The 57,671-nt window shown below is 64.8% G+C and carries 48 protein-coding genes and 5 pseudogenes (1 of these 53 running past the window's edge); 25 read left to right on the top strand and 28 right to left on the bottom strand.

Annotated features, from left to right (window positions below; translation table 11 throughout):
- The 11 genes and pseudogenes from C3Y15_RS19730 to C3Y15_RS19680 form a co-directional block, all read left to right on the top strand.
- Positions 1-91: the final stretch of an HlyD family efflux transporter periplasmic adaptor subunit gene (locus C3Y15_RS19730; RefSeq protein ID WP_011880250.1), read on the top strand. It extends 908 nt beyond the left edge of the window; 91 of the gene's 999 nt are visible here — the last part of the coding sequence; its start codon lies beyond the left edge, outside the window; it ends in the stop codon at positions 89-91.
- A 3-nt stretch (positions 92-94) separates the two neighbouring features.
- On the top strand, positions 95-2,923 hold the full coding sequence (gene rbbA / locus C3Y15_RS19725; RefSeq protein ID WP_011880251.1) for a ribosome-associated ATPase/putative transporter RbbA: 2,829 nt from the start codon (positions 95-97) through the stop codon (positions 2,921-2,923).
- Between the two features lie 2 nt (positions 2,924-2,925).
- Positions 2,926-4,053, top strand: a complete 1,128-nt coding sequence (locus tag C3Y15_RS19720; protein ID WP_011880252.1) for an ABC transporter permease — start codon at positions 2,926-2,928, stop codon at positions 4,051-4,053.
- A gap of 124 nt (positions 4,054-4,177) precedes the next feature.
- On the top strand, positions 4,178-5,587 hold the full coding sequence (locus tag C3Y15_RS19715; RefSeq protein WP_243860254.1) for a TolC family protein: 1,410 nt from the start codon (positions 4,178-4,180) through the stop codon (positions 5,585-5,587).
- Between the two features lie 124 nt (positions 5,588-5,711).
- Positions 5,712-7,937, top strand: a pseudogene (locus tag C3Y15_RS19710) (DUF3141 domain-containing protein); the annotation flags it as partial.
- A 50-nt stretch (positions 7,938-7,987) separates the two neighbouring features.
- Positions 7,988-8,182: a hypothetical protein gene (locus C3Y15_RS19705; RefSeq protein ID WP_012464895.1), complete on the top strand. Its 195-nt coding sequence runs from the start codon at positions 7,988-7,990 to the stop codon at positions 8,180-8,182.
- Positions 8,183-8,190: 8 nt separating this feature from the next.
- Entirely contained in the window at positions 8,191-9,132 is a 942-nt protein-coding gene (locus C3Y15_RS19700) for a phosphate acetyltransferase (RefSeq protein WP_011880255.1), read from the top strand.
- An 11-nt stretch (positions 9,133-9,143) separates the two neighbouring features.
- Positions 9,144-10,322 (top strand): acetate/propionate family kinase, encoded by a 1,179-nt coding sequence (locus C3Y15_RS19695; RefSeq protein ID WP_012218121.1) that lies wholly within the window; start codon positions 9,144-9,146, stop codon positions 10,320-10,322.
- Positions 10,323-11,102, top strand: a complete 780-nt coding sequence (gene fabI, locus C3Y15_RS19690; RefSeq protein ID WP_011880257.1) for an enoyl-ACP reductase FabI — start codon at positions 10,323-10,325, stop codon at positions 11,100-11,102. It begins immediately after the preceding gene.
- Between the two features lie 86 nt (positions 11,103-11,188).
- Positions 11,189-11,815 (top strand): annotated as a pseudogene (locus C3Y15_RS19685) (IS5-like element ISBvi6 family transposase); the annotation flags it as partial.
- A 40-nt stretch (positions 11,816-11,855) separates the two neighbouring features.
- Complete coding sequence (locus tag C3Y15_RS19680; protein WP_124260160.1) at positions 11,856-12,587, top strand: IS6 family transposase; 732 nt, start codon at positions 11,856-11,858, stop codon at positions 12,585-12,587.
- 200 nt (positions 12,588-12,787) lie between these two features.
- On the opposite strand, the gene C3Y15_RS19675 is transcribed toward C3Y15_RS19680, so the two are convergent.
- From C3Y15_RS19675 to glnT, 11 genes and pseudogenes are all read right to left on the bottom strand, one after another.
- The gene (locus C3Y15_RS19675; RefSeq protein WP_012218045.1) at positions 12,788-13,075 is read right to left on the bottom strand and encodes a helix-turn-helix domain-containing protein; all 288 of its coding nucleotides are present in this window, start codon (positions 13,073-13,075) and stop codon (positions 12,788-12,790) included.
- The gene (locus C3Y15_RS19670; protein WP_012464916.1) at positions 13,068-13,382 is read right to left on the bottom strand and encodes a hypothetical protein; all 315 of its coding nucleotides are present in this window, start codon (positions 13,380-13,382) and stop codon (positions 13,068-13,070) included. The genes C3Y15_RS19675 and C3Y15_RS19670 overlap by 8 nt, the downstream gene beginning before the upstream one ends.
- A gap of 740 nt (positions 13,383-14,122) precedes the next feature.
- Complete coding sequence (locus C3Y15_RS19665) at positions 14,123-16,054, bottom strand: RNA-binding domain-containing protein (protein WP_221417826.1); 1,932 nt, start codon at positions 16,052-16,054, stop codon at positions 14,123-14,125.
- Positions 16,055-16,589: 535 nt separating this feature from the next.
- Positions 16,590-16,829, bottom strand: coding sequence for an H-NS histone family protein (locus C3Y15_RS19660; RefSeq protein WP_279588463.1), 240 nt, complete (start codon positions 16,827-16,829; stop codon positions 16,590-16,592).
- Positions 16,830-16,887: 58 nt separating this feature from the next.
- Positions 16,888-17,646: pseudogene (locus C3Y15_RS19655) on the bottom strand (site-specific integrase); the annotation flags it as partial.
- A gap of 82 nt (positions 17,647-17,728) precedes the next feature.
- A complete protein-coding gene (locus C3Y15_RS19650; RefSeq protein WP_124260161.1) occupies positions 17,729-19,399 on the bottom strand; it encodes a site-specific integrase in 1,671 nt (556 codons plus the stop codon).
- Between the two features lie 940 nt (positions 19,400-20,339).
- The gene (locus C3Y15_RS19645; protein WP_243860256.1) at positions 20,340-21,695 is read right to left on the bottom strand and encodes an ammonium transporter; all 1,356 of its coding nucleotides are present in this window, start codon (positions 21,693-21,695) and stop codon (positions 20,340-20,342) included.
- Positions 21,696-21,926: 231 nt separating this feature from the next.
- Complete coding sequence (locus C3Y15_RS19640) at positions 21,927-23,288, bottom strand: FMN-binding glutamate synthase family protein (protein ID WP_124260162.1); 1,362 nt, start codon at positions 23,286-23,288, stop codon at positions 21,927-21,929.
- 25 nt (positions 23,289-23,313) lie between these two features.
- Positions 23,314-24,003 carry a protein glxC gene (locus tag C3Y15_RS19635; protein ID WP_124260163.1) on the bottom strand — a complete coding sequence of 230 codons (690 nt, stop codon included), beginning with the start codon at positions 24,001-24,003 and terminating at the stop codon, positions 23,314-23,316.
- Positions 23,991-24,899, bottom strand: coding sequence for a class II glutamine amidotransferase (locus C3Y15_RS19630; RefSeq protein WP_124260164.1), 909 nt, complete (start codon positions 24,897-24,899; stop codon positions 23,991-23,993). Before C3Y15_RS19630 ends, C3Y15_RS19635 begins: the two co-directional genes overlap by 13 nt.
- 12 nt (positions 24,900-24,911) lie before the next feature.
- Positions 24,912-26,300 (bottom strand): type III glutamate--ammonia ligase, encoded by a 1,389-nt coding sequence (glnT, locus tag C3Y15_RS19625; protein ID WP_185499750.1) that lies wholly within the window; start codon positions 26,298-26,300, stop codon positions 24,912-24,914.
- Between the two features lie 249 nt (positions 26,301-26,549).
- Between glnT and C3Y15_RS19620 the strand changes: the two genes are divergently transcribed.
- Entirely contained in the window at positions 26,550-27,152 is a 603-nt protein-coding gene (locus tag C3Y15_RS19620; RefSeq protein ID WP_124260165.1) for an XRE family transcriptional regulator, read from the top strand.
- Positions 27,153-27,364: 212 nt separating this feature from the next.
- Here the strand turns inward: C3Y15_RS19620 and hutG are convergent, their stop codons facing one another.
- Both hutG and C3Y15_RS19610 read right to left on the bottom strand, forming a co-directional pair.
- The gene (gene hutG / locus C3Y15_RS19615; RefSeq protein ID WP_124260166.1) at positions 27,365-28,174 is read right to left on the bottom strand and encodes an N-formylglutamate deformylase; all 810 of its coding nucleotides are present in this window, start codon (positions 28,172-28,174) and stop codon (positions 27,365-27,367) included.
- A gap of 16 nt (positions 28,175-28,190) precedes the next feature.
- The gene (locus tag C3Y15_RS19610) at positions 28,191-29,336 is read right to left on the bottom strand and encodes a LysR family transcriptional regulator (RefSeq protein ID WP_243860253.1); all 1,146 of its coding nucleotides are present in this window, start codon (positions 29,334-29,336) and stop codon (positions 28,191-28,193) included.
- On the opposite strand from C3Y15_RS19610, the gene C3Y15_RS19605 reads away from it, so the two are divergent.
- Genes C3Y15_RS19605 through C3Y15_RS19585 form a run of 5 tightly spaced genes read left to right on the top strand, consistent with a single transcriptional unit; the run spans position 29,335 to position 34,624 of the window.
- Positions 29,335-30,519: an FAD-binding oxidoreductase gene (locus C3Y15_RS19605; protein WP_124260167.1), complete on the top strand. Its 1,185-nt coding sequence runs from the start codon at positions 29,335-29,337 to the stop codon at positions 30,517-30,519. The genes C3Y15_RS19610 and C3Y15_RS19605 overlap by 2 nt on opposite strands.
- A 27-nt stretch (positions 30,520-30,546) precedes the next feature.
- Entirely contained in the window at positions 30,547-31,326 is a 780-nt protein-coding gene (locus C3Y15_RS19600) for an electron transfer flavoprotein subunit beta/FixA family protein (RefSeq protein WP_124260168.1), read from the top strand.
- Positions 31,323-32,267: an FAD-binding protein gene (locus C3Y15_RS19595; RefSeq protein ID WP_124260169.1), complete on the top strand. Its 945-nt coding sequence runs from the start codon at positions 31,323-31,325 to the stop codon at positions 32,265-32,267. The genes C3Y15_RS19600 and C3Y15_RS19595 overlap by 4 nt, the downstream gene beginning before the upstream one ends.
- Positions 32,264-32,929, top strand: coding sequence for a HutD family protein (locus C3Y15_RS19590; protein WP_124260170.1), 666 nt, complete (start codon positions 32,264-32,266; stop codon positions 32,927-32,929). The genes C3Y15_RS19595 and C3Y15_RS19590 overlap by 4 nt, the downstream gene beginning before the upstream one ends.
- Before the next feature lie 21 nt (positions 32,930-32,950).
- Positions 32,951-34,624, top strand: coding sequence for an electron transfer flavoprotein-ubiquinone oxidoreductase (locus tag C3Y15_RS19585; RefSeq protein ID WP_124260171.1), 1,674 nt, complete (start codon positions 32,951-32,953; stop codon positions 34,622-34,624).
- 18 nt (positions 34,625-34,642) lie between these two features.
- Here C3Y15_RS19585 and C3Y15_RS32355 read toward each other — a convergent pair.
- From C3Y15_RS32355 to C3Y15_RS19530, 11 genes and pseudogenes are all read right to left on the bottom strand, one after another.
- Positions 34,643-34,777 (bottom strand): annotated as a pseudogene (locus tag C3Y15_RS32355) (chemotaxis protein); the annotation flags it as partial.
- Positions 34,778-35,030: 253 nt separating this feature from the next.
- Positions 35,031-36,404 carry an MFS transporter gene (locus tag C3Y15_RS19575; protein ID WP_243860252.1) on the bottom strand — a complete coding sequence of 458 codons (1,374 nt, stop codon included), beginning with the start codon at positions 36,402-36,404 and terminating at the stop codon, positions 35,031-35,033.
- Between the two features lie 35 nt (positions 36,405-36,439).
- Positions 36,440-37,900, bottom strand: coding sequence for an NAD-dependent succinate-semialdehyde dehydrogenase (locus tag C3Y15_RS19570; RefSeq protein WP_124260172.1), 1,461 nt, complete (start codon positions 37,898-37,900; stop codon positions 36,440-36,442).
- Positions 37,901-38,006: 106 nt separating this feature from the next.
- Positions 38,007-38,714, bottom strand: a complete 708-nt coding sequence (locus tag C3Y15_RS19565; RefSeq protein ID WP_124260173.1) for a GntR family transcriptional regulator — start codon at positions 38,712-38,714, stop codon at positions 38,007-38,009.
- An 11-nt stretch (positions 38,715-38,725) separates the two neighbouring features.
- Positions 38,726-39,832: an ABC transporter ATP-binding protein gene (locus tag C3Y15_RS19560; RefSeq protein ID WP_124260174.1), complete on the bottom strand. Its 1,107-nt coding sequence runs from the start codon at positions 39,830-39,832 to the stop codon at positions 38,726-38,728.
- A gap of 11 nt (positions 39,833-39,843) precedes the next feature.
- Positions 39,844-40,644: an ABC transporter permease gene (locus tag C3Y15_RS19555; protein WP_124260175.1), complete on the bottom strand. Its 801-nt coding sequence runs from the start codon at positions 40,642-40,644 to the stop codon at positions 39,844-39,846.
- Between the two features lies 1 nt (position 40,645).
- Positions 40,646-41,530: an ABC transporter permease gene (locus tag C3Y15_RS19550; protein ID WP_124260176.1), complete on the bottom strand. Its 885-nt coding sequence runs from the start codon at positions 41,528-41,530 to the stop codon at positions 40,646-40,648.
- Between the two features lie 141 nt (positions 41,531-41,671).
- Positions 41,672-42,712, bottom strand: a complete 1,041-nt coding sequence (locus C3Y15_RS19545) for an ABC transporter substrate-binding protein (RefSeq protein ID WP_124260177.1) — start codon at positions 42,710-42,712, stop codon at positions 41,672-41,674.
- Positions 42,713-42,898: 186 nt separating this feature from the next.
- Positions 42,899-43,348: pseudogene (locus tag C3Y15_RS19540) on the bottom strand (flavin reductase); the annotation flags it as partial.
- Positions 43,349-43,602: 254 nt separating this feature from the next.
- Positions 43,603-44,292, bottom strand: coding sequence for a GntR family transcriptional regulator (locus C3Y15_RS19535; RefSeq protein ID WP_124260178.1), 690 nt, complete (start codon positions 44,290-44,292; stop codon positions 43,603-43,605).
- A gap of 136 nt (positions 44,293-44,428) precedes the next feature.
- Positions 44,429-44,719: a DUF1330 domain-containing protein gene (locus C3Y15_RS19530; RefSeq protein WP_124260179.1), complete on the bottom strand. Its 291-nt coding sequence runs from the start codon at positions 44,717-44,719 to the stop codon at positions 44,429-44,431.
- Positions 44,720-44,828: 109 nt separating this feature from the next.
- Here C3Y15_RS19530 and C3Y15_RS31990 point away from each other — a divergent pair, with 109 nt between their 5' ends.
- The 8 genes from C3Y15_RS31990 (at position 44,829) to C3Y15_RS19490 (ending at position 54,968) form a co-directional block, all read left to right on the top strand.
- On the top strand, positions 44,829-45,431 hold the full coding sequence (locus C3Y15_RS31990) for an amino acid synthesis family protein (RefSeq protein ID WP_185499751.1): 603 nt from the start codon (positions 44,829-44,831) through the stop codon (positions 45,429-45,431).
- The gene (locus tag C3Y15_RS19520) at positions 45,400-46,218 is read left to right on the top strand and encodes an alpha/beta hydrolase (protein WP_185499752.1); all 819 of its coding nucleotides are present in this window, start codon (positions 45,400-45,402) and stop codon (positions 46,216-46,218) included. The genes C3Y15_RS31990 and C3Y15_RS19520 overlap by 32 nt, the downstream gene beginning before the upstream one ends.
- Position 46,219: 1 nt before the next feature.
- Positions 46,220-47,155 carry a flavin reductase gene (locus C3Y15_RS19515; RefSeq protein ID WP_124260182.1) on the top strand — a complete coding sequence of 312 codons (936 nt, stop codon included), beginning with the start codon at positions 46,220-46,222 and terminating at the stop codon, positions 47,153-47,155.
- A gap of 11 nt (positions 47,156-47,166) precedes the next feature.
- The gene (locus tag C3Y15_RS19510; RefSeq protein WP_124260183.1) at positions 47,167-48,204 is read left to right on the top strand and encodes an LLM class flavin-dependent oxidoreductase; all 1,038 of its coding nucleotides are present in this window, start codon (positions 47,167-47,169) and stop codon (positions 48,202-48,204) included.
- 12 nt (positions 48,205-48,216) lie between these two features.
- Positions 48,217-49,686 carry an aldehyde dehydrogenase gene (locus C3Y15_RS19505; protein WP_124260184.1) on the top strand — a complete coding sequence of 490 codons (1,470 nt, stop codon included), beginning with the start codon at positions 48,217-48,219 and terminating at the stop codon, positions 49,684-49,686.
- Between the two features lie 121 nt (positions 49,687-49,807).
- Positions 49,808-51,220: a cytosine permease gene (locus C3Y15_RS19500; RefSeq protein WP_124260185.1), complete on the top strand. Its 1,413-nt coding sequence runs from the start codon at positions 49,808-49,810 to the stop codon at positions 51,218-51,220.
- A 15-nt stretch (positions 51,221-51,235) separates the two neighbouring features.
- Entirely contained in the window at positions 51,236-51,625 is a 390-nt protein-coding gene (locus tag C3Y15_RS19495; RefSeq protein ID WP_124260186.1) for a carboxymuconolactone decarboxylase family protein, read from the top strand.
- Between the two features lie 361 nt (positions 51,626-51,986).
- Positions 51,987-54,968 (top strand): Tn3 family transposase, encoded by a 2,982-nt coding sequence (locus C3Y15_RS19490; RefSeq protein ID WP_124260187.1) that lies wholly within the window; start codon positions 51,987-51,989, stop codon positions 54,966-54,968.
- A gap of 19 nt (positions 54,969-54,987) precedes the next feature.
- On the opposite strand, the gene C3Y15_RS31790 is transcribed toward C3Y15_RS19490, so the two are convergent.
- The 4 genes from C3Y15_RS31790 to C3Y15_RS32345 form a co-directional block, all read right to left on the bottom strand.
- Positions 54,988-55,140 (bottom strand): hypothetical protein, encoded by a 153-nt coding sequence (locus C3Y15_RS31790; RefSeq protein WP_166677059.1) that lies wholly within the window; start codon positions 55,138-55,140, stop codon positions 54,988-54,990.
- Between the two features lie 470 nt (positions 55,141-55,610).
- The gene (locus C3Y15_RS19480) at positions 55,611-55,898 is read right to left on the bottom strand and encodes a type II toxin-antitoxin system PemK/MazF family toxin (RefSeq protein WP_311732201.1); all 288 of its coding nucleotides are present in this window, start codon (positions 55,896-55,898) and stop codon (positions 55,611-55,613) included.
- Between the two features lie 74 nt (positions 55,899-55,972).
- The gene (locus tag C3Y15_RS19475; protein WP_011875571.1) at positions 55,973-56,227 is read right to left on the bottom strand and encodes an AbrB/MazE/SpoVT family DNA-binding domain-containing protein; all 255 of its coding nucleotides are present in this window, start codon (positions 56,225-56,227) and stop codon (positions 55,973-55,975) included.
- Between the two features lie 249 nt (positions 56,228-56,476).
- Positions 56,477-57,238 carry a hypothetical protein gene (locus tag C3Y15_RS32345; RefSeq protein WP_243860251.1) on the bottom strand — a complete coding sequence of 254 codons (762 nt, stop codon included), beginning with the start codon at positions 57,236-57,238 and terminating at the stop codon, positions 56,477-56,479.
- Positions 57,239-57,671 lie beyond the last annotated feature (433 nt).

Below are 57,671 nucleotides of genomic sequence, written 5' to 3'. Positions count from 1 at the left end.
ACGGCTGAAGGCCGGCCTGACCGGCAACGGCTTCGTGCGGCTCGATGGCGCGCATCCGTGGCCCGCGGCGCTCGCCGTGCGCGGGAGCTGATCGATGGCTGCCACGCTCGGCACGTCGGGGGCTGGCCATGCGGCGGGCGCGATCCATGTCGCGAACCTGTCGCATCGCTATGGCTCGGCGCTCGCGCTCGACGACGTATCGCTGTCGCTGCCGGCGCACACGACGATCGGCCTGATCGGCCCGGACGGCGTCGGCAAGTCGACGCTGCTCGGCGTCATCGCCGGCGTGAAGCGCATCCAGCAGGGCGACGTGTCGGTGCTCGGCGCGGACCTGCGCGTGCGCGACCGGCGCGAGGCGATCCTGCCGCGCGTCGCGTTCATGCCGCAAGGGCTCGGGCGCAATCTGTACCCGACGCTCTCGGTGTACGAGAACATCGATTTCTTCGCGCGCCTGTTCGGGCTCGATGCGCATGCGCGCGCGGCGCGCATCCAGCGCCTGCTCGATGCCACCGGCCTTGCGCCGTTTCCGGACCGGCCGGCAGGCAAGCTGTCGGGCGGGATGAAGCAGAAGCTCGGCCTGTGCTGCGCGCTCGTGCACAATCCCGACCTGCTGATCCTCGACGAACCGACCACCGGCGTCGATCCGCTGTCGCGCCGCCAGTTCTGGACGCTGGTCGACGATCTGCGCGCCGAGCATCGCGGCATGAGCGTGATCGTCGCAACCGCCTACATGGAAGAGGCGCAGCGCTTCGAGCATCTGGTCGCGATGGACGGCGGGCGCGTGCTCGTCAACGACAGCACGCAGGCGGTGCTCGAGCGCGCGGGCACGGACGACCTGGAGCGGGCGTACGTGTCGCTCCTGCCGGGGGCCGGCGGCGCCGGCGCGGCCGCCCTTGTGATTCCGCCGCGCCCGCAGGACGGCGCGCCCGCGATCGTCGCCGACGGGCTCACGCGGCGCTTCGGCAGCTTCGTCGCGGTCGATCACGTGAGCTTCCGGATCGAGCGCAACGAGATCTTCGGCTTTCTCGGCTCGAACGGTTGCGGCAAGACGACGACGATGAAGATGCTGACGGGCCTGCTCGACGCGACGAGCGGGACCGCGACGCTGCTCGGCAAGCCGATCGACGCGACCGACATGAACACGCGGATGAAGGTCGGCTACATGTCGCAGTCGTTCTCGCTGTACGAGGAGCTGACGGTGCGGCAGAACCTCGACCTGCACGCGAAGCTCTACCGGATGGAGGGCGAGCGCGCGAGTGAGGCCGTCGAGCGGTCGCTGGCGAGCTTCGAGCTGCAGCCGTGCGCCGACGAGCGGCCCGCCGCGCTGTCGCTCGGCATCCGCCAGCGGTTGCAGCTCGCGGCCGCATGCCTGCACAAGCCGGAAGTGCTGATCCTGGACGAACCGACTTCGGGCGTCGATCCCGGCGCGCGCGACATGTTCTGGCGGCACCTGATCCAGTTGTCGCGCGAGGAACGCGTGACCATTTTCATCTCGACGCACTTCATGAACGAGGCGGCGCGCTGCGACCGCATTTCGCTGATGCACCGCGGCCGCGTGCTCGCCGTGGGCAGCCCGGAGGAATTGCGCGAGCAGCGTCACGCGTCGACGCTCGAAGAGGCGTTCGTGGCCTGTCTCGAAGAAGCCGAGGCGGCCGGCGCGACGGCGCCGGCCTCGCGCCAGCCGGATGCGGCGCGACCTGACGCTCAGGCGGACGCGACGGCCGAAGCGACAGCCGAAGCAACCGGCAAAGCGACAGCCGAAGGGGCCCCCGAAGCAACGCCCACCACAGCCCCCACCGCCGGCTCGCTCGCGCGCATCTGGGCCTTCGCGCGCCGCGAGTCGCTGGAACTCGCGCGCGACAGGCTGCGGCTCGCGTTCGCGCTGCTCGGCCCGGTGGTGCTGCTGCTCGCCGCCGCATGGAGCGTGTCGTTCGACGTGGAGAACGTGCGGTTCGCGGTGCTCGATCGCGACCATAGCCTCGAAAGCCGTACCCTGGTCGAGCAGTTTTCCGGCTCGCGCTACTTCGTGCCGACCGGCCACGTGTACACCGACGGCGAAGCGCACCGTCTGCTGCAGGCCGACGACGCGCAGCTGGTCGTCGAGATTCCGCCGGACTTCGGCCGCGACCTGCTCGCCGGGCGCCGGCCCGAGCTGTCGTTCCATGTCGATGGCTCCAGCCCGTTCCCCGGCGCGACGATCGGCACCTACGTGAACGCGGTGCTGCTCGACTACGTCGGCAAGGAAATCCGTCATGCGAGCGTCGCGATGCCCGCACTGCCGGTGTCGGTCGAGTCGCGCTTCATCTACAACGAGGAATTCCGCAGCATCTATGCGATTACGCCCGGCGTCATCATGCTCGCGCTGATCCTGATCCCGACGATGCTGACCGCGCTCGGCGTCGTGCGCGAGAAGGAGATGGGCTCGATCACGAATCTCTATGCATCGCCGGCGGGCGTCGGCGAGTACCTGCTCGGCAAGCAGGCGCCTTACGTGGGGCTCGCGATGGTGAGCTACCTCGTGCTCGTCGCGCTGACCGTCACGGTGCTCGGCGTGCCGCTGAAGGGATCGTTCGTCGCGCTCTCGATCGGCGCGCTGCTGTTCGTGTTCGCGGCGACCGGCCTCGGCCTGCTCGTGTCGACGTTCGTGCGCTCCCAGGTCGCGGCGATTTTCGGCACCGCGATTCTGTGCCTGATTCCGTCGGTCAATTTCTCCGGGCTGCTCTATCCGGTGTCGACGCTCACCGGGAGCAGCTACTGGGCGGGCCTCGGCTTTCCGTCGTCGTGGTTCCAGCTCGTGAGCCTGGGCAGCTTCACGAAGGGCCTGGGCGCCGCGCACTTCGGCACGATGTACGCCGCGCTGTCGGGCTTCGCGCTGCTCTACCTGATCGGCGCGTATTGCCTGTTGCCGAAGCAGGAGGCCTAGCCGTGACGCAATGGTTCAAGAATGTCGCGCGGCTCAGCCGCAAGGAGATCTTCAGCCTGTTCAGCGATGCGACGCTGATGGCGCTGATCGTGTTCGCGTTCACGCTCGCCGTCTACTCGGTCGCGAAGGGGATCAAGGCCGAAGTGTCGAACGCGTCGGTGGCGATCATCGACGGCGACCACTCGGAGCTGTCGCGGCAGTTGCGCGCGGCGATCCAGCCGCCGTATTTCAAGCCGCCGGTCGACGTCGGCCGGCAGGACATCGACGCCGAGCTCGACCGGGGCCGCTACATTTTCGCGGTCGAGATCCCGCCGCGCTTCGAGGCGGACGTGCTGGCGGGCCGTTCGCCTTCGGTGCAGGTGCTGGTCGACGCGACCGCGATGACGCAGGCGGGCCTCGGCACCGCGTACCTGCAGCAGATCTTCACGACCGAGACGTTCGCGTTCCTGCGCGCGCGCAACCTCGATGCGCGGCTGCCGGTGAATGCCGTCGTGCGCGTGCAGTTCAATCCCAACACGGAATCGTACTGGTTCACGTCGACCATGCAGATCGTCATCGACATCACGGTGCTGTCGATCATCCTGGTCGGCGCCGCGGTGATCCGCGAGCGCGAGCACGGCACGATCGAGCACTTGCTCGTGATGCCGGTGCGCGCGAGCGAGATCGCCGTCGCGAAGATCATCGCGAACGGCTCGGTGATCTTCGTCGTGTCGCTGCTGTCGCTGTGCTTCGTCGTGAATCTGTGGCTGAAAGTGCCGCTGCAGGGATCGATCGCGCTGTTCGCGCTGGGCACCGCGCTCTACCTGTTCTCGGTGACGGCGCTCGGCATGTGGCTCGCGACGCTCGCGCCCGCGATGCCGCAGTTCGGGCTGCTCGCCGTCCCGACCTATGCGATCGCGTATCTGCTGTCCGGGGCCGCGACGCCGGTGCAGAGCATGCCGGTCGCGATGCAGCCGTTCGTGAAGCTGCTGCCGACGACACAGTTCGTCGCGCTCACCCAGTCCATCCTGTTCCGCGGCGCGGGCATCGACATCGTATGGCCGCGCCTGCTGGGCATCGCCGCGGCGGGCGGACTTTTCCTCGCGCTGGCGCTCGTGCGCTTCCGCTCGATGCTCGCGCAACAAGGTTGAATCGCCGATGACCGACTTCAGAATCATTCAGAACGCTTGCGCGAGACCCGCGACGGGTGCCGATGCGCGCCGTGTGCCGGATCGCGCGCCGGGGCGTGCGTCGCGCCGGCGAGAGGGCGCCGCCGTGGCCGCCGCGATCGCGGCGGCGATGCTCGCCGCCTGCACGTCGATCGTGAAGGTCGACGTGCCGCCTCAGCGCGACGTTCCCGCCGCGTTCGAGCAAGTGCCGGCGGCGGACGGCACGCAAGCCGACCTCGCGCACTGGTGGTCGCAATGGCAGGATCCCGCGCTTGCCCGACATGTCGAGGACGCGCTGCAGGCGAACACGGATGTGCGCGTCGCGCAGGCGCGCGTGCGCGAGGCGCGCGCGCTCGCGGCGGTCGCCGAATCGGCGCGCTATCCGTCGCTGTCCGCGCGGGCGGGCGGCGTCCACGGCTTCGGCAACCTGCGCGATCCGTCGCAGGTGCCCGACGGTTCGCCCGATCTCGACAGTTATGCGGGCGGCATCACGGCCGGGTGGGAAGTCGACATCTTCGGCCGCCGCGCGAGCGACGCGCAGGCCGCCGCGCTGCTGGCCGACGCCGCACAGGAAAAGCTGCGCGGCACGCGCGTCGCGATCGCGGGCGACGTCGCGCAGAACTACCTGGAAGCGCAAGGGCTGCAGCGCAGGCTCGATCTGCTCGATCGCAGCCTCGTCACGCTGCATGCGCTGCAACGCTATACCGACGCGCGGTTTCGTGCCGGGCAGGCCACGCGCTACGACGTGGCGCGCGTGAACGAGCAGATCGTCGCGCGCGAGGCCGAGCGTCCCGCGCTGGCGAGCCAGATCGACGTGCGCAGGCGGCGGCTCGCGATCCTCGCCGGCCAGCCTCCGCAACAGGCCGCGCCGCTGGCCGCGCCGGGGCCGTTTCGGGTGCCGGCCGTGCCGGCGGGCGAGCTGCCGTCGGCGGTGCTGGAGCGCCGGCCCGACGTGCGCGCGACGGCGGCGATGGTGCGCGCGCAGGCCGCACGGCTCGGCAGCGCGAAAGCCGACCTGCTGCCGCGCTTCTATCTGACGTTCGTCGGCCTCGACGGCCGCGTGCATCTCGACGGCCTGCCGGGGCTGAGCGGCACGGGCGGGTTGATCGGCATCGGCGCCGACCTGCCGATCTTCAACGCGGGGCGCATCCGCTCGAACATCGAGGCCAACGATGCGCGCCTGCAGGCCGCGCTCGCGCAGCACGACAAGACGCTGCTGCAGACGCTCGAGGAAGTCGACAGCGCGTATGGCGTGCGTCACGGCTTCGACCAGCGCAGCGAGCGGCTGGCGGCGACGCTCGAGATCGCGCGCCGCAACACGGACGAGGCCCGGCGCCTTTACGAAGGCGGCCGGCGGACGTTGCAGGACGTGCTCGATGCGCGCATCGACGCGCTGCGGCGCGAAGACGAACTGGTGCAGTCGCAGACCGGCGAGGCGCTCGCGACGGTGCGGCTGTATCTCGCGCTCGGCGGCGGCTGGTCGAGCGGCGACGAGGCATCGCCCGGCAAGACGTGAGCGGCCGGCGCGAAGCTGGCGTGGCGAGCGAAGCGGGGCCGGGAGGCCGCGCGCGGGAACGAACAACTGAACCGTCAGTCCAGTCCGGCCGGTTCGCCGGCGACGGACGACAAAAGGGGTATTCATGGAAACGATCGACCAAGCAGCCGAAGCCGTTGAATCGACGTGCTTCCCGTTCCTGCGGGACAGCCTGTTCCCGTGGGGCGCGATGTCGTCCTACCTGGCCGACGCGTGGCAGCGCGGCATCCTGTACGCGGACGTGATGCGCGAGCGCGGCAACCGGTACAACGCGCATCTGGCGGAGAAAGTCCCCAACGTCCTGCATTTCCCCTGCGAACTGATCCTGTCCGGGCTCGACCTGCCGAAACCGGTGAACTACGGGCTCGTGCGCATCCTGCCCCATGCCGATGCACCGACCGACGAGACCAAGCGCCCGTTCGTGGTCGTCGATCCGCGTGCCGGGCATGGGCCCGGCATCGGCGGCTTCAAGCCCGACAGCGAAGTGGGCGCGGCGCTGCGCGCGGGCCATCCGTGCTATTTCGTCGGCTTTCTTCCCGACCCGGTGCCGGGGCAGACGGTCGAGGACGTGATGCGCGCCGAAGCGGCGTTCCTCGAAAAGGTCATCGAGCGGCACCCGGACAGCCAGGGCAAGCCGGCGGTCATCGGCAACTGCCAGGCCGGCTGGCAGATCCTGATGACGGCGGCCATGCGCCCGGAGCTGTTCGGCCCGATCATCGTCGCCGGTTCGCCCGTCTCGTACTGGGCCGGCTGGAAGGGCAGGAACCCGATGCGCTACGCCGGCGGCCTGCTCGGCGGCTCGTGGCTGACCGCGCTGACGAGCGACCTGGGCGCGGGGCGCTTCGACGGCGCCTGGCTCGTGCAGAACTTCGAAAACCTGAATCCGGCCAACACGCTCTGGACCAAGCAGTACAACCTCTATTCGAAAGTCGATACCGAGGCCGGGCGCTTCCTCGACTTCGAGGAATACTGGGGCGGGCACGTGTTTCTCAACGACGTGGAAATGCAGTACATCGTCGACAACCTGTTCGTCGGCAACCGCCTGGCCACCGCGGAGCTGATCACGTCGGACGGCATCCGCCTGGACCTGCGCAACATCCGCTCGCCGATCGTCGTGTTCTGCTCGTACGGCGACAACATCACGCCGCCGCCGCAGGCGCTCGGCTGGATCACCGATCTGTATCGCGACGACATGGACGTGCTGACGCATGACCAGACCATCGTGTACGCAACGCACGAGAGCATCGGCCATCTCGGCATATTCGTGTCGGGCGGCGTCGGGCGCAAGGAGCACCGGAAGTTCGCGGCGAACATCGACCTCATCGACCTGCTGCCGTCCGGAATCTACGAGGCCACGATCGGCGCGAACCCCGAGCAGAACGTTCAGCCCGCCCCGGTCGAGGGCGAATTTCTGCTCGACGTGAAGCCGCGCAAGCTGGACGACATTCGCGAGATCGTGCAGCCCGACCCGCAGAGCGACCGCCGCTTCGACACCGCCGCGCGCTGCTCGGACATCAATCTCGGGCTTTACCGGACCTTCGTGCAGCCGTGGGTCCGCGCGTGCGTGACGCCCGAATCGGCGCGCCGCCTCGAAACCCTGCATCCGCTGCGCGTGGGTTACGAATGGTGGTCGGACAGCAATCCGCTCGCCGCATGGGTGTCGGCCGTCGCCGGCGACGTTCGCGCGAACCGGACGCAGGTGCTCGCCGACAATCCGGCCTGGCAGGCCCAGGAGCGCGTGTCGGATGCGATCGAGGCGGTGCTGGACCAGTGGCGCGATCTGCGCGACGCCGCCTACGAGCAGACGTTCGAGGCCGTATACGGTTCGCCGTGGCTGCAGGCGCTCGTCGGGCAAAGGGCGGCCGACGACCGGCCGCCGCGTCCGTATCCGAGCGTTTCGCCTGAGCATCGTCAGTTCGTCGACCAAAAGCTCGCCGAGTTGCGCTCGGCCATCGACGAAGGCGGCCTGATCGAGGCGGCGCTGCGGGCGATCTTCTACGTGCTGCGGCATCGTCCGGAAATCGACGAGCGCCGCTTCAATCTCGCGCTGCGCCTTCACGAGTCGGGCGCAGTCAAGCGATCGTCGCGTCGCAAGGCGAACCTCATCGAGGCGTTCCGGATCATCGTGCGGCAGCAGACGAACCTGATGCGCCTCGATCTCGACGCGGCGATGGCCGCGATTCCGCAGTTGCTGGCGCGATCGGAGCCGAACGAAATCCGCCGGCTGGGCGATGCGCTGGAGCAGGTGTTCACGGCCGGCGATCCGCTCGGCGAAGAGGAGCAGGTGGACCTGCGGCACGCTCTGGCGATATTCGACGCTGCCGCGCGACGGTGAGCGCCGGGCGGCGCGGCGCTCGGCGCGCATGGAGACGCGAAGATGCTGTGCCGGCCGAGCCCGTCGCGCAACTCCAGCGCGCGACGCGCGCGCAACTGCAGACCGTCGATGCCTGCCTTGCGGCTGCGCGCGGCGAGATCCCGGCCGACCAACAGGAACGTCTTGCGCGCGTCGCCCGCGTGCTCGGCGTGGATGCGGGCGAGAAGCCCAACAAGCGCGGAAAGTCGACCGAAGCCGCCTGAGGATCCCCATGGAAAACAAACGAGAGAAATACGCGCGCCTGATCGCGTTCGCGAAGACGTTGCCGCCGACGCCGACGGCGATTGCCCATCCGTGCGATGAGAGTTCGCTCCGCGGCGCGGTCGAGGCCGCGCAACTTGGCTTGATCCAGCCGATCCTGGTCGGCCCGTCGGACCGGATCGTCGCGGTGGCGGGCGAGAGCGGGCTGGACATCGCGGATCTGCAGCTCGTCGATGCGCCGCACAGCCACGCGGCGGCCGATACGGCCGTGCGCCTCGTGCGCGAGGGACGCGCACAGGCCTTGATGAAAGGGTCGCTGCACACGGACGAACTGATGAGCGCGGTCGTCGCGCACGACACCGGATTGCGCACCGCGCGCCGCATCAGCCACTGCTTCGTGATGGACGTGCCCGGTCACGACGATCCGTTGATCATCACCGACGCGGCGGTCAACATCGCGCCGACGCTCGAGGACAAGGTCCACATCGTGCAGAATGCGATCGACCTTGCCCATGCGCTGCGATTTCCGGCCGCGCGCGTCGCGATTTTGTCCGCGATGGAAACGGTCAACCCGAAGGTCCCGTCGACGCTCGATGCCGCGGCGCTGTGCAAGATGGCGGACCGGCGCCAGATCGAAGGGGGCATTCTCGACGGCCCGCTCGCGCTCGACAACGCGATCAACGTCGATGCCGCCCGGCTCAAGCACATCGATTCGCCGGTCGCCGGGCACGCGAACGTGCTGGTCGTGCCGGATCTCGAGGCGGGCAACATGCTGGCGAAGAGCCTGTCGTTTCTGGCGGGCGCCGACGCGGCCGGCATCGTGCTCGGCGCGCGCGTGCCCGTGATCCTCACGAGCCGGGCCGATTCGGTGGTCGCGCGGCTTGCGTCATGCGCGGTGGCGGCCCTGGTCGCGCTCTGGCGGCGCGACCCGTTGCGCGCGGTCGTCAACTGAGCCGAGGGACCATGGACGTCATTCTGGTCGTCAACGCGGGTTCGTCGAGCCTCAAGTTTTCCGTCTTCGCGGTGAGCGGGAGCGCGCTCGATCCCGTCTGTCACGGCAATTTCGAGGAAATCGACACGCATCCGCAGGTCCATGTCACGGACGCGCAGGGCGCGCCGCTTGACGAGAAGCGCTGGCCTGAAGGCTTCCGGCTGGGCCACAGTGGCGCGATCGCCTTCCTGTTCGACTGGCTGCATGGCCACGCCGCCGGCTATACCGCGATCGGCGTCGGCCATCGGATCGTGCACGGCGGAAGCCACTATGCGAGCCCTGTGCGCATCGACGACGAGGTGATCGCCGACCTGGAGGCGCTGGTCCCGCTGGCCCCGCTGCACCAGCCGCACAACCTGGCCGCGCTCCGGATCATCGCCGCGCGGCGCGCGGATCTTCCGCAGGTCGCCTGCTTCGACACCGCGTTCCACCACGGGCAGCCGGCGGTCGCGACGCAATTCGCGCTACCGCGCGAGATCACGGAGCAGGGCGTGCGGCGCTACGGCTTCCACGGTTTGTCGTACGAGTACATCGCATCGGTGCTGGCGCGCTACGACGAGCGGGCCGCGCGCGGCAAGACCGTGGTGATGCATCTGGGCAACGGCGCGAGCATGGCCGCACTTGCGAACGGAAGGAGCATGGCGAGCACGATGGGCTTTACCGCGGTCGACGGATTGCCGATGGGCACGCGCTCGGGAACCGTCGACCCCGGCGTGCTGGTGTGGCTGATGGATCATCAGCACATGGACGCCCGCGCGATCGAGACGCTGCTGTACAAGCGTTCCGGCCTGCTGGGCGTATCCGGCATCTCGAGCGACATGCGGACGCTGCTCGCCAGCGACGATCCTGCCGCGGCCAATGCGGTCGAGCTGTTCTGCTACCGGGTGTCGCGTGAGCTCGGATCGCTCGCGGCCGCGCTGGGCGGACTGGACAGCATCGTCTTCACGGCCGGGGTCGGCGAGCATTCCGCCGCGGTGCGCGAACGGATCTGTCGCGCGGCGGCCTGGCTTGGCGTATCGCTCGACCCGGCGGCGAACGCGCGCCACGGGCCGCGTATCAGCACGGCCGGGAGCGTGGTGTCGGCGTGGGTCATTCCGACCGACGAGGAGCGGATGATCGCGTCGCACACTCTCGATCTGCTGGAGATCTGAATGGAAGACACGCCGAACCTGCCCCTCGCGGGCCGAAAGGTGCTGATCCTCGGCATCGCAAACGAGCATTCGATCGCCTACGGATGCGCGCGCGCGTTTCGCGAGCTGGGCGCCGAGCTGGCGATCACCTACGCGAGCGAAAAATCGAAAACCTATGTGGAGCCGCTCGCGCGCGAACTCGGGGCCACGCTGTTGATGCCGCTCGACGTGTCGAAGCCGGGTGAAATGGAATCGCTGTTCGACGCGATCCGCGACACGTGGGGCCGGCTCGACGTGGCGCTCCACTCGATCGCATTCGCGCCGAAGGCGGACCTGCAGGGCGGCCTGATCAACAGTTCCGCGGAAGGGTTCGCGACGGCGATGGACGTGTCGTGCCACTCGTTCATCCGGCTGGCGCGGCTGGCGGCACCGCTGATGGACCAGGGCGGGACGCTGTTTGCGATGAGCTACCTGGGTGCGTCCAGGGTCGTGCCGAATTACGACCTGATGGGGCCGGTCAAGGCGGCGCTCGAGGCGGCGTGCCGGTATCTCGCCTACGAACTCGGCCCGCGCGGCATTCGCGTTCATCCGGTTTCGCCGGGGCCGCTCAAGACGCGAGCGGCATCGGGCCTCAAGGATTTCGATCTGTTGCTCAACGAAGCACGCCAGCGCGCGCCGCTCGGCGAACTGGTCGACATCATGGATGTGGGCTTTGCGTGCGCGTATCTGGCGACGCCGTATGCGCGGCGCATCACCGGCAACACGATATTCATCGACGGTGGCGTCAGCATTGTCGGCTGACGTTCGTCCGTATTCCCGCTCGATGCGTTTGTGTGTCGGGCGGCTTTGTTGCGCAAATGGTCGCGGCCCGATGGTAGGCTTGCCGCATGACTCTCAAGAAGAAGACGCCGGTGCGCTACCGCACGACGAACTGGTCGCAGTACAACGCTGCGCTGAAGGCGCGGGGCTCCCTGGGGATCTGGCTTGACCCGGGCATGCAGTGGCTGGCGGCGGCCAGCGGCAAACGGGGGCGTCAGCAGCGGTATTCGGATGCCGCGATTCAATTCTGTCTCAGCGTCAAATATCTGTTCAACCTGGCTTTGCGCCAGGCGTTGGGTCTGGTGGAGAGCCTGCTCAAGCTGGCGGGGCTAGACTGGCCGGTGCCGGACTTCAGTACGGTATGCCGTCGTCAGCGCAACCTGCAAGCGCAACTGAGCTATCAGCCGCGGCATGGCGGACTGGATCTGCTGGTCGACAGTACGGGCGTGAAGTTCCTGGGCGAAGGCGAATGGAAGACCCAGAAACACGGCGCCGACTACCGCCGCCAGTGGCGTAAGGTGCATCTGGCCGTCGATGCGAATACCCTGGAGATTCGCGGTATCGAGGTCACCAGCAATGCGGTGGGCGATGCCCCGATGCTGCCCGAGTTGCTCAAACAAATTCCGGCCGACGAACCGATAGCGAGTGTCAGCGGTGACGGCGCCTACGATACCAAACTCTGCCATGCCGCAATAGGGCAATGTCAACTTGAAGGGGGGGCGGTTGAATGGCGAGATGAAAAAGAGTACCTCGCCGTATCACGGTTTCCGTTTTCCATCCGCAGTCATCAGCTGCGCGGTGCGCTGGTATTACCGCTTCAACCTTAGCCTGCGTGACATCGAGGAATTGCTGCTCGAACGCGGCGTCGTGGTCAGCTACGAGTCGGTGCGCAACTGGTGCGACCGGTTTGGTGCGATGTTCGCCTGCCGGGCCAAAGCAGCTCGGCCGCGATCGGGCGCGACCTGGCATCTCGATGAGGTGTTCGTGAAACTGCGCGGGGAGCCATACGTGCTGTGGCGCGCAGTAGACGAACATGGGACCGAACTGGATGTGCTGTTGCAGAAGAAGCGCGACAAGGCCGCCGCAAAGCGCTTCTTCAGAAAGATGCTGCGCTCGTACCCGGTACCGCGCAGGATTGTTACCGACCAGTTGCGTAGCTATCCGGCGGCAAAGGCCGAGGTGCCACAGTTGGCCAATGTGAAACACGTGTTCGTGAAGGCGGCGGCCCGGGTAAACAACCGGGCGGAAAACAGCCACCAGCCAACGCGCCGACGTGAGCGCCAGATGCAGGGTTTCCGTGATCCACGACGCACGCAGCGCTTTCTGTCGAGCTTCGGACCGATCCGGCAGCACTTCGCCTTACCCCGTCATCGCATAGACGCTGCTACACACCGTGCCCAGCTGAAGCAACGTCTGGACAGCTGGTATGGCTGGAGCGCAACCGATCTGGGCACCGACACCCCATAATCAGAAGGAATCCTACACACTGTCGATTCGTACGGCCATCTGCCTTCAATTTGACAAGGCCTCGGCGACATATCGTCCGGCGTCCACTTTGGCTCGTGGAACCATGCTGCCGGGATCAACGTACGCAGCACCACCGTCATCGGCCGGCGCACGCGAGAGCCCTGTTCAAATAGGAACTCCTGTATCGTCCGCTGCGGAGATCAGCCGGCGGCCTGGAGATCCTTCAGGGCTTCGGGGTGCTGCACGGCGACGCGCAGCAACGTCTGCGCCGCGCCGGTCGGGTTGCGGCGGCCCTGTTCCCACTGTTGGTAGGTACGCACCGAGACGCCGAGCAGGCCGGCGAACTCCGATTGCGACATGCCAACCTTTGCGCGCGCGATGGAGGCCTCGGTCGGCTGTACGCGTGTCACGCGGCCAGCGACGCCGGCCTTCATCTGGCGGGCCGATTCCAGCAGGTCCGCTTGAAACTGTTCCAGTTCCTTATCCACGATCGATTTCCTCACGAAGTTGATTGAGAAAGCTCGTCGGCAGGTTGTCGAACTTCGCTTTCGTGTACGCGATCAGTAGCCAGATTTCGCCGTCATCGAGCAGGTTGTAGTAGATGACGCGCGAACCGCCGCGTTTCCCCATCCCGGCGCGCGACCAGCGCACTTTGCGCAGCCCCGACGTGCCGGGAATCACATCGCCGGCTAGAGGATTGTCCGCGAGCCAGTTGATGAATGCCTCTCGCTCGTCGTTGCGCCAGATTTCATCTGCGTACCGCTGAAAGATCGGGGTTTCGATGATGGTGTACATGGCGCAACTATACGCCATTGGCGCATAGTTGGCAAGTCAATCGCTGCGTCGAGGTGCTGAATCGGTCGTGGAAAGGGGTTTGCGATTCCGTCTCGGTCGAAGAATTCGGACCAGTGTATGGCAAGGGAGCGCTACGGAGGCGCCTGCTGGTCGGTGCCGCGCGGCGCCTGAGAGACCCGGCCTCCGTCGGATTTTTCTTTCGTTTCTTTCAATGCCGCTAAGACGTATTAGCGGTATGGCATTTAATGCCCCCAAACCCCTGTAGTACGAGCTAAGCTGCACCGGAAGAGGGCGGTCGACCCTATCGGGGCGCGGCGCCGGTGCCGGCGGCATCGCGATCTTGAACACCTATACGGAGCACATTAACTGGAATAGGGTGTGCCCCGATGAAACTCGAAACGGCGACTCTCTGGCTGCACTGCGCGGCCGCCGGCCTCGAACTGCTGTACTGGAGTGTAAAGCTGGGCCTGCTGTTCGGGTCGATGCTCCACTGACAACCCCGCCCGCCCCCTTGCGGGGCGGGCTTTGACCAGGGGGCGAGGGTGCCCCATCGATCGACACGACAATATCCAGACCGCCACGCTTTGGCGGTTTCGCCAGATTGACGGTCACGAGTTGGATGATCGCCAAGTTGACGCGGCGGAGCCGCTCCCTGAGCCGGCGGGGAGCACAATGACGGATACGCAACCCCTGCCGCGCCCCGCGAGTGCCTACGTCCCACTGAACTCGGCGGATCCGGGTCAAATCCTGCGGTAACGTTGAGCCGGATGGCGCGGCCGATCGGGGAATTCGGGCACGATCAGCCCTTCCACGACCAGTGGGCGAATATATTGGATGCGAATAAAGTCGGGAGAGCGGTCAAGCAGTGCTGCTAAATCCCGGAGGCTAAGTGCCTCAATCGCACAGAGTTCCAGAATGAGCTCACGAAGCGCCTCTGGTTTCATTTTGCCAGGCAGGCCCCCGGGATAGCGGCTGAGCACAACGAGACGCGCGCCGTCGAGCGATGCGGTCGGCAGGGATATCAAACCTTCGGAGCTTGGTTCGAAACCTTCGGAGCTCGCCCCTAAACCACCGGAGTCAAGGTTCGGAGGTTGTGGCGCTACGCGTTCGGGCGCGAAAACCTCGGCCAACGGTCGCGTTGATAATCCGCCCGCCGGAGCAGCGAAAACCTCCGCCTCCGCATCAGCGAGCAGCTCGTCCAACTGGCGCGTATCAAAGTAGACCGTGCCGCGTCCATGACCCGTTGCGCTGAGCAACCCCTCTCGGGAAAGCTTGCTGAGCGTTTTGGTAATGTCTGCGGGATGCTCATCGGTTATTTCACGAATGCGTTTGTGGTCGACGTAGCCCTCGACCGACGCGGTGACCACGATGAGTTTTTCCAGAGCGCTCAGTTCGGCGAATTTCGCGCCGTGGGTCGCCTCCAGTTGTGCAACCATCTCGACCGGCAGTAGGCTGGCCATGCGCAACTCGAACAGCGTTTGCTCCGGTTCTCGCTTCTCATGCACGACCGGCATGCGCCAAGACTGCTCTTTCCAGACCCCAAAGATACGCGGCACACCAGAACCGGCCTGATCGCCCGCACCGACAAGCTGAAACATCTTCTGAATGAGCCGGTTGCGGCAGTCACTGTCTCCGCCCCGAATCGCTTGCTCGATTGGAACGCGCATCAGGCCGGGATTTCGGAAACCGTACATATCGGGGCGCTTGACCACCAGAATCGAGACCCGCCCAGAGAAATCTGCATGGACAAGCGCGTTGACCAGCGCTTCCTGCAGAGCTTCGTGAATCGGCGTCACGCCCTGGCGCACCACGTCCCCCTCCAGTCGAAAAGGCATCTTCAAGTCGGACGTGAGTTTGGCGAGCACCTTTCGGTAGAAGTCGAACAGATTGCCAGACCAGGTGCTGTCCGTTGTGAGACGGTCGATCCAGCGTGCCTCGGTTCGAGCCTCGGGGCGCTCTTGGTAATCGACAATGTAGTTCGGGACAGCGTCAAGAATCGAGTTGAGTTTTCCGAACATCAACAAGCCAGCGGTCGTCAGACCCTCCGCACCCGATTCCCGATCCTTCTTCCACGCCTGAATCGCGCGCAGAAAGTCGGGGAGCGACTGGGCAATGAACGGGTGAGTTGGCACGCGGCTCGCGAATATTTGCCGGTAGGCTTGCACGGTTTCAAGATCAAGGTCCTCGATACCGTAGTGCGCAAGAATTGTGGCGTCACGGGGGGCATCGCTCTGTTCCGCCAGCATTTGCCGGACCTTGGCCTCATCCACCAAGAAATCGCCCTCGTGCCGGCGCTCGTACGTGCCTCGCAGGGGATTCTCGCCGACATAGATCGGTCGCTGTTTCCGCGAGGCGCGGGGGACCCGGACGCGCAAGAGCGTGCAGTGATCGATATGAATTGTCTGCACGTCGTCGTCTCGAAGTAGGTTCGCGCTAACCTTCTGACGATTGTTGGCGAGATTGAATATATCCTGGCGCATAGCAGCCGCGTTGGCGAGGTTGTGGGGTCGAATCCCAGTTGGCTTCAGTTCCTCGACGCCGAGCAGGATTTCACCGCCCTCGGTATTGGCCATGGCACTGTATGTGGGCCAGAACTCCTTGGGGACTTCTCCTTTACCGTCACGGCCACCCGCCCGTTTGAACTCCACATCTACGCTCTCGCCCAGGGCCAAGAGATCTTCCGTTGTGTATTTGGTCACAGTGATGATGACGAGATTCTGTTCCTGCCGATTCTACCGAAATCGGGCTAGCGCCCGCCGGCAATGGTGTGCTGTACGGTGCCTAGGCGGACAATTCAGCGCAAGGACTGGGCATAAGAATATTACTTCGACCCTATTATTTTGATAATGTTAATTATGTAAAATTATGGATACCTAACCGACTTGAATCCCGCATGCGCCATTGAAATATCGATGCCGCGACACCGCATCGACCGATCGGGTATCCACCTGCGTCGACCGGCCAACGCGACCGTACTAGATTCCCGTGTCAGAGGACGGTCATGTGTCGCGCTTCAAATTGCAGCTTGCTACCATCCGCAAACACGCAAATGTCCACGCACAATTGCGGAGCCTCTATCGACACAGCGAGGTCGCACGCGGTGTCATACGCTCTGCAGACATCGGCGTCCATGCTGATGCACTCGGCGGTCGTGTATTGCGGTCGGTCCATCTTTTCGTATCAAAGGTCGAAGAACGGCTTCCCTACTCAAATCGCAGGCAGGTCTGGCTGGATTAGAAACGCCGCAGGATCGTTGCCGAGCCACGCTGGTTGTCGCCCTCTTCCAGACCACGTCTTCCCTGTTGCAGGATCGCGGTACTTCGGAACGGTCGACATACGCTTCGAGTTGCGCTTCTGCACTCTCTCTTGCAGATCCAGAACGCTGAGATCGAACTCGAGGGGCGGCCGGGGTTCGTGAAATTTTCGCCAAAAATACCCTAACCAAATGATTTAAAATGGGGAATTATGATTTTTATCAATTTGGCGCTATAGGTCTGTTGGTGGACTACCCCTTGTGGACTCCGAACGCCTGATCAAACTGGCGATCCCTCTGCACTTCGTCGCTGTGCAGATAGGTCGATGTCGTCGAGATTGACGCATGGCGCAGATTGTCGCGCACCATGATCAACTCGGCGCCCCGCGCCAGCGCGTGCGACGCGTGCGTGTGACGCATCCAGTGGGGACTCGCGCGGCGCAACTTTTCAGCCGTCGCGGGCCGTTCGTCCTGAATCGCGTCGGCCACCAGCACGAAGAACCGGCGAAACACGCGCCAGAGCCGCCGCGGCTCGATGCCAGAGCCATCCTCCTCAAGACTGGCGACGAGCGGCGTTACCGGATTCCAGCGTGCCGGCGTGACCGGCAGTCTACGCTGCACGAGATACTGATCCAAGGCGGCTCTTGCAAGCGCCGGTAGCGTCACCTTGCCGAGCTTGCAGCCCTTGTCAAGCAAGTGCAACCAGTGATCGCCATGCTTGTCGCGACGGATGTCGCCGAGCGTCGCACCGACCAACTCGCTCGCACGCAGGCCCGTCGCATAGCCAAAGTCGAGCAGGAACCGTAGGCGCTGGGCAGCCGGCACGCTCCAGCCGTATGACCACTCGAGGTCGTCGGCGCGCGTGCGGATCAGCAGCCACTCGCCTTCGCAGAAGCCGCGGGACACGTCCAGTCCCGCTCGTTGCGCGTGGCCCTTGATCTTGACGCCGGCGAACGGATTTGCGAGCACGTAGCGCTGCTCGACCAGCCAGCGAAACAGGGGGCGAACAAGATAAGCGCGATTTCCTATCATAAGCCTCCGGGTTATGAAAACCCTCACGCTTATCCATAAACTGATATAAACCAATCGCTGGTCATTTTCGTGCGGCAAACGCCTGATCGAACTGCCGGGCCCGCTGGACCTCGTCGCTGTGCAGGTAGGTCGATGTCGTCGAAATCGACGCATGGCGTAGGTTGTCGCGCACCATGATCAGTTCTGCACCCCGTGCCAGTGCATGCGATGCATGCGTGTGCCGCATCCAATGCGGGCTTGCGCGGCGCAACTTCTCCGCCGTCGCGGGCCGCTCGTCTTGGATCGCATCGGCGACCACCACGAAAAACCGCCTCAGCACGCGCCACAGCCGCGTGCTTTCGATGCGCGCGCCGTCCTCGTCGAGGCTTGCGACGAGCGGTGTCGCCGGGTTCCAGCGCTCGGGCGTGACGGGCAGGCCTCGCTGTACGAGGTACTGGTCGAGCGCCGTCCGCGCCAGTGCCGGCAACGCCACCTTCCCGCGCTTGCCGCCCTTGCCGAGCACGTGCAGCCAGTGATCGCCGTGTTCGTCCCGGCGGATGTCGGCGAGCGTCGCGCCGACCAGCTCGCTCGCGCGCAGGCCGGTTGCGTACCCGAAGTCCAGCAGGAAACGCAGGCGCTGAGCGGCCGGCGCGCTCCAGCCATAGGACCATTCAAGGCCATCGGCCAGCGTGCGAATCAACAACCACTCGCCCTCTGAGAAGCCGCGCGACACGTCCAGGCCGGCACGCGGCGCCTGGCTCTTGACCTTGACGCCGGCAAAGGGATTCGCGAGCACGTAGCGCTGCTCAATCAGCCAGCGAAACAGCGCCGACAGAACGTTCAGCGCGTAGGCCGCGGATCGCGCCGACAGCGGGCCGGTGAACGGCCGCCACTCGACACTGTGCCGTGGCCGCGACGGTCCGACCCAACGCTCACGCGGTGTGGGCCGGCACAGGAACGAACGGTACGCGATCGCGTCGTCGGTCGTGAGCGACGACAGCGCCGCGCCACGTTCGACGATCGCCCACAGGATCAGGCGCTCCGCTTCCTTGCGGTAGGCGCGCTGCGTGGCGGCCGACTCGTGCAGCGACAACCACGACTGCACGGCTTCGTAGTCGTTCGAGGCTTTCAACAGGCAGACGTGCTGGGGCGCCCGAAACTGACCGCACGACCCGTCGACTTCGTGCGGCACGCGCAACTGCTCCCACGGCACGACATCGCCGGCGGGCGCCGCGACAATCAAGGCTCGTGCCCGTTCGGTCAGCGACGGATGCGCGGCAAAGAACGCCTCCACGTGGCGTGCGCCGGCGACGCCGAGTCCAGTGATTGCGGTCCACCAGCGGCGCCGCCGCGGAATCCGCACGGTCAGGTCGGCCAGCGTCCGGATGCCGTGCGCCTGCAGCGCGGCAACCACGCGCGCGGGCAACCAGTGATCGAGTGCGTCGGCGATGTTCGGCGCTGGGGCCGGTAGACTGCGCAGCGTTTCGATCGCGCGCGCGACGGTGTCGGCCGACGCGGAGGACCGCTCGCCGAATAGTTCGGCCAGGTCGACTCGATGTCGGCTCGTCGCGAACACGCTCAGGGTGCGCCGGATGCGGCCGAGCACACCGCGCGCGGACGCCCCTGGCGCCTTGCGGTCGCCCAGATAACGCGCGACGGCCGCCCGGGCGTCGAGCCCGGCATACCAGGCACGCAACGCGGCCAGTTCGGCATCGTCCGGAAAAGTGATGGGTTCGGTCTGACGCGTTTTCATACTTGCCAGTTTAGATCGAAAACAGCTATGGGCGGATAATAATCCTTATCGGATCAGCGGTGACTTAGAACTCACCCATCACGTTCGTCCGCGCTCGGTGCGCCACTGCAGGAATGGGAATCGGGCAGGCTTTTAGCTCACAACAAAGCGCTGCAGTCCCAGTCCAGCCTCCAGATAGCGAGACGAGACTCAGACACTACGGCAGATCTGCAGCTCGCGGCGCACGAAATATGCTAAGTAGCCGATTCTGATCAAGCAGCGCAGCGGATCGGAACTGCCCTATCCCGTATGGACCACCGCCAGCGCGAGGTGGTAATTCCGCCAGAGCGATCGAACTTTGGCCATCGACAGTGGAAAATGAAGTTCTTTCGTTCGGGGCGACCGTGACGTCGCTTGCTCTCTCATTTATCCAGCCGATCTGTTCATAACCGACCTGCGTCTTCGGAGTTCGTGCTCGTGACCTGCATTCCAAGTAACCTCGGTCAACCCAGCTCGGCATCGGTCCGCGCGCGACTTGTACGTGGCGGCTTGGTGGCTGGCACGAAGCCGGCGTCGCGAGATCGCCTGCATGAACTACTCGTCAAACGGCAAGACAGACCAACTCTATCAATCTTTCGCATGTCGCCATCGATTCATCAGCGGGATCGGCTGTAGGAGCGGCCAACTAGCCCTCCCCTGACCGATCGCGCCTCGCCTCCGATCATCACATCGTTACTGATGTCCACGACACATCTCCCGCCACGATTCCGACTAGCGCCAAGGTCAACGATGTGACTCAGTTGTAGCAGCTAGTCGGTGCGTTTCGCTCTGTAATGCCGCCCTAACGAACCATACGTGCGATTTTCCCAGCTTACGGCTCGTGCAAAGGGCGATGCAGTTCCTCCGCCCCAGATAGCGCTGCAAACCGGCGCAAGGTGTGCGTTTGCGACTACGCTGATCGTCACAAATGGTATGCAGTCTCCCCGTGCGAACTGACATCGAGCCCCTCGCGTTCACCCTCGCCGTCGACTCGCAGACCTATCGTTATATCGACGAGCTTGAATGCGACAACCGACACGACCGCAGACCAAACGAGCGACGTCCCGACGCCCCAGCACTGTGCAATCAGTTGCTCACCGATGTGGTAGTCGCCAACCTTGTTCGCGACGTAGTCGTAGATCCCGGTTCCGCCTAGCGACGGCGACGCAAATACGCCGGTTAGCAGCGCGCCCGCGATGCCACCGATGCAGTGCACGCCGAAGACGTCGAGCGAATCGTCGACGCCGAGAAGGCGCTTGAGCCCATTGACGCCCCAATAGCAGACGATGCCCGCGATCAAGCCCATCGCGATCGCGCCCATCGGCCCGACGAATCCACATGCCGGGGTGATCACGACCAGCCCGGCGATCGCGCCGGACACCGCGCCGAGCATCGACGGCTTCTTCTTCAGCGACCACTCGACGAAGGTCCACGACATCGTCGCCGCACATGTCGCCAAAAGCGTCGTGACGAATGCGAGCGTCGCCGCGCCGCTTGCCTCGAGCGCGGAACCCACATTGAATCCGAACCAGCCGACCCACAGCAGCGAACCGCCGATCATCGTCATCGTCAGGTTGTGCGGCGCCATTGTCTCCCTGCCGAACCCCGCCCGCTTGCCGATCAGGATCGCCCCCACCAGCGCCGAGATGCCCGCATTGATATGCACCACGGTGCCGCCCGCGAAATCGATCGCCCCCTTCTGGAACAGGAAGCCGGCCGTCGCGTTGGCCTTGTCGGCCGCCGCCGCGCTCGTGTAAGCATCGGGGCCCGGCCAATACCAGACCATGTGCGCGATCGGCAGGTACGAAAAGGTGAACCACAGGACCATGAACGCCAGCACCGCGGAGAATTTGGCGCGTTCGGCGATGCCCCCGACGATCAGCGCGGGCGTGATCGCGGCGAACGTCAACTGGAACGACACGTAGATGAACTCCGGAACGACGACGCCCTTGCTGAACGTCGCGGCAGTCGAATCCGGCGTGATGCCGAGCAGGAACGCTTTGGAGAGCCCGCCGAAAAACGCGTTGCCCTCGGTGAACGCGACGCTGTAACCGTAAACCGCCCATAGCACGCCGAGCAGGCAGAACACCACGAGCGTCTGCATCAAGATCGACAGCATGTTCTTGGCGCGCACCATTCCGCCGTAGAAAAGGCCAAGCCCGGGTGCCGCCATCATCACGACGAGCAGCGTCGCGACGATCATCCACGCGGTATCGCCCTTGTTCGGCATCGGCACCGCCGCCACCTTGTCGTTCGCGAACGCGGGCAGCGCCTGCATCGCGAGCCAGACCCACAGAATCCAGCCGATCGTCTTTTTCATGTCGTTTCCTAGAATCAAGGCCTGCGCCGCACCGCGATGCACGTGCGAACCGATGACCCACCAGCAACACAGGGAATGGCCGCGACACCCTGCGGATATACCGAGCGAGTCGCGCCGTCTGAATCGGCAGACAACACGGCGCCGCATACCGCGATGCGGCGCCGTGTCATGCAAGCCGTCACACCTCGGTCATGACCGCTCGCCCGGAATCCACGACGTGCCGGCCAGCGGCACGCGCGCCATCGCGGCCGCCTCCACCGTCAGCGCGACGAGATCTTCCGGTTCCAGGTGATGAACGTTCTGCTTGCCGCATGCGCGCGCGATGGTGGTCAGTTCCATGTTCAGCGTCTTCAGGTAGTTCCGCACACGGCGCGCACCCTCTTCCGGCTCGAGACGCTTTTCGAGGACCGCGTCCTGCGTCGTCACGCCCACCGGACACTTGCCGGTATGACAGTGGTGGCAGAAACCCGGCGACGTATGCAGCGCCGCGTAATCCGCTGCAGCCGAATGCAGCACGCCGTCCTGGAAATACGATTCGCTGTTGCAGCCGAGCGCCATCAGCACACCCTGGCCAATCGCGACGGCGTCCGCGCCGAGTGCGAGCGCCTTGGCGACGTCCGCACCGGTACGGATGCCGCCCGACACGATCAGTTGAACCTGCCCCTTCATGTTCAGGTCCTCGAGCGCGGCGACGGCCTGACGGACCGCCGCCAGCGTCGGAATGCCGACGTTCTCGATGAAGCAGGTCTGGGTGGCCGCCGTTCCGCCCTGCATCCCATCGACCACGACGACATCCGCGCCCGCATGCACCGCGAGCTTCACGTCGTTGAACGTGCGCGTCGCGCCGACCTTCACGTAGATCGGCTTTTCCCAGTCGGTGATCTCGCGCAGCTCCTGGATCTTGATCGCGAGATCGTCCGGGCCGGTCCAGTCAGGATGGCGGCTCGCCGAGCGCTGGTCGACGCCCGCCGGCAGCGTGCGCATCGACGCCACGCGCGGATTGACCTTCTGCCCGAGCAGCATGCCGCCGCCGCCCGGCTTCGCGCCTTGCCCGATCACGACCTCGATCGCATCGGCACGCCGCACGTCGTCGGGATTGAACCCGTAGCGCGACGGCAGGCACTGGTAGACGAGCGTCTTCGACGAACGACGCTCTTCCTGCGTCATCCCGCCGTCGCCGGTCGTCGTCGACGTGCCGGCCGCCGTGGCCGCGCGGCCGAGCGCTTCCTTGACGTTCGCCGACAGCGCGCCGAAGCTCATCCCGGCCACCGTGATCGGGATGTCGAGCACGATGGGCTTCTTCGCGAAGCGCGTGCCGAGTACGGTCTGCGTCGTGCACTTCTCGCGATAGCCTTCGAGCGGGTAACGCGACAACGACGCACCGAGAAACAGCAGATCGTCGAAGTGCGGGACATGGCGCTTCGCACCGAGCCCGCGAATCTCGTACAACCCGCGTTGGGCGGCCGTGTGGATATAGTCGATCGTCTTGCGGTCGTAGCCGTACGACTCTTCCTGCTGCAAGCGGGCGAATTGAATGGGTTTGACTTCCATGGCGTTGTCTCGATGGGGCGTGGATTCAATATTCCTGGTTCGCGTCGGCGTTCCAGTGGTAGAGCGTGCGGGCAGAAGCGATGCGCCTGAACGCATGCGGATCGTGGTCGAGCCCGGCCGCATCGAGCATCGCCGCGACGGCACTGACGTCGGCGTCGGTCATCGGCTCGAACTGCGCGTCCGCGCCAAGCGACTTCACTTCACCCTTCACGTAGAGCACCGCTTCGTAAAGCGAATCGCCGAGTGCGTCGCCCGCGTCGCCGCAAATCACCATCCGGCCCGCCTGGGCCATGAATGCGGAGAAGCTGCCGACCGAACCGCCGACGACGATGTCGCCGCCCTTCAGCGAGATACCGCAACGCAACCCGGCATCGCCGTCGATAACGAGCAGCCCGCCGTGCGCGGAGGCACCCGCGCCGTTCGACGCAAAGCCCTTCACGTGCACCTTGCCGCTCATCATGTTTTCCGCGACGCCGGTCCCGGCGCTGCCCTCGATGACGATCGTCGCGCGCTTGTTCATGCCGCCGGCGTAATAGCCCGCGTGGCCGTCGATCGTCACGGTCACGTCGGCGTCCACGCCGACCGCGATGTTGTGCGCGCCGTTCGGCGAGGCCACGACGATCGCCCGCCCGTCGAGCACGTCCGCGCTGCCGTGCAGATACTGGTTGACGTCCCTGACGGTGGCGCGTTCAAGGTCGAATGTCATGCGTTCCATACGTACATCTCCTCGGGTGCGGGTTCGAATACCTTGGCGTTCTTGATGTCCGGCAGATGTGCGAGCGAGCGGAACTCCGACGCGATCGCGACGTAGTCGTCGTTCTCGGCGACGACGGCCGGCTTGCACGCGAACGGGTCGCGAATCAGCGCGAGCTCGGTCGGCGTCCCCATCAGGAACGTGTAGAAGCCGTCGAGCTCCTCGAAGCCCTTCTGCAGCGCCACGGGCAGCGTGTCGCCCTCGCGCAGCCGCCATTCGAGAAAGCGACATGCCGCCTCGGTGTCGTTGTCGGTATCGAAGTGAATGCCCTTCGGCTCCAGCTTCCGGCGCACGCCGTAAGGGTTCGACAGCGAGCCGTTGTGGACCAGGCAGAAATCCTCGCCAGCCGTAAACGGATGTGCGCGATCCGGCGTCACCGCCGACTCGGTCGCCATCCGCGTATGACCGACCAGGTGAGAGCCCTTGAGGCCACCGAACGCGTAACGCGCGGCGATGTCGGCGGGCAGGCCAATGTCCTTGTACAGGTCGATCGAGCGCCCGGCCGACAGCAAGTACACGCGTGGGTAGTGTTCGTTCAGCCAGTGCCTGACCGTGTCGGTCTGCGCGTGGACAGTCAGCACCGCGTGGTTCCCCTTCGCATCGACACGCGCCCCCGTGTCGACGGACGCCTTCAGCCGGTCGAGCAGCACGTCCCACGGAAAATGCTCGCCTTCGTCCGTAAAGCCCGAGTACAGGCTCAGCTTGCGCTGGTTCGGCTCGACCGCGTCGCCGAACACCGCGAGGCCGGCCGAGTCCGGTCCGCGTTCGGTCATGCCGATCAGCATCGGCACCATCAGCTCGCCGAGCCGGTCGCGCAACGCCGGTGTCTTGACCAGCAATCCTACGATTCCACACATGTTGCTTGCTCCTCAGAAAAATTCGACGTACTGCTTGATTTCCCAGTCCGATACGTGGCGCATGTATTCCAGCCACTCCATTCGCTTGAGCTTGATGAACTCGTTGACCACCGGTCCGAGCGCATCGCAGATCGTCCGGTCGGCTTCGAGCGCGTCGAGCGCCTCGCCGAGGTTTTGCGGCAGTACGCCGATGCCGTGGTCGCGGAGTTTTTGAGCGGGCCACTCGTACAGGTTCTCGTTCGCGGGCGCGCCCGGCGACAGGTCGCGGTCGATGCCGTCAAGCCCGGCGACGATCACGGCGGCCGTTGCGAGATACGGGTTGCATGCACCGTCAGGCAAACGCAGTTCGATCCGGCCGCCCGGCATCCGCACCATCGTCGAACGATTGTTGTCGCCGTAGCTGATGTACGCAGGCGCCCAGGTCGCGCCGGTCAGCGAACGCCCCACGACGAGGCGTTTATACGAGTTCACCGTCGGGTTACAGAGCGCCGTCAGCGCAGGCGCGTGTGCGAGCAGGCCCGCCGTGAACCTGTAGCCGAGCGTCGACAGGCCCATACCGAGCGCGTCGCCGTCGTCGGCGAACAGGTTGCGCTTGCCGTCACCGATCGACATGTGCATGTGCATGCCGTTGCCGGGACGGTTCGCGAACGGCTTCGGCATGAACGAACAGATCATCCCGAGCTCGTTCGCGATTTCCGACGCGGCCATCTTGAAGAACACGTAGTGATCGCACGACATCAGGCAATCGGTGTACGTGTAATTGATCTCGAACTGCCCGTTCGCATCCTCGTGGTCGATCTGGTAGACGTCGATGCCGACCGCGCGCAGCGATTCGGTGAGCTTTTCCAGGAACACGCGCGTACGGGACAACCCCTTGTAGTCGTAGCAGGGCTTCGCCAGCGTATCGCTCGGATCGCACGGCTCGAGCGTGCCCGACGCCGAGCGCTTCAGCAGCGAAAATTCGGGCTCGAGGCCGGTAAAAAGCGTCCATCCGCGCTCGGTCAGGCGGGCAACCTGCTTCTTCAGCGTCACGCGCGAATCGAACGCCCACGGCGCGCCGTCCACGTGACCGTCGCACGCGATGCGAGCCAGCCCAGACTGCCAGGGCATCGGCGTCAGCGTCGTGAGATCGCCGACCGCCATGTAGTCCGGCCCGTTCGGCTCAATGCCGACGCCCGAGATCGCGAAGCCCGCGAAACCCGCGCCCGCAGTCAGTACACTGTTCAGATGCGCGACGGGCACCGACTTCGCCTTGGCCACGCCGTGAATGTCGACGAATTGCGCGAGCACATACTTCACGCCATGTTGCGCAAGGTATGTCTGCGCTTCGTCCACCGAGTCGAAGCGGGGTACGCTTCCGAGCGCATTGGCTGGCAACGGGCTCGTATCGTTCAGGTTCATCGTCTCTCCTTGCAACTGCTTCGTTCACTGGTTGGCTGAATCCGCCCGACTGGCGAGCGGCCCAATTGCGCGACATGGGCAAGCACCGTGTCCGGTACGCTGCGCCACACCTTCTGCATACGAAGGGGATTTATTGTTGTGAAACAATAGTTCCCCATATGAAACTTTCGACGCGTAAGCCGGCGGTCCCGACTGTGCCGGCGCGCACGCCTCAATCTGCTACCCTTGCCCCTTTTTCCGAGGCCTTCGATGCATACCGCTGACGACAGCAAGACCCCGCTCGAACGCTATCTCGGGTCGACCATCCGCGAGCTCCGCCAGCGCCATGGCCTGACCATCGCCCAGGTTGCCGAACAGGCCGGCATCAGCCGCGGCATGCTGTCGAAGATCGAAAACGCACAGACCTCGACCGGCCTCGACGTACTTCACCGCATTGCGCAGGCGCTCGGTGTCTCCATGGCCGTGCTGTTCCGCAACTTCGACGTCCCGCAGGGCGGCGCCCAGCTCGTGAAGAAAGGCGCCGGCATGGAGGTCGTCCGCAAAGGCACGAAAAGTGGCCACACCTACCATCTGCTCGCTTACGACCAGGGTCCGCGCAAAACCTTCGAGCCCTTCCTGATCACGATGGAGGACCAGGCGGAACGCTTTCCCGTATTCGAGCATCCCGGCACCGAGTTCATCCACATGCTCAAGGGCGTGATCGAATACCGGCACGGTCAGCAGACCTACATCCTGCATCCGGGCGACACCCTGACGTTCCGCGCCGACGTACCGCACGGCCCGGAACGCCTGATCAAGACCCCGATCCAGTTCCTGTCGATCTTCGTCTACGGACCACCCGCCGACGAGTAAGCATCTCGTCGCAAGAGGTAACGCAAGCCTCGTGCCAGGTTTATCTACAGGAATCAAAGATTCCCATGAATAAACACTTTGCGCGGAACGGCACCCGTGCGTCACCGGGTGACGATCCACTCGCTGCGTGTTACGGGTGCGGCTCCACGCCAACATCGGTGCAACGTCGCACTGATACGGGAACCACGGTTACGAAGATGTATCAGTGCCCCTTATGCTGCGATCGGCGGCAGTGTCGCCAGTGCATCCAGCGCCGCGCAGATCATCCGGCGCACCGTCGGCTGCACGCGCGCCGCGCGCACGGTGTCGTAGGCGAACGGGAAGGCTTCGTCCATGTAGGTCGACTGGCACATCTCCAGCTGGATCGCGTGCACGCCGTGCGACGGCCGGCCGAACGAGCGGGTGATGAAGCCGCCCTTGAAGCGGCCGTTCGCGACCGACGTGAACGGGCTTGCGGCGGCCTCACGCTCGACCGCGGCCTGCACGGACGGCGCGACGGTCCTGCCGTCCTGCGTGCCGATGTTCAGGTCCGGCAGCTTGCCGTCGAACAGCCGCGGCAGCGTGCTGGCAATGGAGTGCGCCTCCCACAGCAGCACGTGCCCGTGACGCTCGCGCAGCCGTGCCAGCTCGGCCGCCAGTGCCGTGTGGTACGGCTGCCAGTATGCGTCGACCCGGCGGCCTTTCTCATCCGCATCCGGTTCGCATCCTTCGCGATAGACGGGCTCGCCCCGAAACGTTCCGGTCGGACACAGGCCCGTCGTCGTCTGGCCGGGGTACAGGCTCTCGTCGTCCGGGGGACGATTGAGGTCGATCACGTAACGCGAGACCGTGGCACCGAGTATCGTCGCACCGAGCGTGGTCGCGAACGCGTACAGCCGATCGAGATGCCAGTCGGTATCAGCGAGCGTCAGCGCGCGGTCGGTGTACGCATCGCGCAACAGCGCGGGTATCGCCGTTCCCAGGTGCGGAATCGAAATCAGCAGCGGCGCATCGCCGCGTTGCAGCGTGTAAAGGTCACTCATCAAGGCTCCGGACGAATCAAAGCAATGCATCTTCGGGCAACTGCGGCACCGCGCGCGCGAGCGCGGGCCGGATCGAATGGTCTAGCACGGCGCGCGTCAGCTCGACGATCTCCGTGACGAAATCCTCCCACTCACCCTGCCGATGCAGGAGAAAGAAATCCCGCCGGCCGAGCCGGCCGGACGGCAACGGCACGACCACGACGTCGCCGAGGTAATGGCGCGCCTGCCACAGGCACAGCGGCGTCGAGATCGCGAAGCCGAGCCGGGCGGCAACCAGGCTCAGCAGCGGGTCGGTCGCGTCGAATTCGAAGCGCCTCGGGCAGTCGATGCCGAGATGGCGCGCGAACCGCTCGACCTGCTGGCCAATCACGGAACGCGCCGTGTAGCGGATCAACGGCAGTTCGGCGGCCAGCGTTCGCCAGTCGACCTTCGGGCGCCCGGCTAGATGCGCGCGCGCGACGACCGCGACGAAGGCTTCCGAGAACAACGGCACCTCGACGATGCGCGCATCGCTGAGCGTGGTCTGGGTACATACGGCGACGTCGATCTCCCGGTCATGCAATTGCTTGCTCAACCCCGGCGTGATCCCAGACCACATCGAAATCTGCCGCGACGTGCCCGACACCGCACGGATCAGCTCCGGCCCGACTGTCGCCGCGAACGAATCGACGCAGCCGAGCCGCACGGGCAGGCGCCCCGCGTCCGACGCGTCGCCGACGCGCGTGCTGACCATCTGCGCATGCTCGAGCAGCGGGCCGGCCAGTTCCAGCAAGGCCCGGCCGGCGATATTGGGGCGCGGCGGCCGGCTGTCGCGATCGAACAGCACTGTCCCCTGCTCGCGTTCGAGTGCGGAAACCGCCTGGCTGATCGCGCTCTGGCTGACACCGATGCGCCTGGCCGCGCCGGTCATCGAACCGGTCTCGCACACGGCGACGAAGGCCTGCAGCGCACGCAGGTCGATGGGCGGTGGGGTACGTCGCATAGCGGCTCCAGTGGCGGCGGGACGGCCGTTCGGCAATACGGGACGAATGGTGCGCCGGTTCGGCCTGCCCGGGCGCTGGATGAGCGCTTCCGGGCACGTTGCATAAGTTTGCCTAATACAAAATTCGGCGCCGCCGCGGCTCCCTAGAATCGGCTCGTCGCCTACCCAGAGGGAAACCATGAGCCACTTCGACTTCATCGTGATCGGCGCCGGCGTGATCGGCACGTCGGTCGCACATCATCTTGCGTCGCTCGGTGCACGCAACGTGCTCGTCATCGAACGCGGCATGATCGGCGCCGGCACCACGTCGCAATCGTCCGGCCTGCTGCGCACGCATTACTCGGTGCGCCAGAATGTGGAGTTGGCGCGCTCGTCGTGGTCGGCCTTCAATAACTTCGCCGAGTACGTCGGCGACGACGAGGCGTCGTGCGGGCTCGTCAAGTGCGGCTACATGATCTGCGCGCCGGAGGGGGCGAAGCTGGAGCCGCTGCGCGCGTCGCTCGACGCGCAGCGCGCGATGGACATCGAAGTCCAGTTGCTCGATCGCGACGAGGCACGCGCCCGCCTGCCGATCGCGCAGTTCGACGACGCGGCGCTGATCGGCTTCGAGCCGGAAGCCGGCTTCGCCGATGCTTACCTCGTCGCGACGAGCTTCGCGAAGTCGGCACGCCGGCGCGGCGTGAAGATTCTCGAAGGCACGACCGTCACGGGCGTCGTGCGCGACGGCCGTCGCATCGTCGGCGTCGACACGAGTGCCGGCCGCTTCACGTGCGGCACGCTGATCAGCACGCAAAACATCTGGACGCCGGAACTGTCCGGCTGGATCGACGTGCCGCTCCCCGTCAAGCCGGAACGGCATACCGTGCTGGCGCTCGAATGCGACGCACGTTATTCGTTCCAGATGCCGGCGTTCAAGGACCTCGGCTCGCCCGGCATGCTCTATTACCGCAGCTACGGCGGCAGCCAGATGCTGGTCTCGGAGGGTATCGTCGGCGAAACGCTGAACGCGCCCGAAACCGAACAGGGCGACATCTCGCTGGATTACGTCGCCGAAGTAGGTGCGCAGGTCGCCGAACGTTTTCCCGCCTACGAGACGGCCGGCCTCGCGTCGTCGTGGACCGGCGTCTACGACGTGACCCCCGACTGGAACCCGGTGCTCGGCAACGTCGGCGACCTCGAAGGGCTCGTGGTCGGTTTCGGCTTCTCGGGCCACGGCTTCAAGTTGTCCCCTGGCATCGGCAAGCTGCTCGCGCAGCATGCGCTCGGGCACCCGACCGACGTGTCGCTCGCCCCATACGCGCTCGAACGCTTCGCGACCGGCGCCCTGCTCACCGGCAAGTACGGCCTCGGCGCCGTGTCCTGATTGTCATCCTTCCGACGAGATATTCCCATGCCCTTGAAGATACTGGTGCCCGTCAAGCGCGTCGTCGATCCGAACGTGCGCGTGCGGGTAGGCTCCGCCGGTTCGATCGAGACGTCCGGCCTCAAGATGTCCATCAATCCGTTCGACGAATGCGCGCTCGAAATGGCGCTGCGCCTGCGCGAAGCCGGTCATGCCGCACAGGTAAGCGTCGTCACGTGCGGCCTGCCCGCCTGTCAGGACGTGCTGCGCACCGGGCTCGCCATGGGCGCCGACGACGCGATCCTGATCGACACCGGCGACGCGACCGTGTCGCTCGACTCGCTGGGCGTCGCGCGGCTGCTGCACGCGTACCTCGGCACGTCGCCGTACGACCTCGTGCTTTGCGGCAAGCAGGCGATCGACGACGACACCGGCGGCGTCGCGCCGATGCTGGCCGGTCTGCTCGGGTGGCCGCAAGGTCTCGACGCGACCGCGCTGTTACCAGACGGCGACGGCTGGCGCGTCACGTGCAGCGACGACAGCGGCACCGCGACCTGGCGGCTAGCCGGACGCGCCGTCGTGAGTGCCGACTTGCGCCTGGCCGAACCGCGCCGCGTGACGCTGCCGAGCATCGTCAAGGCCAAGCAGAAGCCGCTCGCGATCGCTCCCGCCGCTCGATTCGCGGTCGATCTCGCACCGTCGTCGCGCGTGGTGCAACTCGACGAGCCCACCGTACAGCGCTCGGGTCGCCGCGTAGCCGACATCGACGCGCTGATCGCCGCGCTCGCCGCACACAACGTCTTTACCCATACAGGAGTCTGCGCATGAGAACGCTCGTTGTCGCCGAAGCCGCGGCCGACCATACGCTGCCGGACGCGGTTCGGCGCGTCGTGACTGCCGCAACGGCATGCCGACATCCAGTCGACGTGCTGGTACTCGATCCCGCGACCGCCGCGGAAACCGCGTTGATCGACGGCATCGACCAGGTACTGCGGCCCGATCTGCCAGACGCTTCCGGCACCGTCACGCCGGAAAGTCTCGCCGCGTTGCTGGCCGAGCTGGCACCGCACTACACGCTGATCGCGGCTACGCATCGCACGCTGGGCCGGAATGCGTTGCCGCGGGCCGCAGCGCTCACCGGTGCGGCGTTCGTCGCGGACGTCACCGGTATCGCGAACGACGGGCGCTTCGTGCGCGGCTGGTATGCAGGAAGCATTGTCGCGACCGTCGAAAGCGCGCGCGAGACCACCTTCGCGACCGTTCGCGCATCGTCGTTCGCGGCAGCCGGTGCGCGAACCGAACCGGCACCGATCGATTCCGTAGCTGCCCCCCCCGCATTCACCGCGACCACGCTGGTCGAACGCAACGGCACCCAGACGGCCGGCATCGATCTCGCGAATGCACCGATCGTCGTGTCCGGTGGGCGTGGGCTCGCGTCCAGCGAGAACATGACGCGGCTCGGCACGCTCGCGGCCCGTGTCGGCGCGGCGCTCGGTGCATCGCGCGCGGCGGTCGACGCCGGCTACGCACCGAACGCGATCCAGGTCGGGCAAACCGGCAAGACCGTCGCTCCCGACGCCTATCTCGCGTTCGGGATCTCGGGCGCCATTCAGCACCTGGCCGGCATGAAGGATTCGAAGTTGATCGTCGCCGTCAACAAGGATCCGGATGCGCCGATCTTCGCGTTTGCGGACGTCGGCTTCGTCGGGGATCTGTTCGACGTGATGGCCGCACTCGAACGTCACGTCGATGCCCGGGGTGGCGCATGACGAACCCGGATTCCGGGCAGGACGGCATCCGGCGCGCGCCTGCACTGCGTTCCTCCACCGGGCGGGCACCGTCGGCATCACACTACCCGTCCGTCCGATTCATCGATTGCGCACAAGTCGAGCCAGAAGCCTGGGCAAACGGCGCCGGCGTCACGCGAACGCTCGCAAACCGCATCGACGCCGACGGTAACGTCGACTGGCGTATCAGTCTCGCCACGCTCGACGGGTCGGCCCGCTTCTCGCAGTTTCCGGGCGTCGACCGGATACTCGTACCGGTCGACAACACGAGCGTCGAACTCCGCGCGCAGGACGGACATCTCGTCGCCCACCCGATCGTGCCAGCACATTTTCCCGGCGATTTGCCGGTGTGGACGACCGATATCGTGCGGCCCACGCACGTGCTCAATGTCATGACACGCCGTGTCGCCTGCCGCGCCATCGTAACCGTGGCGACGCATTCGCGTCGCGTCACGCCGGCGCCGACGCATCTGCTGATTTGCGCGGCCGGTCAATGGCGCTTCAGCAGCGCGTCGCTCAGCACCCAGACGCTGCTGCCGATGCATGGCCTTTGGTTCGACGACCGCAGCGAAGAACTCGATCTGCAGTCCGACGCACTTGACTCCCGCCTGATCTCGATCGCAATCGAGCCAGTCGAACGCTAATCCCTGCTCCTTTATCCGCTAATGTCTCACGTTTCGCTTATCGAACAACACGGCCCGCGCGAATCGATGGAATACGACGTCGTGATCGTCGGCGGCGGCCCCGCCGGGCTGTCTGCCGCGATCCGGCTCAAGCAGCTGGCCGCCGAGAAAGGCACCGAGATCGGCGTGTGCGTGCTCGAGAAGGGTTCCGAGATCGGCGCGCACATCCTGTCGGGCGCGGTGATGGACCCGCGCGCGATCACCGAGCTGTTTCCCGACTGGAAGGAACGCGGCGCGCCGCTCGACGTCGAGGTGACGGAAGACCGCTTCCTGTTCCTGTCCGAGAAAAGCGCCGTGACCACGCCGAACTGGGCGTTGCCGGACAACTTCAAGAACCACGGCAACTACGTGATCTCGCTGGGCAACGTCACGCGCTGGCTTGGCCAGCAGGCGGAAGCCCTGGGCGTCGAGATCTTCCCGGGCTTTCCAGCCGCGGAGATCCTCTACAACGACGACGGCTCGGTCAAAGGCGTCGCCACCGGCAACATGGGCGTGGGCAAGGACGGCGAGCCGACCGAGAACTTCCAGCTCGGCATGGAGCTGCACGCGAAGTACACGCTGTTCGCCGAAGGCTGCCGCGGCCACCTCGGCCGTCAACTGATCTCGAAGTTCAAGCTCGACGCGAACGCCGATCCGCAGGCGTACGGGATCGGCATCAAGGAACTGTGGGAAATCGACCCGGCCAAGCACAAGCCGGGCCTCGTGATCCACACGGCCGGCTGGCCGCTGAAGTCGGACACGTACGGCGGCTCGTTCCTGTACCACATGGACAACAACCAGGTCGTGGTCGGTTTCGTGGTGGGCCTCGGCTACACGAACCCGTACCTGTCGCCGTTCGAGGAATTCCAGCGCTACAAGACGCATCCGTCGATCCGCGCGTTCCTCGAGGGCGGCAAGCGCGTGTCGTACGGCGCACGCGCGATCACGGCCGGCGGGCTGCTATCGCTGCCGAAGACGGTGTTCCCGGGCGGCGCGCTGATCGGCGACGACGCAGGCTTCCTGAACGCATCGCGGATCAAGGGCAGCCATGCGGCGATCAAGACCGGCATGCTGGCGGCCGATGCGGCATTCGACGCGGTGCAGGCTGGCCGTCAAGGCGATGAGTTGAACGCCTACCCCGACGCGTTCAAGCAATCGTGGCTGTACACGGAGCTGTACCGCGCGCGCAACTTCAAGCAGTGGATGGCCAAGGGCCTGTACCTGGGCACGCTGATGGTCGGGCTCGAGCAGAAGGTGATGGGCGGCAACGTGCCGTGGACGCTGCACCACAAGCATGCAGATCACGAGATGCTGAAGCCGGCGTCGCAATGCACGCCGATCGAGTATCCGAAACCGGACGGCAAGCTGACGTTCGACCGGCTGTCGTCGGTGTTCATCTCGAACACGAACCACGAGGAGAACCAGCCGGCGCACCTGACGCTGAAGGATGCGAGCGTGCCGGTGAACGTGAACCTGCGCACGTATGCGGGGCCGGAGGCGCGCTTCTGCCCGGCGGCCGTGTACGAGTTCGTGAAGAACGACGACGGCGGCGATCGCCTCGTGATCAACGCGCAGAACTGCGTGCACTGCAAGACCTGCGACATCAAGGACCCGACGCAGAACATCGTGTGGGTCACGCCGGAAGGCGGCGGCGGGCCGAATTACCCGAACATGTGATGTTGAACTTGCTCTCGGCTATACAGGCAATTCGCTCCCAGAGGCCTTGAATACCGAAACAGCATCGCTCGGATCCATCGCCTGCTCTTCCAGCGAATGGGCCGCTGCTGCCTGCTCGACGAGAGCGGCATTCTGCTGTATGACCGTATCCATCATCCGTTGGCCCCGGCTCTTTGGATTCCATATTACGGTGCGTACCAGCATATTTAGTCGCGCACCGGGCGCCTTTGCCGGTTTTCCCCCTGCCCACGCACGGGGCCACAAGTCAGGGACGATGTCGGCAACTTTCCCTTCACGGCACCTACGAGGAGAAGCGCCTGTTGGCCTTCACCCGGAGTCGACGCGCCCACGCCCCGCCAGTCGCCGGCCGCTACAAGAAACACTTCCGACTCTCATTCGAAGGCTGTCACGGCACCAGGAGAACTGCGACGGCCGCCGCCACGCCAGCACCAGCGAATGCGTAAAAGTTCCACGGCAACGGTGCTCCAATCTGCACTAACCATCCACCGATTAAAGGCCCGGCAATCGCGCCGAACCGACCAATCCCCAGTGCCCACCCGATTCCCGTCGCCCGGCTATGCGGCGGGTAATATCGCGTGATATACGCGCCGAGCAGCATGGTATTGCCGATCGTGCCGACGCCTGCGATGCCGACGAGCACATAGGTTTCCGTCGTGCCGTGAGCAAAGGGGAGCGCGCATAAGCTGGCTGCCGCCAGCAGATAGAGCACGCTGACGACCGGCCGCGAGCCCAAGCGATCGGCCACGGCACCACCCGCGAGAGAACCCAGCGCCGCAGTCGCGTTGAGCGTGACGAGCAAGCCGAGGCTCGAGCCGAGCGCGAAGCCGGACTTTCGCATCAGTTGCGGCAGCCACGTGCTGAGTCCATAGAGCAGCAGCAGCCCCATGAACATCGCGACCCAGAATGCGAGCGTCGCGCGCAACGTCGGTGCGCCGAACAGCGAGCGGACCGGCGCGGCCTTTTCTCGATCACCGGCGACGCGAACATCCATCGCGCCGTCGCCCGGCCGATCGCTCGCCTGCGCGTCGAGTGCCGGATGTCGAATCCCCAGCGTGCGTGCGAGCACCTGCGCGTCGTCCACCCGATTCCTGGCAAGCAGGAAATCCAGCGACTCAGGCACATGGCGTGCCGCCAGCAGCACCAGGAGCAGCGGCGCGGCGCCCAGCCCAAACAGGAGCCGCCAGCCATACAACGGTAACCAGTTCATCGCGAGCAGCGCGACCAGAATGCCGCCCAGCGAATATCCGGTGTAGATCAGCGCATAGTTGAACGACCGCCGCCCGGGCGGCGAGTACTCGACGGTGAGCGCCGCCGCAGTAGGCACCACACCGCCGAGCCCGAGCCCGCCGCCGACCCGCGCGACGACGAACCACATCGGCGTGGGGGCTAGCGCAGCGGCCGCCATCATTGCGGAGAATAACGTCACGCTGCCGAGCAGCATTCGTCGCCGGCCCACGATGTCGCTCAACGTCCCAGCGCCCATCGCGCCGATCATCATGCCCGCGAGCGAGCAGCTCGCAATCGCGCCGAGCTGAAACGGCGATAACGACCAGTCGGTGCCGTGCGTGAGCATCGGGAGCACGGCGCCATAGATCGCGACGTCATAACCTTCGGCAAGGATCATTGCGAGGCAGATCGCAACGACTTGCAGCGTCACGCGAGCCGGTATCGTAATGCCGGCGGCCTCCCCTGCGTCGCCGATCATCTGCGCCCTGCGATCCTGGGCGACTTCGGTATCTCTGGACGACCACGTATTCATGTCAGCGTGCCCCTATCAGTCGAACGAAACGATGCTCAAACTGCCATGCACAGATACTTGATGACGAGGTAATCGTCGATGCCGTAGTGCGACCCTTCGCGACCGAGCCCCGACTGCTTCACGCCGCCGAACGGCGCGACCTCGTTCGAGATGAGGCCCGTGTTGATGCCGACCATCCCGTACTCGAGCTGCTCGGCCACCCGCCACACGCGCCCGATGTCGCGACTATAGAAGTACGCAGCCAGCCCGAACTCGGTGTCGTTGGCGAGCTTCACCACCTCTTCGTCGCTCGAGAAGCGGAACAGCGGCGCGAGCGGCCCGAAGGTTTCCTCGCGCGCAACGTCCATCTGCGCGGTGGTATTCAGGAGCACCGTTGGTTCGAAGAACCCATGCCCGAGCGCATGCCGCTTGCCGCCGGCAGCGAGCGTGGCGCCTTTCTCGAGCGCATCCGCGATGTGCGCTTCGACCTTGCGAACCGCAGCGTCGTTAATTAGCGGTCCCAGCGTCACGCCGCGCTCAGTGCCGTGCCCTACCGTCAGGCCATTCACCGCAGCCGCCAGCTTCGCGGCGAACGCGTCATACACACGGTCATGCACGTAGAAGCGATTGGTGCACACGCACGTCTGGCCGTTGTTGCGATACTTCGAAGCGATCGCCCCCTCGACGGCGGCATCGAGATCGGCATCGTCGAACACGATGAACGGTGCGTTCCCGCCCAGTTCGAGCGTCACTTTCTTCACAGTCGGCGCACTCTGCGCCATCAGCAGCCGCCCCACGCCGGTCGATCCGGTAAACGACAGCTTGCGCACCACGGGGCTGCTCGTCAGCGCGCCGCCGATCGTCTTCGGATCGCCGGTGACGATGTTGAGCACGCCGTTCGGCACCCCAGCGCGTTCGGCCAGCACCGCGAGCGCGAGCGCCGAGAACGGCGTGGCTTCGGCCGGCTTCACGACGATCGGGCAGCCGGCCGCAAGCGCCGGCCCGACCTTGCGCGTAATCATCGCGTTCGGGAAATTCCACGGCGTGATCGCCGCGCATACGCCGATGGGCTCCTTCACGACCACGAGGCGCTTGTCGGACGCGGGCGTCGCGAGCGTGTCGCCGGCCACGCGCTTGCCCTCTTCCGCGAACCATTCGATGAACGACGCGCCGTAGAGAATTTCGCCCTTCGCTTCGGCTAGCGGCTTGCCCTGCTCGGCCGTGAGGATCAGCGCGAGATCGTCGGCGTTTTCGATCATGAGCTCGTACCAGCGGAGCAGCACGCGCGCACGTTCCTTGGCAGTCTTGGCGCGCCACGCCGGCCATGCGGCATTCGCGGCATCGATCGCGCGAGTCGTCTCGGCCGCGCCCATCAGCGGCACGCTACCGAGCGTGACACCCGTCGCCGGGTCGAGCACGTCGAAGCGTTCGGCCGAATCGGCCTCGCACCATTGCCCGTCGATATAAGCGAGATGGCGCAAGAGCGCCGGATCCTTCAACTGCGTGTTCAATTCCACGATCGTTCCTTCCGAGGATACAAATGCATGAGGCGGCCCGGGCACGACCCGGGCCGCGAAGAGGGTGAATGTCGAATGGCGGCCGCAGCAACGCCGCGGGTGGGTGCTACCCTGCCTTGCGCCATGAAGCACTCTCGTGACCATGGGTCAGCAGCTTGCGCGCAATCTCGGCCACGCGGGCGACGTGCGCGACGGCCGCGTCGCGTGCCGCCGCCCCGTTCCCGGCCGCAATGCCAGCAAGAATCTCGCGCATCTCCTCGACCGCCTGGTGTCCACGATCATCGGACGCGATCGTCAGCGCACGCAGCCGGTTGATGCGCGCGATCAACGTCTGCACGATCTCCCATGCGACGTGCTTTTTCCCGGCGATGAACATGCGCTCATAGAACGCCGACGTGAGCGCCGTCACCGCCGGGTGAGCGTGCGTCTCAAACGCCTGCTGGATCTTGTCGATGCACGCCGAAAGATCGGCGACGAGCGACGCGTCTGCATGCTGCGCGCAGGCCATCGCGGCCTCGCCTTCGAGCAGCGCGCGTATCTCGTAGATCTCGGCGGCCGTGTCGAAGTCGAGCACCGCGACGATCGGGCCCTGGTTCGGTATCGAATCGACGAGGCCTTCGGTTTCCAGATGCCGCAGGACCTCACGCACGACGGTGCGGCTCACGCCGAGGATCTCGCACAGCGAGCGCTCGACCAGTCGCTCGCCCGGCTGGAAATGCGCGTCCAGGATCGCGGTGCGCATTTTCTCGAGCGCGAGTTCCCGCAGCGTGGCGGTCGGCCGCTCGACTTTCAGAGACGGCAGTGCGGGGTTCATGGCTGTCGGCGTCAGGCTTGCGTGAAGAGGCGCACGTCACGTGCGTCCCAGTCCACGAGCGCCTGCGCACCGATCACGATGCCGCTGTCGTGCCGATGTGCCGCCGGCATGCGGATCGAGATTTCCTGCTGCCACGGCGTCGCGACCGCATAGTGCATCGCGTCCCCGAGGTAGGTGACGTCGCGCACGGTCACCGGCAGGCCGCCGCCGGCGGTCGACGCGGTTGCGCCTCCCCCGCGTTGCAGCGAGCTGATGCGCATCTGTTCCGGACGAATCATCAGCGTGCCTTCGTCGCCAGCGGCGAGTGTCGGATGGAGCAGGTCCGACGCCGTTTCGAGGCCGTTCGGGAACACACCGCCCATGCGGCCGTCGCTCGTCTTCGTCACCTTGACCGGCAGGAAATTCGAATTGCCGATGAAGCTCGCGACGAAGCGCGACGCCGGGTTCGCATACAGTTCCTCGCCTGTGCCGACCTGTTCGATGCGCCCCTGGTTGAACACGGCGATACGGTCCGACAGGCGCAGCGCCTCTTCCTGGTCGTGCGTGACGTACAGGATCGTCACGCCGGTTTCCTGGTGAATGCGGCGCAGTTCCAGCTGGATCTCTTCGCGCAGCTTCTTGTCGAGCGCGGAGAGCGGCTCGTCCATCAGCAGCACCGGCGGATCGTAGGCCAGCGCACGGGCGATGGCGACGCGCTGCTGCTGGCCGCCCGAGAGCTGCGCGGGCATCCGGTCGCGGCACTCGGACAGATGTACGAGTTTCAGCATCTGGTCGACTTTCGCGCGCACCTCGGCGTCGGGCCGGCGGCGTACCCGCAGCGGGAACGCGACGTTCTCGCCCACGGTCAGGTGCGGGAACAACGTATAGCGCTGAAACACCATCCCGATGTTGCGCTGGTTCGGCGGGACCGACAACAGCTGCTTGCCGTCAAGCAGCACGCGGCCGTCGGTCGGCTCCTGGAAGCCCGCGACGACATAGAGTGTGGTGCTCTTGCCCGAGCCCGACGGCCCGAGGAAGGTCATGAATTCCCCCTTTCGCACGTCGAGCGACACGTGGTCGATCGCGACGACGTCGCCGTAGGTCTTGCGCAAGCGCTGGATTTGCAGGAATGCAGTCATGGCGTGTTACCTCAGTGAGCGCGTGCGCGGCGCACCAAGGCGCCCGCCAGCATCAATACGGTGGTCAGCCCGACGAGCAGCGACGACGCAGCCGCGACGACGGGCGTCAGGTCTTGTCGCAGCGTTGCCCAGATCCGCACGGGCAGCGTCTGCAGCGTCGGGCTCGACATGAAGATCGACACAACGACTTCGTCCCACGACGCGAGGAACGCAAAGATCGCGGCGGCAAACAGGCCGAGCCGGATGGCTGGCAGCGTGACGCGCAGCTTCACCGTGAGCGGCGATGCACCGCAGATGAGCGCGGCGTCCTCGAGCGCCGTGTCGAAGCTCACGAGCGAGTTGCTGATGGAGATGATGGAGAATGGCAGCGCGATGATCAGATGGCCGATCACGAAACCGGTCATCGTGCCGTTCAGGCCGATGCGCAGGAAGAACGCATAGAGCGCGACGGCGAGCACGACGACTGGCAGCACCATCGGCGTGAGGAAGAAGCCCCGCACGGCCTCACGGCCGCGGAACCTGCCGCGCACCAGCGCCAGCGACGCGAGGAACCCGATCGCGACGGACAGCACCGTGACAATCACCGCCAGCTTCGCACTGGTCAGCAGCGAGTCGATCCAGCCCGCATCGGTGAACAGCTGCCGGTACCATTCGAGCGTCCAGCCCGGCGGCGGAAAGATCAGCCACTGCGAATCGCCGAACGACAGCGCGACGATAAAGAAGATCGGCAACAGCAGGAATAGCGAGACGGCCGCGCCCACGGCCACGAGAACCCAGCGCAGCGCGCCCAGGCGATCGAAATCGAGCAACATTTCAGCGCCCTCCGGTGGTGGCGCGCGCGCTGCCGGTGAAGCGCAGCTGCAGCGCATAGAGCGCGAGCGTCACCGCAAGCAGCACGAATGCCGCGGCGCCGGCAAGGCCCCAGTTCAGCAGTTCCTGCACGAGCTGCGCGATCAGTTCCGCGAGCATCATGTAAGACGGGCCGCCCAGCAGCGCGGGCGTGACGAAGTAACCGAGCGCCATCACGAACACCATCAGCGCGCCGGAGGCCACGCCCGGCATCGCGAGCGGCACGAGGATGCGCCAGAACGCCTGCCAGCGGCTCGCGCCGCACACCGCGGCGGCGCGCAGCGTCGACGGGTCGATGCTGCGCAGCGTGGCGTGCAGCGGCATCACGAGGAACGGCAGCATGATGTAGGTCATGCCGATCGTCACACCCGTCAGGTTGTTCACGAGCGACAGCGGCTCGTGAATCACGCCGATCGCCATCAGCGCGCGGTTGATCGGCCCGGTTCCCTGCAGCAACACCATCCACGCGAACGTCCGCGCAAGCAGGTTGGTCCACATCGACAGCAGCAGGATCGCGAACAGCACGGCACTGAGCCGGCGCGGCGCGATGGCGAGCAGCCACGCCATCGGAAATCCCACCAGCAACGTGACGAGCGTCACGACCGTCGCCACGAGAAACGTATTGCCGAACACGCGCAGATACGTCGTCGAGCCGAGCAACTGCTCGTAGTTGTGCAGCCCGGGCGTCGGCTCAAGCACGCTGCGCAACAGCAGCGACAGCACCGGCAACAGGAAGAAAATCGCCAGCAGTAGCATCGCGGGCGTCAGCAGCCGCATGCTGCGCCAGTCGCGCCGCTTGCGCGCGGCCGCCGCGGGCGGATGTGCGACGGTACTCAATACGTTGGGCATGGTGGCTCCTTTGTCGGCCAGCGCCGGCACTACAGTGCCTGTTGCCGCTGACCCCATGCGGTTTCGTTGCTCGGCCGCGCCGGTTCGATCCGGTTCGGCCTACTGAACGGCAATCAGGTCGGTACGTCGTGACGCGTCGGCTTACTTCGACTGCCATGCGTACCAGCGCTTCGCGATCGCGTCGCGGTTCTCGGCCCAGTACTTCATGTCGAGATTGATCTGCGAGGTCTTGTACTGGTCGGGCAGCGTCTTGGCGATCGCCGGCGGCATCAGTGCGGCCGAATTCACGTTGATCGGCGCATAGCCCGTATCGGCCGCGAACTTCGCCTGTGCCTGCGCGCTCGTCGCGGCGGCCAGGAACTTCATCGCCGCGTCGCGATGCTTCGCGCCCTTCGGGATCACGAGCATGTCCGCGGCGGTCAGGTTCTGGTTCCACGACATGCCTACCGGCACGCCCGTCTGCGCGAGTGCATGCAGACGACCGTTCCAGAACATGCCGATCGCCGCTTCGCCCGACGCGAGCAACTGCTGTGACTGTGCGCCGCCGCTCCACCAGACGATGTCTCCTTTGATCGAATCGAGCTTCCTGAACGCGCGGTCGAGGTCGAGCGGGTACAGCTTGTTCGGCGCGACGCCGTCGGCGAGCAGCGCGATCTCGAGCACGCCCGGCGCCGACCACTTGTAGAACGTGCGCTTGCCCGGGAAGCGCTTGGTATCGAACAGGTCCGCCCAGTTCTGCGGCTGCGCGCTCGTGTATTTCGCCTTGTTGTAGCCCAGCACGAACGAGTAATAGAAGCTGCCCACAGCGGACGACGTCGCGAAGCGCGGGTCGAGTTCGGCCTTCTTCACCACCGAATAGTCGATGGGCTCAATCAGCCCGGCCTTTTCCGCGGCGTACGCGAAGTCGCCCTCCACGTCGACCACGTCCCAGCTCACGTTACCGCTGTCGACCATCGCCTTGAGCTTGCCGTAGTCGGTCGGCCCGTCCATCAGCACGTTGATGCCGCTCGCCTGCGTGAACGGCTGCGCCCAGTCCTTCTGTTGCGACGACTGGGTCGTGCCGCCCCAGCTGGTGAACACGATCGGGTCCGCCGCCAGCGCGGGCGCGGCGCACAGCGCGGCCAACGGGGCGATAAAGGCGAGGCGTGATGCTGCGAAATGCGGGATGCTTCTGCTGCTCATGGTCTCTCTCTCCAGGTGGAAAACGGTTGTGGCTCGCCGTCACCGAGGCAGCAGCCATTCGAATTCACGTGTTCACGCCGGCAGCGCTAGTCGCGCCGGCTTCTTGATCTTGTGGTGCGTCGTCGTGTCGCAAGAGCGGTGGCGTGGTGACCATCTGCGCACGGCACGCCTGTTCCGACCTTGCCGTCAGTGCGCAAGCGCGAGCGGCCGCACGGTTCCGGTTTCCGTATCTCCGACATAAATGCCGTACGCGTCCTGCCGGCGTTCGCGCACGTAGCGTTCGAGCATCGAGCGCACAGCGGTGTCGGCGATCTCGTCCCACGGAACCTGCCAGAGCGGCACGATGCGGATGCTGTTGTCGAACCACGGCGACCCGGACTGAATCACGCGGCCGCGGTAATAGATATGGATACCCGGCTCGTACTCGCAGGCAGACTCGAACACCGCGAACAGGAAGTCGAGGTGCGCGTTGAGGCCGAGTTTCGCGAGCGCGCCGCGTAGGGTCGCCGCATCGCTAGCCGGTTCGAGCCGACTGCCGGACGGCAGACGCAGGCCCTGCTGCGTCTCGACGAGCACTAGCCCGTCGCGATGTTCGAGAATCGCGCCTACACGGGCCCCGACCGCGGACGCGAATGCCTGTTGCGCGGTTTGTCCGGTCATCGACTCAGCCATGGCGTCCTCCAGTGATCGCTGCGTTACCCGATGAGATTATGGTATGCCATCTTATGGCCTACAACAACGAGTCAATATTCATGGAAAACCATGAGGCGATGACGGAGGATTCTGGCCTGTCAATCGGCAGACAAAACAAAAGGCCGCCGGCATTTCGTGCCGGCGGCCTTTCCCATTCAGGTCGAAGCGTGTATGTTGAATCCCGCGCCAGGAATGCGTTACCTGTCGGTAACGTCCTCGTCCTGCTGCTGCGCGAGCGCGGACAGCGCCAGTTCGGAAACGCGCTTGATGTGCGCAGCCGACGCGGCCGACGCCGCATCGCCGTCGCGCCGCTCGATCGCGTCGAGCAGGCGGTTCATCTCGGTATTGGAATCGCCGCCGCGCCCCGGCATCGCGATGGTCAACGCGCGCAGCCGGTTGATGCGTGCATTGAGCGTCTTGACGACCGTCAGCGACACCTGCTTGCCGGCCGCTTCGAACAGCGTTTCATAGAAACGCTCGGTGTACTCGAGCACACGCGGCAGTTCCTGCTTCTCGAAGGCAGCCTCGATCACCGCGCGGACTTCGCGCAGTTGCCGCACGACCTCGGGGGTGGCGCTCTCGGCGCATGCGCGCGCGGCATTGGCTTCGAGCAAGCCGCGCAACTCATAGATCTCGCCCACTTGCGCCGGGTCGAGCCGCGCGACCACCGGCCCTTGCCGCGACACGGTCTCGACCAGCCCTTCGGTCTCCAGATGGCGGAGCACCTCGCGCACCACGGTGCGGCTCACGCCAAGCTCGTCGCACAGCGTGCGTTCGACGAGCCGGGCTCCGGGCCGGAAATAGCCCTGCACGATCGCACCGCGCAGTTTGTCGAGCGTCAGTTCGCGCAAGGTCTTGGCATTGCGGTCGATTTTGAGGTCTTGCATAGGCGGCATTCTGAAAACGGGTGGGCGGTCTGCGCGCGGCAAGGAGACGGGCACAGACGTGGAATGCCATATTATGACCGAACTGTCAGCAGGCTTTCCATTCCGCCCGCCGCGCGCGTGCCGCCCATTCGCCCGCTCAGCCCTCCAGCCCCTCGACGATCGCGATCTGCGCGTAGCAATGTCCATCCCGCTTAGCCTTCGCCGCCTGGTATTCGGGCGAGCGATAGCACGCGAGCGCCGTCTCCATATCGGCGAAGCGGATCACGACGTGCCGCTCGAATGACTCCCCTTCCAGCACCTGCGACGCTCCGCCGCGCGCGAGGAACACCGCGCCGAACTTCTTGAACGCCTCCGGCGCGAGGTCCGTGTAGTCCTTGTATTTCGCTGGATCCAGCACCTGCACGTGGGCAATCCAGTACGCACTCATTTTTCACCTCCGCTTTCGCGCAATTTCGAGACAGGGTTTACACTCATGGCATGCCGTAACATGGTATACCACAATGAATCCCACAATCAACGCACGAAAGGAAGGTGCCATGAGCCTGATCCGGAAATCCGTCCTCCATGTCGAGACACTCTATGTCGATGGCGACAAGGTCGCGGCCAAACCGCTGAAGATGATCGGCGCGGTCGCCGTGATCAAGAACCCGTGGGCGGGCCGCGGGTACGTCGATGACCTGTCGCCGGAGATTCGCGCGCTCGCACCGCAACTGAGCGAGCACCTGACGAAGCTGATCCTCGACGAAGCTGGTTCGGGCGACGCAGTGGAAGCGTTCGGCAAGAGCGCGATCGTCGGCCTCGACGGCGAAATCGAACATGCGTCCGCGCTGATCCACACGCTCCACTTCGGCAACACCTATCGCACGGCCGTCGGCGCGAAGTCGTACCTCGCGTTCAACAACACGCGCGGCCCGGCCAATGCGCCGCTCCTGATCCCGATGATGGACAAGAACGACGAAGGCCGCCGCTCGCACTACCTGACGCTCCAGTTCTCGATTCCGGACGCGCCGGCTGCCGACGAACTCGTCATCGCCATCGGCGCCGCCACCGGCGGTCGTCCACATCACCGCATCGGCGACCGCTACAAAGATCTCGCAGAGCTCGGAAATGACGTCAAGAACCCTGCCGCTGTCAAATAAGCGCGTCGCCCACTATCTCGACCAGGGCGCCGGCGAACCGCTGGTGCTGATTCACGGGGTCGGCATGCAGGCGAGCGCGTGGTATCCGCAGATCGACGACCTGTCGCGCGACTTCCGCGTGATTTCGGTCGACATGCCGGGCCACGGCACGAGCGATGCGCTCGACCCCGGCGCCGACCTGCAGCAGTTCGTGCAGTGGGCGATCGAGTTCATCGAGGCGTTGAAGGTCGGCCCCGTCAACCTCGCCGGCCATTCGATGGGTTCACTGATCGCCGCCGGCGTCGCGGTGACGCGGCCCGATCTGGTGAAGCGCGTCGCAGTCCTGAACGGTGTGTACCGCCGCACCGAGCAGGCGCGCGAAGCCGTGCTCCAACGCGCGGCCGAACTGCGCTCGGGCACGATCGACGTCGATACGCCGTTGCGGCGCTGGTTCAACGCGGACGAAGCGCAGCAGCTCGCCGCGCGGAAAGTGGAATCGTGGCTGCAGTCCGTGAATCTCGCCGGCTACGCCACTGCCTACACCGCGTTCGCGAAGGGCGACGAAGTATATGCCGACGGCTGGCACCGGATTGCCTGCCCCGCCCTTGTGCTTACAGGATCGGACGACCCGAATTCGACGCCCGAGATGGCTAGGCAGATGGCGCAGGCCGCGCATAACGGCAAGGCCGTCGTGATCGAGAACGAGCGTCACATGGTGAACCTGACCGCGCCCGAGGAAGTCAATCGCGCGCTGCGTGCCTGGTTGCAGACCGAGCCGCAGGCGGAAACCCTGAAATCGGAAGTGTGAGATGAGCCAAGCAACCAGCCAGGAAGCCCCGACGATCAACACCCGCGAGCTGCGCGACGCGTTCGGCGCATTCATGACCGGCGTGACGATCGTCACCACCGCCCGCGACGACGGCCAGCCGCTCGGCTTCACTGCGAACTCGTTCTCGTCAGTGTCGCTGGACCCCGCGCTGCTGCTCGTCAGCATCGCGAAGACGTCGAGCAATTTTCAGGCGTTTTCCACCACGGGCCACTTCGCGATCAACATCCTCGCCGAGGGGCAAAAGGACCTGTCCAACACGTTTGCCCGGCCCAGCGAAGATCGCTTCGCGAAGGTCGACTGGCAACTGAGCGCCCATCGCAATCCGCTCATCGACGACGTCAGCGCATGGTTCGACTGCACGACGCACGCGGTAATCGATGCGGGCGATCATGCGCTGCTGGTCGGTAAGGTCGAGGCGTTTCATTCCGCCGGCTACGCGGGCCTCGGCTACTACCGCGGCGGCTATTTCACGCCGGCGAAGGTGTCGGCCGAAGTCATCGCCGGGCCGAAGGTGATCGTCAGCGCGATCATCACGCGCGACGACAAGGTGCTCATGGAGAAGACGGCCGACGGCAAGTGGGCACTGCCCACAAAGGAAATCGGCAACGAAGGCGCCGACAAGGCGCTCGCCGAACTCTTTCGGCAGTACCAGCCGGACGCATCGGCAAGCTTCATTTATTCGGTCTACAACAATACCGAGACGCACTACCAGTACATCTCGTTCCTCTGCAGCGCACCGGACGAAGTGGCCGCCGCCGGCGAATTCGTGAACCTCGACGATATCGACACCGACGCGTTCCAGGACAGTGCCCTCGCCAGCATGCTCGAACGCTATCGCAAGGAGAGCCAGTTGAAGAGTTACGGCCTGTACTTCGGCGATCACAGCACCGGCACCGTCCGCCCGCTTCTTTCCTGAAAGGTCACATCATGCGTTTTTCGCTTTTCGTCCACATGGAGCGCGTCTCCGACCAGACCAGCCAAAAGCAGCTGTACGACGAGATGGTCGAGCTGTGCCAAATCGCCGATCGCGGCGGCATGCACGCCGTCTGGACCGGCGAGCACCACGGCATGGACTTCACGATCGCGCCGAATCCGTTCATCAACCTCGCCGATCTCGCGAACAAGACGACGCGCGTGCGGCTCGGCACGGGCACGGTCGTCGCGCCGTTCTGGCACCCGATCAAGCTCGCCGGCGAAGCCGCGATGACCGACATCATCTCGGGCGGCCGCCTGGAACTCGGGATCGCGCGCGGCGCCTATTCGTTCGAATACGAGCGCCTGATGCCGGGCCTCGACGCGTGGGGCGCGGGCCAGCGCATGCGCGAACTCATTCCGGCCGTGAAGAAGCTGTGGGAAGGCGATTACGCGCACGAAGGCGAGTTCTGGCAATTCCCGTCGACGACGTCGTCGCCGCTGCCGCTGCAGCGCCCGCACCCGCCGATCTGGGTGGCCGCGCGCGATCCGAACAGCCATGAGTTCGCGGTCGCGAACGGCTGCAACGTGCAGGTCACGCCGCTGCACTTCGGCGACGAGGAAGTCGAGAAGCTGGTCGGGCACTTCAACGCCGCGTGCGAGAAGTTCAGCGACATGCCGCGCCCGCAGATCATGCTGCTGCGTCACACCTACGTGGCGAGCAGCGAGGATGACGCGCAAGTGGCCGCCGACGAAGTCAACGTGTTCTACAACTACTTCGGTGCGTGGTTCAAGAACGAGCGTCCGATCAGCCGGGGGATGATCAAGCCGCTGAGCAGCGAGGAAATCGCCGCGCACCCGTTCTACACGCCGGAAGCCATGCGCAAGAACAACGTGATCGGCACGCCCGCGGAAGTCATCGCGCGCCTGAAGGCATACGAAGCGCTCGGCTTCGACGAGTACTCGTTCTGGATCGATACCGGCATGAGCTTCGAGCGCAAGAAGGCGTCGCTCGAGCGGATGATCCGCGACGTGATGCCTGCGTTCCAATAAGGTCCCGTTGCCATGAATGCGCACTTTCAGCTGTATATCGACGGGCAGTTCGAGCCCGGTGCCGCGACCTTCGGCAGCATCAATCCCGCAACCGGCGCCGTATGGGCGCAGATGCCGGAGGCGCGTACGGACGAAGTCAACCGGGCGGTCGCGGCGGCCGGCCGCGCACTGACCGATCCGGCCTGGGCCGGACTATCGGCGTCGGCGCGCGGCAAGCTGCTGTACAAGCTCGCCGAGCTCGTCGAAAAAGCCGCGCCGCGACTCGCTGAAATCGAAACGAACGATACCGGCAAGATCATCCGCGAGACGTCGAGCCAGATTGCGTATGTCGCCGAGTATTACCGCTACTACGCCGGCATCGCGGACAAGCTCGAAGGCAGCAGCATCCCCGTCGACAAGCCGGACATGCAAGTGTGGCTCGAGCGCCAGCCCGTCGGCGTGGTCGCCGCGATCGTGCCCTGGAACAGCCAGCTGTTCCTGTCCGCGGTCAAGGTCGGCCCGGCGCTGGCCGCCGGCTGCACGGTGGTGCTGAAGGCGTCCGAGGAAGCGCCGGGGCCGTTGCTGGAATTCGCGCGCGTCGTGCATGAGGCCGGATTCCCGCCGGGCGTCGTCAACGTCATCACCGGCTTCGGCCCGGAATGCGGCGCGGTACTGAGCAGCCATCCCGGCGTGGACAAGGTCGCGTTCACCGGCGGCCCCGAGACGGCGCGCCACATCGTGCGGAACACGGCGAACAATCTTGCGAAGGTGTCGCTCGAGCTCGGCGGCAAGTCGCCGTTCATCGTGTTCGCCGATACCGACATCCAGAGCGCGGTGAATGCGCAGGTCGCCGCGATCTTCGCGGCGAGCGGCCAGAGCTGCGTCGCGGGTTCGCGCTTGCTGATCGAGGCTTCCGTCAAGGCGCAATTCCTTGCGTTGCTGGTCGAGCGCGTGTCGCGCATTCGCGTCGGGTCGCCCAACGAGAAGGAAACCGAGTACGGCCCGCTGTGCACCGAGCGCCAGCTTCGCAACATCGAGGCGGTCGTCGCGAGTTCGGTGCGCCAGGGCGCGAAGGTCCTCGCCGGCGGGAAGCAGCTCGAGCGCGACGGGTACTACTACGCGCCGACGATCCTCGACTGCACCGGCGTCGAACATGCCGACAGCATCACGACGGAACTGTTCGGCCCGGTGCTGTCGGTCGACACGTTCGACTCCGAGCAGGAAGCGATCGAAAAAGCCAACAGCACGGCCTACGGTCTCGCCGCCGGCATCTTCACGACCAACCTCACGCGTGCTCACCGCGTGTCGAAGCGCGTGCGCTCGGGCATCGTGTGGATCAACACGTATCGCGCGGTGTCGCCGCTCGTGCCGTTCGGCGGCTTCGGCCTGTCCGGGCACGGCCGCGAAGGCGGCCTGAGCGCGGCGCTCGAATACACGACCACGAAATCCGTGTGGCTGCGCACGTCGGACGATCCGATCAGCGACCCGTTCGTGATGCGTTGAGCGGCAACGCATTCGCCCGCAGTATCGAATCAAAGCCGCAGAAGCCATGTCGCGCCATGCCGCGCCGCGCCGGCGAGCACGTGCGGCGCGGCATGGCTCCGGCAATAAAAACGGAGACAGCATGACCAAGCAGGAAAGCGACGGCAGCGTTCTCGCCATCGAAAGCAACTCGATCGAATATGTTCCCCCCGAGGCGCGGCACGGCAAGCCGGCCGACCTCTTCACCCTGTGGTTCTGCACGAACGTCGCGCCGCTGGCCGTGATCTCGGGCGCCACGTCGGTGCTGGTGTTCCATCTCGACCTGGTCAGTGCGATTCTCGCAATCGCGGCCGGCCAATTCTTCGGCGCGATCTTCCACGCGCTCACCTCCGCGCAGGGGCCGCTCGTCGGCGTGCCGCAGATGATCCAGAGCCGCGCGCAGTTCGGCCGGTACGGGTCGCTGCTGGTGGTCGGATTCACCACGCTGATCTACCTCGGCTTCTTCGTGTCGAACATCATTCTCGCGGGCAAGACGCTCCACACGGCGGCGCCCGCGGTGCCCGTGCCGGTCGCGACCGTCGTCGGCGCGGTACTCGCGACGCTCGTCGGCGTGATCGGCTGCCACTTCATCCATCGCTTCAACAAGATCGGCGCGTGGTTCATGGGCGGCGCGCTGCTGATCGGCATCGCGCTGATGGCGCCGGGCGTCGATGCGAGGATCTTCGAGCAGGGTCATTTCGATCTCGCCAACTGGTTCGCGATGTTCGGGCTGTGCGCGGTGTGGCAGATCAGCTTCGCGCCCTACACGTCCGACTACTCGCGCTATCTGCCGACGTCCGCCGGATTCGCGAAGACCTTTGCGTACACGTATTTCGGCACGTCGCTGGGCACGATCTTCGCGTTCCTGTTCGGCGTGCTCGCCGTCAGCACCGGGCATTCGACCGACGCGATGCAGGCGGTCCGCGAACAGACGGGTGCGTTCGGCTACGTGCTGATCTTCCTGTTCCTGTTCAACATCATCGGCCACAACGGAATGAACCTGTATGGCGCGGTGCTGTCGTTCATCACCGCCGCGCAGACGTTCCGCCCGCACTGGGTGCCCGGCCGCAACGTGCGCGTCGTCGTGTCGGCGGTGCTGCTGGTGGCGTCGACCGCGACCGCGCTGTGGGCATCGAGCAACTTCATCTCGATCTTCCTCGACGCGATCTTCGCGTTGCGGATCGTGCTGGCGCCGTGGATCGCGATCAACCTGATCGACTTCTACCTGGTCAACAACCGGCATTACCACGTCGCGGAGATCGTCAGCAGCAATGGCGGCGTGTATGGGTCGTTCAATGTCAAGGCCATTGCGATCTACGTGTTCGGCGTCGCGGTCCAGGTGCCGTTCATGGAGGAAAGCTTCTTCCACGGACCGTGGGCGTCGATTCTCGGTGGCGCGGACGTCTCGTGGATGGTAGGCCTCGTCGCCACCGCGCTGGCTTGCTACCTCTTCGCGTCGAAGGACGCCTCGCGTGCGCGCGGCCGGTGTCCGGCGTGCGCCAGGGTTTTGGATTAACGAAGGAGATCAATCATGAACGAAGACGACGCGCTGTTTCAGAAAGGCTTGCCGATCCGCCGGGAAGTGCTCGGCCCCGAGTACGTCGATGCGTCGATGGAGAAGGCCGACGCCTTCATGATGGCGTTCCAGCGGGCGACCACCGCGTGGGCGTGGGGCTGGGCATGGGGCGACGACACGCTCGACCGCAAGACACGCAGCCTGCTCAACCTCGCGATGCTGACCGCCGGCGGCCATACGAACGAACTCAAGCTGCACGTGAAGGGGGCGCTCAACAATGGCGTGAGCGTCGACGAGATCAAGGCGACGCTGCTGCATGCGACCGCCTATTCGGGTATCCCGCATGGGCTCAGTGCGTTCAAGGCGGCGCATGATGTGCTGGTGGCTGAAGGGGTGCTGAAGTAAGCGAGTCGCTCGAGCACGTGCGGTGCGCGAAAGCGGCGATAATCCGCGATCCGGGAAGCGCCATATTGCCCGATATCGGCATTCGCAAAGAGCCCGTTATGTTTTTGGGTGACGGCGGGAGGCTGGAAGAGGCGCCTGCGCTTCACGGCAAGCTGGTGCCGCTCCTCCCCACGTGATGGACGGTCGACACCGCAGGGATCGGATTGTCGCGCTGGTCGACGAACTGTCCCAAGGCACCATCGACAGGAACATGGACATGAGTGATACCGACCCCGCCACAGTCGGGCTGTCGGGGCGCTTCAATACGCCGATGCGCTGATCGGTCAGCGCTGCGGGGACTGCCAAGACCGAGGCTGCATTGATGACCAAAGTTCATGAAAGTGCGTACCCGGTACTCCCAGCGGAACCGGAGGCAGCAGAATTGCGAACGGTCTACACGCCCAGTGCCGCCGAGATCCGATTCGTCTTTGGTCAGTTCCGTCAGGCGCCTACGCGCGTGCTGATCCTCGCACAGCTAAAGCTGCTGCAGCGTCTCGGGTACATGCCGGTGATCTCGGACGTGCCGCCGGCCATCATCGAACACGTGTGCGCGGTGCTCGGCGCCCGGCCGCTGCCGCGCACAACCCTCGCGCGCTACGACCGATCGGGCAGCAAGTCCCGGCACCAGAAAATCCTCCGTGAGTTCCTCCGGATTCTCCCCGTCGACAGCACCGTTCAAACATGGCTGACCAAGTTAGCTGCCAACGCGGCCCGGACCAAGGCGGAATTGCCGGACATCGTCAACGTGATGCTGGAAGAGCTGGTTCGGCGCCGCTACGAACTGCCGCCGCTCGCGACACTAACTCGGATCGCTAGCCAGGCCCGCAGCCAGCTCCATGAATCGATTTACCACGCCTTCGTCGACTCGCTCGATGACGCATTGAAGGAGCGTGTCGACGCGCTGTTTCTGACCCGGCGCGGCCGAACACAGTGGGACGAACTCAAGCGCGAGCCGAAGCGCCCCGGGCCACGCGAAATTGCGAGTTTCCTCGAGCACATTCACGCCATGAATGCGTTGACCGACGGCTTGCCGCCTGTGCCGAACATGCTCTCGGTCCCGAAGCGCATGCAGTTCGTCACTGAGGGTCGTGCACTTAACGTGCACGAAATGCGGGCGCTCAAGCCCGCCAAGCGCTATACGCTCGCGCTGCTGTTCATGCTCGCGCAACGCCAGAAGGCACTCGACGACGTCGCAGAAATTTTCATCAAGACCGTGCGCAACCTCGAGCACACCGCCAAGCTGCGACTCCAGCAGTACCAGCTCGCGCACGCCGACCAGTTGCAGTCGCTCGTCAGCCAGTTTCGCGACGTCCTGAACGTGCTGCAGGATGACGAAACGCCCGCAGCCATGCGCATCGCGCAGATGCGGGCCGCATTGAACGACGATCCCGATGCCGTCCTGATCCGCTGCAACGAGCATATCGCGCAGGCTGGCAATCACATCTTTCCGTTCCTGCTTGCGCCGTACAAAAACCTACGCTCGCTGTTATTCCAGTGCGTCGAACAACTATCGCTGAAGCCCAGCTCGCAGGACGACGCCTTACTTCGTGCGCTTGAGTGGATCAAGCAATTGCGTACGTCGCGACGCGAATATCTGTTGCTCAGCGATGCCGATCTCGCGCAATTGCCGCTCGACTGGCTCCCGGAGAAGTGGGAGCGATGCGTGTTGCCGGACGGACGAGCGGCGCGTCTGCTGCACAGGAAATATTTCGAGCTATGCGTGTTCAGTCAGGTCATGCGGGAACTCAACTCAGGCGACATCTTTGTAGAGGGCAGCGATCAATACGACGACCCGCGCGAACACCAAGTGTCGTGGGACGAATTCCGCGAGGAATTGCCGCGCTACAGCGAACTCGTCGACTTCCCGGTCGACAGCCGGGCCTTCGTCCAGAAACTGAAAGACGAACTCGGCGCGCTTTCCGACAAGGTTGACGCAGGTTTCCCGGAAAACGACCACGTCGAGATCGGCGCGCAGGGCCTTATCCTCCACCGACTCGACAAGAAACCTGATCCGCCCAACCGGACCTTGATCGACCAGGCAATCACTGCTTCGATGAGGCCGGTCAGTATCCTGGATATCCTCACCGAAACCGAGCAATGGCTCGATCTGCACCGGCTCTTCGGCCCGCTCTCGGGATTCGAGGCGAAGGTCGACGACCCGCGCAAACGCTTCATCACGACGCTGTTCTGCTACGGCTGTAACCTCGGGCCCACGCAGACTGCACGCTCGATCAAGAATCTGAGTCGCAAGCAGGTCGCGTGGCTGAACCTGAAGCACGTCACCGAAGAACGGCTCGACAAGGCGATCGTCAAGGTGATCAACGCGTACAACCAATTCGCGCTACCAAAATTCTGGGGCTCGGGCAAGCGGGTGTCGGCCGACGGTACGAAGTGGAATCTGTACGAACAGAATCTGCTGTCCGAATACCATATTCGGTATGGCGGCTATGGCGGGATCGGTTACTACCACGTGTCCGATATGTACATTGCGCTGTTCAGCCACTTCATCCCGTGCGGCGTGCATGAGGCGGTGTACATTCTCGACGGATTGATCAAAAACGCCTCAGACGTGCAGCCCGATACCGTTCATGGCGACACGCACGCGCAGAGCGCGCCGGTGTTCGCGCTCGCACATCTGCTTGGGATCAAACTGATGCCGCGCATCCGCGACATCAAGGAACTGGTGTTTTACAAGGCCGATCGGCGCCGACGCTACAAGAACATCGAATCGCTGTTCCGGGCCCGCATCGACTGGGGGCTCATCGAACGACATTTCCCCGACATGCTGCGCGTCGCGGTGTCGATTAAGGCGGGACGGATCACACCGTCGACAATTCTGCGTCGCCTTGGCTCCGAGAGCGTCAAGAACAAACTGTACTTCGCCTTCCGTGAACTCGGCCGCGTGATCCGCACGATGTTTTTGCTTCGCTACATCGACGATCCGGAAATGCGCCAGATCATCCACGCGGCAACGAACAAAAGCGAGCAGTTCAACGACTTTGCGAAATGGCTGATGTTCGGCGGCGAAGTGATCGCCGAAAATATCCGGCACGAGCAGCGCAAGGTTATCAAATACAACCAGCTTGTCGCGAACACGGTCATCTTGTACAACGTGCAGTGGATGTCGCGCAAACTGAAGGCACTGCAGGACAAGGGCCTGCCGATCGATGCCGACGTATTACAGGCGCTTTCGCCGTATCGACGCGAGCATATCAACCGGCTCGGCTCCTATTTGCTAGATCTCCAGCGGAGGGCAGCGCCACTCGATCCAAGCATCGATTTCTCTTTCGAATCAGCGGCTTAAGATCATTTTGGCGAAAAATTCACGAATCCCGGCCGACCCTCAACTCCTTCATCAGTGCCTTGATCTGTCCGATCGCCACTTCGCGTTCGGCCTTGCGAGCAGCGATGATTTGCGCATCCAGTGACTCTCGTTGCGCAATTAAAGCTAGGTAGCCTGGCGATTTCGGGTCCATGTTCTCTCTTCCTTGCACCGGCACGGCCGGCGTGTTCCTATGCCATCTGAATCACGAAATTCGCTGCTGCGTAGCGGACATTACAGCTCCACACTTCCTCGTCGCGTCGATAGAAGTAAGCCCAACCGCTCCTAACGACCATCCTGGCTTGCGGAAACACGGCACTATGACCATTGAGTGCGGCTGAAATCTCATTTCGTTCGCGGCACGTCGCCCAATAGTCGCCATCGGGCAACAAGTCCGGGTCCGGTCGCCTTGATTTCGTCACGGTGTTTTCCTACTTCAAATTGCGTAACGCACGTTCGAGCATGTGCTCCGCGTCTTGCAACTGACTGTGAGCATACGGCAGGTTACCGCCCTTTCCGAGTTGGTTAGCTACGGATACTTTTGCAGATTCGATCGCCCGGAGCACAGCCTTCAGCTCGCGCTCAAGGTCTTTTGTGTCTTGACTTCGATTGCTCACTGTTTTCCTAGTCACCAATCGCGATGATCTGATTCAACTGCTCGCATGCAGCCGCGAACACTTCGTCGGGCACGCGCTTCCACGGATGCGCTTTCGCGCCCCGCGCTCGCCAGTCGAACGACTTCGGCTGATGGCCCAGCACGTAGCTTGTGACGTTCTTCGGCCCTTTGAACTTGATGGCAAACGGGTTTGTGTCGTTGAACTCGGCGGTCGTCATCGGGAGTCCGATGACGATGCCCGTCCGCTCGTTGAACGCCTTGGGCGACAGGACCAGCATGGGATGCAGATCTTTCATCTCGCGGCCCACCTGGGGGGTGCAGTCGATCCAAATTATGTCGCGACGATCGGGCGCCCACAAAGCTCCCGCCATCAGAACACCTCCGCACCGATACGGCCCGTGGCCATCGCCTCGCCACCGTGCTTCGCAGGGTCGAACTGCGCTAGTTTCTCCGCGAGCGTCAGCTTGCGCGGCCCCACCGGGCGCACCGTCACGCCGATCTCATCCGCCGTGATCTCAACCTCCTGATCGACCTCGAAATGTGCGGAGCGCGCGACCGCTGCGGGGATGCGGACAGCCAGGCTGTTTCCCCACTTCTGGATCGTGAGCGTTGCGGTTTTTGCCATGATGCAAACCTCCTTGTAACGTATAAACAAGTATATACATTGCGCATGCTTGTGTCAACGCGTTTAAACGTTATTCGAATGGACGGCGCGAACATGGCCTCCCACATGATTACGGCATGGCCGAGGGCCGTCCTCAGTACCTAATCGTCGCCGAAGTCGACCGCCGCTACCGCCCCCGAGTGTCCTGCGGAGACGTGTCGATGTACGGGGCCATATGATCAATGGAGCCATGTCCTAGGGAAATGCTGATTAATGGGCCACCCTCGGCGTATTACCCATCAGATTGGCGGTGATCGCTATGTCGCCGTCGGCGGTACGCAGTGCGCGATCGAAGCGACTTTTGCGTAGGCGACTAAGATTGAGGCGCAACGGCAGGCCGTCGTCTCCCAGCAGGTTGTGGCGCTGGATGACGGCTTGAATGGCCCGATTGAGGGACTTGCTGTCGAGGCAGGTGATGTTGCCCCTCTTTGTCGACCCTGCACTTGCTTCAGCGCGATACAACCAGATTCGCTGCTTCAGAGCAGGTCGTGCCTCACACACCAGCTCGCGGGTGCTGGCGATGGCTTGTTGCAGCACTGCACCTTCGGAGAGGTCGAAACAAAGATCTTGCTCGGCGGCCTGCTCGCTCGGTTTAGTTGGAGTTTGCCGTTCAAGAGCAGCGCGGCCGATACTGGAACGGATCTTCTTGCTGCGATGCTTCGCAGTGCGCATGCGGATCGTGCCAGGTAGGAATCCCGGCTCCAACGCGTCACGGCACATCTCGAGCAGGGGTGTCGGGTTGAGCCCCTGGCGATGCGCCACCAGCAATAGCCTGAGGCCCTGCACGGCACCTTGCTTCAGCGGTAGGCGGCCATGGTGAACGTCAATGAGATCGGACTTGATAGCCTTGGCTAGGCGCTCTTGCTCCGCGTCACTCAGACTAGTCTGTAGACTGTCTTCGGAGTTCCACGGTAACGCACCGTGCCGGAAGAAGCGTGAAGGCTCGCCCTCAATGAAGCCCTGTGCGAACATTTCGGTAAGGACGGCCTTGACGGCCCGGTAGGCATTGCGTGTCGAACTCGGTCTCCAACCTGCAGCCTGCGCCCGCTTCTGGAGTAATCGTCCGATTCGTGCAAAATCTGGTGGTCAGTCGCCGTAACCCCTTATCCCACAAGGCTCCGCGCCCCTGCGACATCTTTTCAACACGCGATTTTGCAGACATTTGAACAGAAATGCATGTCTGATCAAAAGCGCCAGAATATGCACGAAAGGTACGAATACCTATTTCCCGATCGCCCCCAACCGTCCCGACCGGGGCGCGACGAACCGGCATGGGCTCTTGCCAAGGCGAGCGCGGCTTTTTAGTATCCGGAAAGCAGGCGTCGGGGCCCGGCGCACCAAAAATGCAGCGAGGCGACCGATGCACCGGCGAACAACAGCCCCCTACCTGATCGTGGCAATCGGC

The organism is Burkholderia sp. B10, assembly GCF_004368385.1.
Classification (GTDB): domain Bacteria; phylum Pseudomonadota; class Gammaproteobacteria; order Burkholderiales; family Burkholderiaceae; genus Burkholderia; species Burkholderia vietnamiensis.
This window is presented reverse-complemented; position numbering and strand designations above follow the sequence as displayed.

Bases quoted from the DNA above. Each gene is read 5' to 3' on its own strand.
- rbbA (WP_011880251.1), top strand. From the start codon at position 95: ATGGCTGCCACGCTCGGCACGTCGGGGGCTGGCCATGCGGCGGGCGCG.
- C3Y15_RS19700 (WP_011880255.1), top strand. From the start codon at position 8,191: ATGGAAAACAAACGAGAGAAATACGCGCGCCTGATCGCGTTCGCGAAG.
- C3Y15_RS19695 (WP_012218121.1), top strand. From the start codon at position 9,144: ATGGACGTCATTCTGGTCGTCAACGCGGGTTCGTCGAGCCTCAAGTTT.
- fabI (WP_011880257.1), top strand. From the start codon at position 10,323: ATGGAAGACACGCCGAACCTGCCCCTCGCGGGCCGAAAGGTGCTGATC.
- C3Y15_RS19680 (WP_124260160.1), top strand. From the start codon at position 11,856: ATGAAAAAGAGTACCTCGCCGTATCACGGTTTCCGTTTTCCATCCGCA.
- C3Y15_RS19670 (WP_012464916.1), bottom strand. From the start codon at position 13,382: ATGTACACCATCATCGAAACCCCGATCTTTCAGCGGTACGCAGATGAA.
- C3Y15_RS19650 (WP_124260161.1), bottom strand. From the start codon at position 19,399: ATGAAAACGCGTCAGACCGAACCCATCACTTTTCCGGACGATGCCGAA.
- C3Y15_RS19645 (WP_243860256.1), bottom strand. From the start codon at position 21,695: ATGCAGGCGCTGCCCGCGTTCGCGAACGACAAGGTGGCGGCGGTGCCG.
- C3Y15_RS19640 (WP_124260162.1), bottom strand. From the start codon at position 23,288: ATGGAAGTCAAACCCATTCAATTCGCCCGCTTGCAGCAGGAAGAGTCG.
- C3Y15_RS19635 (WP_124260163.1), bottom strand. From the start codon at position 24,003: ATGGAACGCATGACATTCGACCTTGAACGCGCCACCGTCAGGGACGTC.
- C3Y15_RS19630 (WP_124260164.1), bottom strand. From the start codon at position 24,899: ATGTGTGGAATCGTAGGATTGCTGGTCAAGACACCGGCGTTGCGCGAC.
- glnT (WP_185499750.1), bottom strand. From the start codon at position 26,300: ATGAACCTGAACGATACGAGCCCGTTGCCAGCCAATGCGCTCGGAAGC.
- C3Y15_RS19620 (WP_124260165.1), top strand. From the start codon at position 26,550: ATGCATACCGCTGACGACAGCAAGACCCCGCTCGAACGCTATCTCGGG.
- hutG (WP_124260166.1), bottom strand. From the start codon at position 28,174: ATGAGTGACCTTTACACGCTGCAACGCGGCGATGCGCCGCTGCTGATT.
- C3Y15_RS19605 (WP_124260167.1), top strand. From the start codon at position 29,335: ATGAGCCACTTCGACTTCATCGTGATCGGCGCCGGCGTGATCGGCACG.
- C3Y15_RS19610 (WP_243860253.1), bottom strand. From the start codon at position 29,336: ATGGTTTCCCTCTGGGTAGGCGACGAGCCGATTCTAGGGAGCCGCGGC.
- C3Y15_RS19600 (WP_124260168.1), top strand. From the start codon at position 30,547: ATGCCCTTGAAGATACTGGTGCCCGTCAAGCGCGTCGTCGATCCGAAC.
- C3Y15_RS19595 (WP_124260169.1), top strand. From the start codon at position 31,323: ATGAGAACGCTCGTTGTCGCCGAAGCCGCGGCCGACCATACGCTGCCG.
- C3Y15_RS19590 (WP_124260170.1), top strand. From the start codon at position 32,264: ATGACGAACCCGGATTCCGGGCAGGACGGCATCCGGCGCGCGCCTGCA.
- C3Y15_RS19585 (WP_124260171.1), top strand. From the start codon at position 32,951: ATGTCTCACGTTTCGCTTATCGAACAACACGGCCCGCGCGAATCGATG.
- C3Y15_RS19575 (WP_243860252.1), bottom strand. From the start codon at position 36,404: ATGAATACGTGGTCGTCCAGAGATACCGAAGTCGCCCAGGATCGCAGG.
- C3Y15_RS19565 (WP_124260173.1), bottom strand. From the start codon at position 38,714: ATGAACCCCGCACTGCCGTCTCTGAAAGTCGAGCGGCCGACCGCCACG.
- C3Y15_RS19560 (WP_124260174.1), bottom strand. From the start codon at position 39,832: ATGACTGCATTCCTGCAAATCCAGCGCTTGCGCAAGACCTACGGCGAC.
- C3Y15_RS19555 (WP_124260175.1), bottom strand. From the start codon at position 40,644: ATGTTGCTCGATTTCGATCGCCTGGGCGCGCTGCGCTGGGTTCTCGTG.
- C3Y15_RS19550 (WP_124260176.1), bottom strand. From the start codon at position 41,530: ATGCCCAACGTATTGAGTACCGTCGCACATCCGCCCGCGGCGGCCGCG.
- C3Y15_RS19545 (WP_124260177.1), bottom strand. From the start codon at position 42,712: ATGAGCAGCAGAAGCATCCCGCATTTCGCAGCATCACGCCTCGCCTTT.
- C3Y15_RS19535 (WP_124260178.1), bottom strand. From the start codon at position 44,292: ATGCAAGACCTCAAAATCGACCGCAATGCCAAGACCTTGCGCGAACTG.
- C3Y15_RS19530 (WP_124260179.1), bottom strand. From the start codon at position 44,719: ATGAGTGCGTACTGGATTGCCCACGTGCAGGTGCTGGATCCAGCGAAA.
- C3Y15_RS31990 (WP_185499751.1), top strand. From the start codon at position 44,829: ATGAGCCTGATCCGGAAATCCGTCCTCCATGTCGAGACACTCTATGTC.
- C3Y15_RS19520 (WP_185499752.1), top strand. From the start codon at position 45,400: ATGACGTCAAGAACCCTGCCGCTGTCAAATAAGCGCGTCGCCCACTAT.
- C3Y15_RS19515 (WP_124260182.1), top strand. From the start codon at position 46,220: ATGAGCCAAGCAACCAGCCAGGAAGCCCCGACGATCAACACCCGCGAG.
- C3Y15_RS19510 (WP_124260183.1), top strand. From the start codon at position 47,167: ATGCGTTTTTCGCTTTTCGTCCACATGGAGCGCGTCTCCGACCAGACC.
- C3Y15_RS19505 (WP_124260184.1), top strand. From the start codon at position 48,217: ATGAATGCGCACTTTCAGCTGTATATCGACGGGCAGTTCGAGCCCGGT.
- C3Y15_RS19500 (WP_124260185.1), top strand. From the start codon at position 49,808: ATGACCAAGCAGGAAAGCGACGGCAGCGTTCTCGCCATCGAAAGCAAC.
- C3Y15_RS19495 (WP_124260186.1), top strand. From the start codon at position 51,236: ATGAACGAAGACGACGCGCTGTTTCAGAAAGGCTTGCCGATCCGCCGG.
- C3Y15_RS19490 (WP_124260187.1), top strand. From the start codon at position 51,987: ATGACCAAAGTTCATGAAAGTGCGTACCCGGTACTCCCAGCGGAACCG.
- C3Y15_RS31790 (WP_166677059.1), bottom strand. From the start codon at position 55,140: ATGGACCCGAAATCGCCAGGCTACCTAGCTTTAATTGCGCAACGAGAG.
- C3Y15_RS19480 (WP_311732201.1), bottom strand. From the start codon at position 55,898: ATGAAAGATCTGCATCCCATGCTGGTCCTGTCGCCCAAGGCGTTCAAC.
- C3Y15_RS19475 (WP_011875571.1), bottom strand. From the start codon at position 56,227: ATGGCAAAAACCGCAACGCTCACGATCCAGAAGTGGGGAAACAGCCTG.
- C3Y15_RS32345 (WP_243860251.1), bottom strand. From the start codon at position 57,238: ATGTTCGCACAGGGCTTCATTGAGGGCGAGCCTTCACGCTTCTTCCGG.